The following is a 55548-nucleotide window of genomic DNA, read 5'->3' on the forward strand; positions in this document are numbered from 1 at the left end:
CCGGAATTCGGTATGTCGGTCTATGGCGCGACCAAGGCCTTCGTGCTGTTCCTGTCCCAGGGGCTCAGCCTCGAACTCTCGCCTAAAGGCGTCTACGTCCAAGCCGTGCTGCCGGCAGCCACCCGGACCGAAATCTGGGAACGCGCGGGCATCGACATCAATACGCTGAGTGAAATCATGGAAGTTAGCGATCTCGTCGATGCCGCGCTGGTCGGATTCGATCGCCGCGAACCGGTGACCATTCCGCCGCTACAGGACGGTGCTCGCTGGGATGCGTTGCAAGCTGCGCGCCAAGGATTGCTGGGGCAAATCAAGCAATCGGCGGTGGCTGAGCGATACATGGGCTGACGGTTTTATCGAAAGCACTGCTCCGACGTTGAACGGTTGCGGCTGGCTGGAATGGCGTGGGCTTTATCACATCAACATCATTGACGTGAACACAGTCCACCCCTAGGTTAGCGGCATACCCAAGGCGTAGGAGCAAGACCATGAAAGAGCTTGTCGTCCAGCACCCCGGCCAACTGGCCTGGGTGAACGTGCCGTCCCCCCTATTGACCAGCCCGCGCAGTGCCCTGGTGCGGCCCATCGCCTCGGCATCCTGCGACCTCGATCGGCGCTTGATCGCCGGTCTCACGCCGTTCAAGCCGCCGTTTGCCTTGGGCCACGAATGTGTCGCTGAAGTGCTGGAGGTCGGCGACGAGGTCACCGGCGTGCGTCGCGGCGACCTGGTGTCGGTGCCGTGGAAAATCGCCTGCGGCGAGTGCCGCCAGTGCCTTGCCGGGCGGGCCACCGCTTGCACCGCCGTGGCTCGACATGCGGCCTTCGGCGTCCCGGCGGGCGGACACTGGGGCGGCCTGTTCTCCGAAGTGGTCCTGGTGCCCTTCGCCGATGCGATGTTGGTGCCACTGCCGCCCGGCCTGAATCCGTTGGCTGTCGCCAGCGCCAGCGACAACTTGACCGACGCCTGGGTCGCCGCCAGCCGACCTATCGCCTCGCGCCCGGATGCCCGCGTGCTGGTGGTCGGCGGCACGGAGAGCCTGGGGGTCCTGGCGGTGCAGATGGCGGTGGCCGCGGGGGCGGCAAGTGTCGATTATCTGGACGACAATCCCTACCGACTGGACCTTGCCCAACGCAGCGGCGCCAATGTCGACCCCGGCCAGGTGCTGGATGAGCGTTACGACGTGGTGGTCTCCGCTACGCGTGACCCGCAGGCGTTGCATCGGGGTCTGCTGGCTCTCGCCCCCGGTGGTCATTGCTCATGCATCGGTATTATTTTCGACGACCCGAAGATTCCCTTGTTCGGCATGTACCTGCGCGACGTGACCCTGTCGGTGGGCGTCTGCAATGTGCGCCCGCACATTCCCAAGGTGTTCGAGCTGGTCGGCAGCGGACGCTGCGATCCGCTGCTGGTGAGCCCGACCATCGTATCGTGCGAAGACGCCACCGAAGCACTGGTGCAACCGTTGGCCAAATGTATCGTAGTGCGCGAGCGCATCACTTGAGGCTCAATTGAGGCGCTCGGCCAAGGCCTGCATTACTTTCGTCCAGGCATCTTGACCCAGGGAGTCGGTTTGCGCGAACGCCTGGCGCAAGGCCTGGCGCTCCAGCTCGGACGCCTGGTGCTCAAGCGCCTGGCCCTGCTCGGTGAGGGCCAGCAGCTTGAAGCGGTGGCGTTCCGGCTGGCGTGTGTAGCAAACCAGCTCACGCTCGAACAGGTGCGTCAACGGTCTGTGCATCGCCTGCTTGCTGACACCAAGCGTGATCGCCAGGTCGCCTACGTTGACTTCGTCTGCCCGGGCGATGATGTACAAGATGCGATGGTGCACGCGGGACAGGCCCTGGGTTTGCAGGAAAGCATCGGCGTCAGCGGTCAAGCCACGGAAGCCGAAGTGCAGGAGCTCCAGGGCGGAATCGAGGGGGTCCAGTGCCTGCAGACGAACGGATGCTGCGTTGATTTTTCTGTCGATGACCATGCTGTTCTCACCCGATGAACTGGCGGAGAGTCTGAGCCTTTTATCCCCGGAGCTCCCGGCGCCAATTATCGCGCAGAGGAAACCGAGTCATTTCGGCGCGTACTCCTTGCACATATCCTGCGCCATGGCAGCAAGCGGAGATTTGAGGATGGTGCTCGTGATGCTTGCCACCTCGAGTTTATAGGAAGGGTCGGATTTGATTTTCCTGACTTGCGACTTTTTTGCCTCATCGATCTTGGGGTCGGAGGCCATCGCATTCTCGACGTCGCCGTTCAGGCCTGGGTTGGTTTTGTTGCAAACTTGCTCCATCGCGACCATTGTCACTGACCATTGATGCTCTTCCTCTTGCTGATTCGCCAGAGAGTTCCCAGTAAAAGCGAAGCCCGCCAGGCACAGCGACACCCTGAAAATCCTTGTCGATGACATCATTATTCCTTTGGTAATAGGGCATTTATTTCGATGAACAACACAGCCGAGGGTGGGAAGAAGACAGGTATTGGTCCCCGTTTCAACATCGACAATATCAGGGTCGGCACTATACATAGGATCGCCACGGCGCTGGACAACCGCTCCCGCGCAACATCACCGGCTTGGCTCCATATTCAGGTCGCAGCAACATGACAGACACAGACACCGCTCTTGTCGACTGGGAGCCGCTCGACCTCGAATCGCATCAAGGCTTCGCGTTCGCGGACGGTGTGCTGCTGGGCGACGGGCGAGTGCCCGATGTGTACATCCTGCTCGACCCTGAAGGCGCACGCCCCGACGCGATAGCACGATTTGCCAGTGAGGGGCACTATCCTCCCTCGCCCCTCCTTGCCGGCCAGCCTATCTGGCGGCATCGGCGCAACCCTTGGCTGTTGCGCGATGCTCGAGGCGATTACTACTTGCTTCCCTCCTACCGCGCGCGCCACGGCTACCACGCGCTTCATGCGCTGCCGTTTCGGTTCGACGAGGGGCTGGAAAGCCTCGGCCACCAGTACTGGCGTGATCGGACGGGTGCCTATTGGTTCGGCGACTACGACATCACCCGGATCCGGGCGGCACGACCCGACAGCCTGGCGCTGCTGGCATCATCGCCAGCCTCGGTGACTTCATCCTCTGCCCTGTTCAGCGACGGGGTGAGTATCTTTTTGCAAGGGCAATTCATCGCCAGCGCCCCGGCCCGGGTGCGGTATTGCAACCACCCGGCCTATCGAGTCATCGATGATCAGGTCTACAAGGGCTTCAAGCCTTTGCACCAGAAGGACGGCACACCGCTGCCGATCGAAAACCCGGACGGTTTCCAAATGCTCGCCCAACGCTGGGGAACGGATGGGCAATCAATCGTCGTGCAAGCGCAGCAGGGCTCGAGCGTTTCCTATGAATACTTCTACCGCATCGACAATGCCGACCTGGCAACTTTCACCGTACTCAACGAACGCTACGCCAAGGACAGCCGGCGCGCCTATTACCTGACCGGCAAAACCCTCCGCTACGTTGGCGATTTCCGGCTGCTCAAGCGCTGCCAACCGGTGTTCGACGAGTGCGGCCGCGTGGTCGGCAGCAGTGAATGCGAAGATGATTATTTTGCCGTGGACGACTCGTTCGTCTACGCCGCAGGGACCCGGCTGCGTGGCGCCCACGGTCCGAGCTTCCGCCACCTGGGGTTCGATTATTACCGCGACCATCAACACGTCTACAGGCGCCAGCAACGCTTGGATGTCGACGCGCAAAGCTTCGTAGTGACTCAGCTCTGTCAAAATGACCAGGACTACTGGCCCGTGCTGGCGGGCGACAAGCACGGCCCGCTGGGCTCTGGCGGGATCATCGACACAGCCATGCAAGAGGCATGGGCGCCCTACTTCGAGGCCCATCCGCAGTTGCAAGGTTATTGGTGGCACGATTTACAGGCATCGGAACCAAGCAAACGCTCATTGAAACAGCGCCATTACAGGAGATCGGCCTCGGTTTCGAGGTCGGCAGCCAGGTTTATTTCCATGGGCGTGTCATCAACGGGCTGGACGCCGCAAGTTTCAAGTTGCTGGGCAAGCACCTGTGCGGCGATGCACAGGGTTTGTACCTGATCCCATTTCATAACGCCGAAAAGCAAGTGCCCGAACGTTTTTCCCAAGAGCCCGTAGAGCGTTTCCGCGAGCTCGGCGGGCCCTACCTGACGGACGGCAAGAGTGTGTTCTGCCACCGGATTTTCTATCATCCGCCCGAACCGATTCGTAAGGCACAACTTGCCACTTTCGAGTCCTGTGGGCATGGCTGGGCGAAGGACCAAGACACGGTGTATTACTACGGCGAGGCGAAAAGACGCCTGCATCCCGCCGATACCCGCATCCTCGGTACCTACGCCGTCAGCCCTGCACTGATCCTCTCGGAGGGCAAGCCCCTTGATGTAGCGTTCGACCCTGACGAAGTCCGCGTGCCGCATCCCGATTTCCTGCAATTGGGCACGCGCAAGTTGTTCTGCCATCGAAGGCCGGTGAGCGCCAAGCGTATCGACCTGGCCACCTTCGAATTCCTGAATGAGCGTTATGCCCGAGACAGCCAGCGGATCTACCACTACGACGGCTATGCAACGCTGACTGAAGTCGACGAAGCCCAGTATCGGCAGTCCCTGGTCGATACGGCGACCCACGCTTAGAAACCGCACCAACTCAAGGTATGGCTCTATCATGAGCTAACACTCATGATGCGCTTTTACGCCGAATTGCCGGGATACCTTGATGAGAGACCTGCCACCGACCGCCACGTTGCGTGCCTTTGAAGTCGCCACCCGACACCCCACGTTTACCGCTGCGGCGCAGGAGCTGCATGTGACGCAGAGCGCAGTCAGCCATCAGCTCAAGCACCTGGAGGCGCTTTGGGGTTTGCAGTTGTTCGAGCGTGGCAAATCACTCACCCTCACGGCAGCGGGGGCTACGCTGGCACCCATCGTGCGGGAATTCTTCATGAGCCTGGAAGCGACCCTGGGCGATCTGCGTGAACAAAAAGGCAGGGTCAGGCTCGAAGTCAGCACCACCTATTCCTTCGCACTGAAATGGCTGTTGCCACGCTTGCCGGGGCTTTCCCGCCACTATCCAGAACTGCTGGTCTCGCTGGACACCACGGACAAGATCATCCATTTCTCCAGCGCCCAAGCCGACGTCGCGATCCGGCTCGGCAAAGGCAACTACCCCGGCCTGTACTCCGAGTTCCTGTTCGGCGAGCAGGTGTTCCCCGTGGCAAGTCCCGATCTGCTGCAGCGCTTCGGCGCGCCAAACAGCCCCGCCGAACTGCTGCATTACCCGCTGCTGACCCGCGATGGCGCCGAGCTGGTACCGAAATGGGAGGACTGGTTTCAAAAGATCGGGCTGGAGTTCTTGCCGCTCAAGGAGAGCGTCAGGTTCGGCGACACCAACATGACGGTGGAGGCGGCGCTGCTCGGACAAGGGGTTGCCTTGGTCCGCAGCGGCCATGTTGAAACCGAAATCAGCGATGGTCGGCTGGTGCGGTTGTTCGAGGTGCCGTACCCATCGCCGCTTGCCTATTATTTTGTCTGCCCCAAGGGCATCGAATCGCAACCGCACATCGTCAGCTTTCGCCAATGGTTGACCAGCGAGGCGTTGAAAGTTCAAGACGCCTATGACTGATGCATGAGGCTTTACTCATGAAGCAATGAAGAGACTTCTCTGTAAGTCCGCCCGTCGGGTTGCCTAGAATGGCGACCATGCCTATTCACATCGTCCTGCTGGTTCTGTTCGCCGCGCTCCTGCATGCCAGCTGGAACGCCCTGCTGCGTGGCGGCTCGGATCGACTCTGGTCAATGACCGTGATGTGTATCGTCATCGCCATCGCCAGTGTCATCGCTGCAGTGTTCATGGTGGCACCAGCGCCGGCCAGCTGGGGCTATGGGATGCTTTCGGCATTGCTGCATGTCGGCTACAACCTGTTTTTGGTACGCAGCTACCGGGTCGGCGACCTGGGGCAGATCTATCCGATCTCACGTGGCTCGTCACCGGCGCTGATCACGCTCGGGGCCGCAGTCTTTGCCGGAGAAAACATTACCCCCGGCGAACTGCTCGGTATCGGGCTGGTGTCGGGCGGAATCATTTCGCTGGCCTTCCGGGGACGCAGCCTATCGGTTCCCAGCCTGCCCTACGCCCTGGGAACGGGTTGTTTCATCGCGGCCTACAGCGTCGTCGACGGCATTGGGGCCAGGCTCTCCGGCGCGCCGCTGGCCTACACGGTATGGATGTGCGCCTTGTGGGGCGTGTTGATGCCCCTGGTGTACATCGGCCTGCGCGATGCCCGCAGCTTGTTTTGCGTCCGCCCCGGAATACTCGCCGCCTCGGTCGGCGGGCTGGTCTCTCTGCTCGCCTACGCAATTGTCATTTACGCCATGAACGAAGCGCCTCTGGGCGCGGTATCGGCATTGCGCGAGACCAGCGTGTTGTTCGCGGTATTGATCGGCTATCTGTTCCTCGGCGAGACACTCACCGGCCGCCGGGTCCTGGCGTGCGTGGTGATCACCAGCGGCATCTTCATCATCGGCTGACCCGACCCACTGCTCAGGAGGAAACTTCCAATGGCTAAGAATTCGCAGACACCCCTGATCCTGATAACCGGCGGAAGCCGCGGCGTGGGTGCCGCCACCGCGCGGCTCGCCGCCGCACAAGGCTACGACGTTGCCATCAGCTACGTCGCCAACGAGCCCGCCGCGCTGGCAGTGGTGGCAGATGTCGAGGCCATGGGACGGCGCGCGTTGGCCGTCCGCGCGGACAGTTCGCAGCCCACGCAGGTCGCCGATTTATTCACAGCCATCGACCGCTCGTTCGGACGCATCGACGTCCTGGTCAACAACGCCGGGGTACTGTCGGCCCAGTCACGCCTGGAAGACCTCGCCTTCGAGCGCATGCAGCGCATCTTCGCAGTCAACGCAATCGGCCCGATCCTCTGCGCCCAGCAGGCGGTGAAGCGCATGGCCTACCGGTACAACGGCCCGGGCGGGGTCGTGATCAATATTTCCTCGGCATCGGCGCGCCTCGGTAGCCCCCATGAATATGTCGACTATGCAGCGTCAAAGGGGGCGCTCGAAACATTTACCATCGGGTTCGCCAAAGAGGTGGCGCGGGAAGGCATCCGCGTCAACTGCATCCGCCCCGGGCACATCTACACCGACATGCACGCCAGCGGCGGCGAGCCGGGACGGGTCGATCGCGTAAAGGACTCCATCCCGATGGGGCGTGGCGGCCAACCGGAGGAAGTGGCGCGGGCCATTCTATGGCTGGCGAGTGGGGAGGCATCGTTTGTGACGGGGACGTTTCTTGATGTGACTGGGGGGAAATGAGGTCTACCGCGGAAAATAAAAGCCCGGCTGAGGAGCCGGGACGGAGTCCCGTAAAAGTCACGCCCATGAAAAAGCCCAACTCGTAAAAGTTGGGCTAACTCATTGAAAAATATGGTCGGGACGGAGTGATTCGAACACTCGACCCCTAGCACCCCATGCTAGTGCGCTACCGGACTGCGCTACGCCCCGACTAGGCGTGAATCTTGTTCCGCTTCTCAACGGAACGCTCAGGAATATATCGCAAGCTTTTGAAAACTGGAAGTATTTAAAAGCAGAAATTTATTTCTTGAGCACCACCAGCACATCTTCGAGCTCGGCGATCATCTGGCGGATCATTTGTTTGTACTGGGTTGTATCGTCCTTGGCCTCGTCACCGGAGAGGCGCAGGCGCGCGCCGCCGATGGTGAACCCCTGGTCGTACAGCAGCGCGCGGATCTGCCGGATCATCAGCACGTCCTGGCGCTGATAATACCGGCGGTTTCCGCGGCGCTTGACCGGGTTGAGCTGAGGAAACTCCTGCTCCCAATAGCGCAGCACATGCGGTTTAACCGCACACAGCTCGCTGACTTCACCAATGGTGAAGTAGCGTTTGCCTGGGATGACGGGTAGCTCGTCGTTATGACTTGGTTCCAGCATAAGCCTCAACTCGGGCCTTCAACTTCTGCCCTGGACGAAAGGTGACCACACGGCGAGCCGTGATCGGGATTTCTTCCCCCGTTTTCGGATTGCGGCCAGGCCGCTGGCGTTTGTCCCGAAGGTCGAAGTTGCCAAAACCGGACAACTTGACCTGCTCGTTGTCTTCGAGAGCGTGCCTGATTTCTTCGAAAAACAGTTCGACCAATTCTTTGGCCTCCCGTTTATTCAGGCCCAACTCCTCATACAGACGTTCCGCCATCTCAGCTTTCGTCAGAGCCCCCATACGTCACTTCCTTAACGTGGCGTTCAACCTGTGTTCGAGCGAGGTGAGGATGTTCTGCGTTGCGGTATTCACCTCATCGTCATTAAGAGTGCGCGATGGATGCTGCCAGGTCAAGCCGACTGCAAGGCTTTTTCTATGCGGATCAATGCCTTTACCCTGATACACGTCAAATAGCCTGAGGTCCGTCAGCCACTCGCCTGCATTTTCACGAATTACTGCCAGTACGGCACTGGATGCAACGCCAACATCGGCCACCAGGGCGAGGTCGCGACGCACTTCAGGAAAGCGCGATAACTCTTGGAATTTCGGCATTTTTCCCTGGGCGACTTCGGCCAGGACCAGCTCGAAAACGAAGACTGGACGGTCGAGACCCAGGGTCTTGGACAGTTCAGGGTGGATCGCGCCGACGTAACCGACTTCGCGGCCGTCTCGCTCGATGCGCGCGGTCTGGCCTGGGTGCAGCGCCGGATGCTTGCCTGGAACGAAAGTGAACGCGTCGAGCGCACCGGCAAAGCCCAGCACCGCTTCCACATCAGCCTTGACGTCGAAGAAGTCCACGCCATCACGGCCTTGTGCCCAACCTTCCGGCAGGCGGCTGCCACATACGACACCGGCCAGCATCGGTTCCTGCTTCAAGCCATCCAACTGCCCCACGAAGCGCAGGCCGCTTTCGAACAAGCGCACCCGATCCTGTTGGCGGTTCAGGTTGTGCTGAAGCGACTTGACCAGGCCCGGCCACAGCGACGAGCGCATGGCCGCCATGTCATTGGAGATCGGGTTGGCCAGCAGCAGCGGCTGGACGCCTGGGTTGAACAGTTCAAACTGACGCGGATCGATGAAACTGTAGGTGATCGCCTCCTGATACCCACGAGCCACGAGCAGGCGACGCAACTCCGGCAGGTCGCTGCGAGCTTCGGCCTTGGCCTGTGGGGCCAGGCGCGCTTGCGGGTAGCGAACCGGCAGGCGGTTGTAACCGTACAGGCGGGCCAGCTCTTCGATCAGGTCGACTTCCAGGCTGATATCGAAGCGATGGCTTGGTACTTCGACTTGCCATTGCCCTTCCCCATCGGCACGGATGGTCAGCCCCAAGGCGCCGAGCAGGCGCTCGACTTCGGCCGGGTCCATTTCCATGCCGAGCATCTGGGTGATGCGCTGGGCGCGCAGGGTAACCGGTGCGATCTTCGGCAGGTGCTGCTCGCTGACGGTCTCGATGATCGGGCCGGCTTCGCCACCGGTGATTTCCAGCAGCAGGCCAGTGGCGCGCTCCATGGCTTCACGGGCCAGTTGCCAGTCCACGCCACGCTCATAGCGGTGCGAGGCGTCGGTGTGCAGGCCATAGGAGCGAGCCTTGCCGGCGACCGCGATCTGGTCGAAGAATGCGCTTTCAAGGAATACATCACGGGTCGTGGCGCAGACACCACTGTGCTCACCGCCCATCACGCCGGCAATCGCCAAGGCGCGGGTATGGTCGGCGATCACCAGTGTATCGCTGCGCAGGGCCACTTCCTGGCCATCGAGCAATACCAGCTTTTCGCCTTCCTCGGCCATGCGCACACGGATGCCGCCGTTGATTTCGGCGAGATCGAATGCGTGCAGCGGCTGACCCAGCTCAAGCATTACATAGTTGGTAATGTCGACGGCCGCGTCGATGCTCCGCACCTCGGAGCGTCGCAGGCGCTCGACCATCCACAGCGGCGTCGGCCTGGACAGGTCGACGTTACGAATCACGCGACCCAGATAACGCGGGCATGCGGTCGGTGCCAAGACTTCCACCGGACGGACTTCGTCGTGCACGGCCGGGACGTTCGCGACGACCGGGCGAGTGACCGGGGCGGCGTACAACGCACCGACTTCACGGGCCAGGCCAGCCACCGACAGGCAGTCGCCGCGATTTGGCGTCAGGTCGACTTCGATGCTCGCATCGTCCAGCCCCAGGTATTCACGGATGTCCTTGCCAACCGGCGCATCCGCTGGCAGCTCCATCAGGCCATCATTGCCTTCGCCAATCTGCAGCTCGGCCTGGGAACACAACATGCCGTTGGATTCGACGCCGCGCAGCTTGGCTTTCTTGATCTTGAAATCACCCGGCAGTTCGGCGCCGATCATGGCGAACGGGATCTTCAGGCCCGGGCGCACGTTTGGCGCACCGCACACGACCTGGAAAGTTTCCGCGCCATTGCTGACCTGGCAAACCCGCAGTTTGTCGGCGTCAGGGTGCTGCTCGGTGCTCAGCACTTCCCCCACCACTACGCCGCTGAATGCACCGGCGGCCGGCGTCACACTATCGACCTCGAGGCCGGCCATCGACAGGCGAGCAACCAGCTCGTCCTGGCTTACCTGCGGGCTAACCCAGCCGCGCAGCCATTGTTCACTGAATTTCATCCTGCTCTCCTAAAGATTCGTTACGACTAGCGAAATTGCGCGAGGAACCGCAAGTCGTTGTCGAAGAACAGACGCAAGTCGTTCACGCCGTAACGCAGCATGGCCAGGCGCTCGACACCCATGCCGAAAGCAAAGCCCGAGAATTCTTCCGGGTCGATCCCGGACATGCGCAACACGTTCGGATGGACCATGCCGCAACCCATGACTTCCAGCCAACCGGTCTGCTTGCAGACGCGGCAACCCTTGCCGCTACACATCACGCATTCCATGTCGACTTCGGCCGATGGCTCGGTGAATGGGAAGTACGAAGGACGGAAACGCACGGCCAGTTCTTTCTCGAAGAACACCCGCAGGAACTCTTCGATAGTTCCTTTCAGGTCGGCGAAATTGATGTCGCGATCTACCAGCAGGCCTTCGACCTGGTGGAACATCGGCGAATGGGTGATATCGGAGTCGCTGCGGTACACACGGCCTGGGCAGACGATGCGGATCGGCGGCTGCTGCGATTCCATGGTGCGGACCTGTACCGGAGAGGTATGGGTGCGCAACAGCATGTTCGCATTGAAATAGAAGGTGTCATGCATCGACCGGGCCGGGTGATGGCCTGGGATGTTGAGCGCCTCGAAGTTGTGATAGTCGTCTTCGACCTCAGGCCCCTCGGCAATGCCGTAGCCGATACGGGTGAAGAACTGCTCGATGCGTTCCAGGGTGCGGGTCACCGGATGCAGGCCCCCAGAAGCCTGGCCACGGCCAGGCAGGGTCACGTCGATGGACTCGGCGGCGAGCTTGGCAGCCAGGTCCGCCTCCTCGAACAGCGCCTTGCGCGCATTGAGGACTTCTGTGACACGCTCCTTGGCGACATTGATCAGCGCACCGACCTGCGGACGCTCCTCGGCCGGCAGGTTCCCCAGGGTCTTCATCACCTGAGTCAACTCGCCTTTCTTGCCAAGGTAGTGAACCCGGATTTGCTCCAGGGCATTGATATCTTCAGCGCTTTGCACAGCCTCTAGTGCTTGAGCGACCAGCGCGTCCAGGTTTTCCATGTACAGACTCCAGATACAAAATAGGGGAAGAGCTTTAAGGCTCTTCCCCTATTTATGACGTTTGACACCCGGGCCCACAGAGGTGAGCCCCGGTGACTGCCGGGGGTACTTAAGCCAAGGTGGCTTTAGCTTTCTCGACAATCGCAGCAAACGCCGCTTTTTCGTTCACTGCCAGATCAGCCAGAACCTTACGGTCGATCTCGATGGACGCTTTTTTCAGGCCGGCGATGAAACGGCTGTAGGACAGACCGTAGGTACGAGCACCAGCATTGATACGAGCGATCCACAGAGCGCGGAACTGACGTTTTTTCTGACGACGGTCACGGTAGGCGTATTGGCCTGCCTTGATTACGGCTTGCTTGGCAACACGGAATACGCGGGAACGCGCACCGTAGTAGCCTTTGGCAAGTTTCATAATTTTCTTGTGACGCTTACGGGCAATGACGCCACGCTTTACACGAGCCATGAGTTACTTCCTCTATTCTTGATCCAAAAATTAACGAAGGCGCAGCATGCGCTCGACTTTTGCCACGTCAGACGGATGCAGCAAGCTGCTACCGCGCAGTTGACGCTTACGCTTGGTCGACATTTTGGTCAGGATGTGGCTCTTGAAAGCGTGCTTGTGCTTGATGCCGTTAGCAGTTTTCAGAAACCGCTTAGCAGCACCACTTTTGGTTTTCATCTTTGGCATGTTCGGATACTCCGCATTCAGTTGATAAACATAATCGCAAGGCCTGCCGTGCCCTGGTGATTACTTCTTCTTTTTCGGGGCGATGACCATTATCAGCTGGCGTCCTTCCATCTTAGGATGCTGTTCGACCGAACCGTACTCGAGCAGGTCTTGTTCAACCCGCTTGAGGAGTTCCATCCCCAGCTCCTGGTGGGCCATCTCACGGCCGCGGAATCGCAAGGATACCTTGGCCCTGTCCCCGTCACTCAGGAAACGTACCAGGTTGCGCAGTTTTACCTGGTAATCCCCTTCCTCCGTCCCTGGACGAAACTTGATTTCTTTTACCTGAATCTGCTTCTGGTTTTTCTTCGCCGCGGCAATCTGCTTCTTTTTCTCGAAGATCGACTTGCCGTAGTCCATCACCCGGCAAACGGGTGGGACTGCGTCGGCGGAGATTTCCACCAGATCAAGCTTTGCTTCTTCAGCAATACGAAGCGCTTCATCAATCGAGACGATGCCAATCTGCTCGCCATCAGCGCCAATTAACCGAACCTCGCGTGCCGAGATATTCTCGTTGATCGGGGCTTTCGGTGCAGCTCGTTTATCTTGTCTCATTTCACGCTTAATAATAATTACTCCGAATCTGGGCGACCACGCCGGGAAACCGCTTGCGCGAGAAACTCAGCGAATTCGGCGACGGGCATCGAGCCCAGGTCAGCACCTTCACGAGTACGCACAGCGACAGTCTGCATCTCGACCTCCCGATCTCCGATAACCAAGAGAAAAGGAACCTTGAGCAAAGTATGCTCGCGGATTTTAAAGCCGATCTTTTCATTTCTCAAGTCGGACTTGGCACGAAATCCGCTTTGATTGAGAGTTTTTTCGACCTCGGCGGCAAAATCTGCCTGTTTATCAGTGATATTCATGATCACTGCCTGGGTCGGCGCCAGCCACGCGGGGAACGCGCCCTCGTAATGTTCGATCAAGATCCCGACGAAACGCTCGAAGGAACCGAGGATCGCGCGGTGAAGCATGACCGGGTGCTTGCGGCTGTTGTCTTCGGACACATATTCAGCGCCCAGACGGATCGGCAGGTTGAAATCGAGCTGCAAGGTACCACATTGCCAGACGCGACCGAGGCAATCTTTCAGCGAGAATTCAATTTTCGGACCGTAGAAAGCGCCCTCGCCCGGCTGCAGATCGTATGCAAGGCCCGCGCTATCAAGGGCGGCGGCCAGGGCGGCCTCGGCGCGATCCCACAGCTCGTCGGAACCGACGCGCTTTTCCGGACGAGTGGACAGCTTCATTTCGACTTCGGTGAAGCCGAAGTCGCGATAGACGTCCATGGTCAGCTTGATGAACGCAGCGGATTCGGCCTGCATCTGCTCTTCGGTGCAGAAGATGTGCGCGTCATCCTGGGTAAATGCCCGCACGCGCATGATGCCGTGCAGCGCGCCCGATGGCTCGTTACGGTGGCAGGCACCGAACTCGGCCAGGCGCATCGGCAACTCACGGTAGCTCTTCAGGCCTTGGTTGAACACTTGCACATGGCAAGGGCAGTTCATTGGCTTGATGGCGTAGTCGCGGTTTTCCGACTGGGTGGTGAACATGTTGTCGGCGTAGTTGGCCCAGTGCCCGGATTTCTCCCACAGGCTACGGTCGACCACTTGCGGCGTCTTGATTTCCAGATAGCCGTTTTCACGCTGGACCTGGCGCATGTACTGCTCGAGCACCTGATACATCGTCCAGCCGTTCGGGTGCCAGAACACCATGCCCGGAGATTCTTCCTGGGTATGGAAAAGGCCCAGGCGCTTGCCGATCTTGCGGTGATCGCGTTTCTCGGCTTCTTCGATACGCTGGATGTAGGCGGCAAGTTGCTTCTTATCCGCCCAGGCGGTGCCGTAGACGCGCTGCAATTGCTCGTTCTTCGCATCGCCACGCCAGTAGGCGCCGGACAGCTTGGTCAGCTTGAAGGATTTGAGGAAACGTGTGTTCGGCACGTGGGGGCCACGGCACATGTCGACGTATTCTTCGTGGTAGTACAGGCCCATGGCCTGCTCGTCCGGCATGTCTTCAACCAGACGCAGCTTGTAATCCTCGCCACGGGCCTTGAATACTTCGATGACTTCGGCGCGCGGAGTGACTTTCTTGATGACGTCGTAATCTTTTTCGATCAGCTGCTGCATGCGCTGTTCGATCGCTGCCATGTCGTCCGGGGTAAAAGGACGCTCGAAGGCAATGTCGTAATAGAAGCCTTCGTCGATGACCGGCCCGATGACCATCTTCGCGCTCGGGTACAGCTGCTTGACCGCATGGCCGACCAGATGTGCGCAAGAGTGGCGAATGATCTCCAGCCCCTCTTCATCCTTTGGCGTGATGATTTGCAGCGTGGCATCGCTGTCGATGACATCACTGGCATCGACCAGTTTGCCGTTTACCTTGCCGGCCAGGGTGGCCTTGGCCAGGCCCGCGCCAATGGATGCGGCGACCTCGGCTACGGAAACCGGGTGGTCGAATGAACGTTGACTGCCGTCGGGAAGAGTAATAGTTGGCATGGCGCCTCCTCTCCTAGTGGTGACCCCTACCAAAGGTCACGTGGGTTGGGATGAGCCAGTACAAGATCCAGTCCAGGCCATTCAATGACGAACGCCTGCCTTACAGCGGCAGGAGCCTTGCGGCCAACCGGGAAAACCGAACCAGAGTGACTGGGATTCAAATCAGGGTTAATCGAACATTTACCGCCACCGGGACCTGTCGTCATCCGGAGCCTGAAAAATACCCGAGCCCGGCATCCTAGCACAGATGAACGGTCATCGCCGCGCTTGCATTCAAGCGAGCGTAAAACCCCGGCTTTTATGCCAAAGTGCTGAACTGAAGCGCCTGCAACCCCTCAGATAACAAGACATCGACCCGAAAGGAGCATCCCAGCATGCGTCTGAACACGTTTTTCGCAGTAGTCGGCCCACTCGCCCTGCTGTTGCCATTGACCGCCCATGCCGAATGGCCAAAAGGCGAGCGCGAAAAATACATGGCCCAGTGCACCCAGACGGCAACGCCACAGATCGGCGCGGCAGCCGCCAAATCCCACTGTGCCTGCGGCGCCGACGCGATCAAATCCTACCCAGCCAGGGATATCCAGGCGTTGATGGACAACAAGGCCACCCCGGAACTGCAACAGAAAGCACTCGGCCAGATCGCTAAATGCAAGGCTAATTCGCCGGCGAAAAAATAAGGAATTGGGCGCTGGGAAGGCGCCTGACAGGGATAAAAAGGCTTGAATAAGCGCTTTTTCCTACGATTTACGCAGGTTTTTCAGCTTTTTTTAATGTCTTTACGTTCGGCTGAAAGCCTTTTAAACCGGGGCTTTCAGCCCGATCCGACGGTAAAGAAAACACGACTGATTGGCAAACAGCTCGTCCGGGGGGCTCCCAAATCGAACATTTCGACTATGATACCCGGGTGTGCCCAGTTGGCCTGAGCAGCACAGTACACTGAAAATATATGTTTCTTGGAGATACACCATGTCTAATCGCCAAACCGGCACCGTTAAATGGTTCAACGATGAAAAAGGCTTCGGCTTCATCACTCCTCAAGGTGGCGGTGACGACCTGTTCGTACACTTCAAAGCTATCGAAAGCGACGGTTTCAAAAGCCTGAAAGAAGGCCAGACCGTTTCCTTCGTGGCTGAGAAAGGCCAAAAGGGTATGCAAGCTGCACAAGTTCGCCCAGAGTAATTTCCCGGCGCGCTAAAAAAACCCCGTCCATGTGACGGGGTTTTTTATGGCCAGCTAAAAAGCCCTTAGCCGCAATTCACCCGGTTGACCACCAGGTTCGCATCGGTGTTGAGATTCAGGCGATCGGAACGGTACTCAAGCGTCACCATGTCGTTGGGCTTGAGGATACGGGCGTTTTGCGCACCGGAACGGGTTCGTGCCTGTTCCAGCAACTGGGGCGAGGCCTGCTTTCCAATCGCGAACTCGGCAGCCTTCGCCTCGCAGCGGCTGTGCCCGGTGTCGGCCGCCACAGGATCAGGGGTCGATTCGGACGTGCTGCTGCAACCGCTCAAGAGCGCAGCGGCCAGCAAAGTACTCAATGACGCGAGCTTCCAAGGCATGAAGCCTCCTTTTTCAATGAATTACCAGAGAGCGTGCGACAACCCAAACGAAACTTGGTTTCAACACCAAGGCCATCATCGTGCCCTCACTCGGAAAAAACGGCAGTTTGCCTGAGCCCTGCCCACTGTTCACTGCTGAATCGTGACTGAATATGAATGGCACTTAGTAAATGTCGATGTAATCGAAAGGCGGGTTCGGCCAGTTCTCTTTCAATGCGTTGTAGATCTGCATGACCCAGACCTCATCGCTTGCCGCGATTTTTCCGACGTACCCCGAGCCCTTCGCCCACGTTTCAAGCCGGAACAGCAAACCCTGGATGTCGGCGCCCCCTACGACACCTGAAGAAATATAGGCGATACCGTCCTTGGTCACACGCAACTGGGTATGCTCGTCATCACTGGCGCAAGCCAGCAGATCACGCACCGCCTCCAGGGTGAATTTCTCAGGATCCTTCAAGTCGATCTGCACGCTGGGGCTCCCGCGAAAAATAAAAAACCGAGTGTCGCACAGGGCTCGCCTGATGCCTAAGTCGCACTGCCAAACGCACTTCAAAAATGGTTAACTCAGCCTACAGACCTCCCAACCTGCGAGCCCCGCCATGAGCATCGTCAGCATCGAAGCCACCATCAACGCAAAATGGGCGCAGGGTCACAGCTCATACAGCCCAGGCAGCCCGGAAGAACTGGCGATCATCAGCATTGAGCTACTGGTCAAGGAACTGGGAACGCAAGCCGCGCAGAACTTCGTCAAGCAGGCGTTCGAACGCTACCCGAGCATGATCGAGACGACTGAATAAGGCTCCCACAGGCCTAAACCTGCGGGGCCGGCACCAGATGGGTTACTTGAGACGCGCCAATCGCTCGGTCAGCAGATCGAAGAACCCCTGGGCATCGCCATCCTTCACCCAGAACGCATTCTTTGGCGCTTTCAGGCCGTCGTACCAATCGACGACGGTCTGCCCGAAAGTCGGGCCTTCACGACTGTCCACCACCAGGTTGACCGAACGCCCGCTAAACAACTGCGGCTTGAGCAGGTAGGCGATCACGGTCGCGTCATGCACCGGCCCGCCTGTCATGCCGTAATGCTCCATGTCGCCCTTGACGTATTCGTTGAGAATGTCGCCGACCAACTTGCTCGCATTATTGTTCAGTGCTGCGATCTGCTTCAGGCGCGCCTCGCTGGTGAGGATCTTGTGGGTCACGTCCAACGGCAGATAGGTCAGCTTCACACCGCTTTTGGCGACGATCTCCGCCGCCTGGGGATCGGCATACAGATTGAATTCGGCCACCGGCGTGATATTGCCGCCGTTGAAGTGCGCGCCACCCATGATCACCACTTCCTTGATGCCCTGGACGATCCCAGGCTCTTGGACCAGCGCCAACGCCAGGTTGGTCTGTGGACCGAGCATGGCAATGGTGATGCTGTGGGGCTTGGCTGCCTTGAGCGTCTCGATCAGGTAATTGACGGCATTGCCTTCGGCCAAGCCTTTCTTCGGCTCATGCACGGTGACACCCGACAAACCCTCCTTGCCATGGATGTTTTCCGCGTAGATGGGCGTGCGCATCAACGGTTTCGGCGCACCGGCATAGACCGGCACCTCTTCGCGCCCCGCCCACTCACGGGCCAGGCGAGCGTTGCGCGATGTCTTGTCCAGCCGCACGTTGCCCGCCACGGTGGTCAAGGCGCGAATGTGCAGCTCCTCGGGAGATGCCAGGGCGAACAACAGCGCAACCACATCGTCGGCGCCTGGATCGGTGTCGATGATCAAGTCGATTTTTTCTGCCGCCTGGGCGCTAGTAGTCGTAATGAATGACAAAAGCAGCAGACTCCGCAACAGTTGACGCATTTTCCGAGCATAGCGGTGCATGGCGCACTCCTTGTGCAGGTGGATGAAATCTAGAACGTGACGCCAGCGATCAGCACCACGTTGCAATACGGAGAGCATTCTCCGGTGCGAATGATCGCCCTCGCCTCGCGCGTAAGGACCTTGAATTGCTCGTGGCTCACCAACTCCCGCGAACCCAGCGCGCCTTCGGCATGCAGCGCCTCCAACGTGGCGAGTGCTGACGGTTGCCTGTCGAGGATTTCCTCGGCCAGCACATGGCTTTCGACCTGCATCTCACTGAGCAGCACGTTCAAGGTACTGACAAAATCGGGGATGCCATGGGTCAACGCAAGGTCGATCAATTCGACGTGCGGCGGCACCGGCAGCCCAGCGTCACCGATCACCACCTTGTCGCCGTGGCCGAGCGAGGCGATCAGGCGTGACAAGGCAATATTCAACAAAGGGGTCTTTTTCATGATTCGAACGCCTGTACTTCAAGCAATGCGGGAATGGAAGGCTGCGCGCCCGCGCGGGTGACCGACAGCGCAGCGGCGACCTGGCCGAAACGAATGGCCTCGACTTCGTCCTTGCCATTTGCCAAGGCCGCCGCGAAGCCGCCGACAAACGTATCGCCGGCCGCCGTGGTGTCCACCGCCTTGACCCGCGGCGCCGGGAAGTGTTCGAAGCTCGTTCCGTTGGCGAACATCAACCCCTGCCCCCCCAGCGTTACGATCACCTTGCCGGCACCGGCCGCGATCAATTGCGTCGCCGCCGCTTCGGCGGTTTCCAGGGAATCCACGGCCAGGCCACTGAGCACCATCGCCTCGCTTTCGTTGGGGATCAGGTAGTCGACGTAGGCATACCAGTCGCTCGGCAAGGCGTGGGAGGCCGGCGCCGGGTTGAGGATGACGATCTTGCCGAGCTCACGGCCGCGCTTGAGCGCATGCCCGACAGTGGCATCCGGCACTTCTAGCTGGCAGACGATCACGTCAGCGCCTTGCAGCACTGCGTCGAAACTGTCGAGGACGCTGGGCGTCAGCTCACCGTTGGCGCCGGCGACGATAACGATCGCGTTCTGGCTGTTGTCGTCGACCACAATCAGCGCCACGCCGCTGGCCCCCTCCACCACGCTGACCGCCTGACAATCGATGCCCTCGGCCAGCAACGCACCACGCAACTGCTGCCCATAAGCGTCATTGCCGACGCAACCGACCATGGCCACTTGCGCACCCAGGCGCGCGGCAGCCACCGCCTGGTTGGCGCCCTTGCCGCCCGGGATGGTGGAGAACGACTCTCCGATCAGCGTTTCGCCACCACGGGGCAGACGCGGCGCGCGCGTCACCAGGTCCATGTTCAGACTGCCTATTACCACTACTTTTGCTGGCATACATCATTACTCGTCAATTCGGTTCAGCGGTATTGGGCGAATGTACCGGACAACGGCGCAGTCGATTCCCGCAAGACAATGCTCGGCGTCACGATCCGCTGATCAGTGGCAAGCCCCGGCGTTGCGATCCGCCGAAGCAGCACCTCGGCCGCCATCTCCCCCAGGTCCAGGATCGACTGCCCTACCGTGGTGAGCGCCGGGTAGACGTAACGGCTCATCTGGATGTCATCGAAGCCGATGATCGACAATTCGCTGGGCACGCGGACGTTGCGTTCGGCGGCGGCGCGCAATGCACCGATGCCAATCATGTCGTTGGCCGCGAAAATCGCACTGGGTGGCTGCTGCTCAAGCAGTCGGGCCGCCGCCCGGTAACCGCCGATACTGGTGAAATCGCTTTCGAGCATGCGCTCGACGGGCAGCTCGATTCCCGCCTCTTCCAGTGCACGGCAGTAACCCGCCAGGCGCATTTGCGCCACGCTGGTGTCCGCGGGGCCGCCGATAAAGGCAATGTCGCGATGTCCCAGGTCCAGCAGATGCCGGGTTGCCAGGTAGGCACCATATTCATGGTCGATACGGACCAGGTCCGCGTCCACTCCATCGAGGCCGCGGTCCACGATCACCATCGGCGTACGCACATTGGTCAAGCCCTCGGCCAGGCCCACATCGCCCCCGGCCGACGCCACGATCAATCCATCGATACGTTTTTCCAGCAGCACCCGCAGATAACTGCGCTGCTTGTCCGGGTTGTCATCGGAATTGCAGAGGATCACGCAGTAACCATTGCGCTCACAGTAATCCTCTATCCCGCGGGCCAGCTCGGCGAAGTACGGGTTGAGGCTGTTGGGCACCAGCAGGCCAATGGTGGCCGTGGTCTTGGCCTTGAGCGAGCGCGCCACCGCACTGGGCACGTAGTCCAATCGCTCGATGGCGGCCTCCACCTTGCGCCGCACCTCGTCACTGACCGGCCGCGTCTTGTTCACCACATGGGACACGGTCGTGTAGGAAATCCCGGCGAGCGCCGCCACATCCTTGATCGTCGCCATGGTTCAAGCCCGCCGACTGGCGCGCTGGCTGCGGTACGTATCGAGCACCACTGCAATCACGATCACCGCGCCGGTAATGATGCGTTTGGTCGGCTCGGTCGCGCCGATCTGGGCCAGGCCCGCCGCCAGCACGGAAATGATCAGCACGCCGAAGAAAGTGCTGATCACCGAACCACGCCCCCCCATCAGGCTGGTGCCACCAATGACCACGGCCGCGATAACTTGCAACTCGAGTCCCGAACCCGCGTTGGGGTCCGCCGCTTCCAGGCGCGAAATCTGGAACAGCGCCGCGACACCGGCCAGCAAGCCCATCAGGCTGAACACCAGGATCTTGTAGGGTTTTGGGTTGATGCCGGCCAAACGCACGGCTTCTTCGTTGGTGCCGATGCCGATCAGGTAGCGGCCGAACACCGTGCGGGTCAGCACCGCCTGGGCGACGAAGATCACCAGCAAGGCGATGATGAACGAAGGCGAAATACCGAAGGCGATCGGATTGGACAGCCAAGCGAAGGAGTCACCGATATAGGCGGTCCGCGAGCCGGTCATCTGGTACGCAAGGCCCCGGGCCATTTCCAGCACGCCCAGCGAGACGATGAACGACGGGATGCGCCATGCCACGGTAATCGAACCGGTGACCGTACCCGCCAAGGCCGCCACGGCCATGCCGAGCAAGGCCGACGGCCAGACACTCCAGCCCCAACCGAGTACCGCCACGCTGACGGTGGATGCCGCCAACGCCAGCACCGAGCCTACCGACAGGTCGATGCCACCGATGATCAGGATAAACGTCATGCCGACCGCCAGCACCATCAAGTCGGGAATCTGGTTGGCCAGGGTGCTGAAGGTGTCATAGGAAAGGAAATGGCTGCTCAGGACCGAGAACAGCGCGACCATGGCCAGCAAGGCGCCGGCCAGGCCCAGGTAGGTGCCGAGGCCATAAAAGTTGCCATTGGATTTGCCGACGGCAGGTGCGGTTTTCATGAGAGATCCCTAGGCGCCGCTTCGTTGAGCAGCGCATCACGTTTCTGGTAGCCGGCGAACGCGGCGGCAAGCAAGTCATCCTGGGTCCAGCTGTCGCGCTCGAACGTGTCGATCAGGCGCCCGGCCGAGAGCACGCCGATCCGATCACAGATCAACATCAATTCCCTCAGGTCGCTGGAAACCACCACCAACGCCTTGCCCTGGCGAGTCAACTCACCGAGCAACGCATAAATATCGAATTTGGCGCCGACGTCGATACCGCGGGTTGGCTCATCGAACAGCAGTACAGAACAATCGCGCTCCAGCCAACGACCGATCACCACTTTCTGTTGATTGCCGCCGGACAGTTCGGACACCAGTTGCGTCGGGCTGGAGCTGCGGATACGCATGGCGTCGATCTGCCGCTGCGCCAAGGCTTGTTCCGCGCTGCCATCGACCAGGCCGGCGCTGGAAATCTCCGGCATGTTGCCCAGGGCAATGTTGGCGGCGATGGATTGGGTCAGCAGCAGGCCTTCGCCCTTGCGATCCTCGGTGATCAAGGCGATGCCATGGGCCACCGCATCGGCTGGTGAGCGAATGCTGACCACGTTGGTTGGCAAGCCCAACGCCACCGTGCCGCTATCAGCCACATCGGCACCAAAGATCAGCCGCAGCAGTTCCGTGCGCCCAGCCCCGATCAGCCCGGAAATACCGAAGATTTCCCCGCTGCGAACTTCGAAAGACACATCACGGACCTTGTCGGAGCGGGTCAGGCCCTTCACGGTCAGCGCGGGGGCGCCAATCTGGCGCGGGCCCAGGTCGATGTGCTCGCCCAGCTCCCGACCGACCATCAGTGTCACCAACTGCTCACTGTTGTAGTTGGCCATCGGCTCGACGCAGACCAGGTTGCCATCGCGCAACACCGCAATGCGCTGGGCGACACGGGCCAATTCTTCGAGGCGATGGGAAATGTAGATGATCGACACGCCACGCGCCTGCAAGCGGGTGATCTGCTCAAAGAGCATCTCGACTTCGCGGGCTGTCAGCATGGCGGTCGGTTCGTCGAGGATCAGCACATGGCAATCGCCGATCAGGTTGCGGGCGATCTCCACCATCTGCTGGTGACCGATCCCCAGCTCGCCGACCAGCGTGTCGGGATCGATTGCATCGAGCCCCACCTGGGCCATGGCCTCGATCGCCGCCTTGCGCAATTGCTTGCGGCTGATCCAGCCACCATGGCTGGGCAGGTTGTCGAGAAACAGGTTCTCGGCCACGGAGAGGGTCGGCAGCAGGTTGAGTTCCTGCATCACCATGCGCACGCCCTGCTCTTCCGCCTGGGTCCGGCTGCCGGGGCGATAGTCCTGCCCTTGGAACTGCATCTGTCCGGTCGTCGGCGTGACCAGCCCGCCGATGATCTTGGACAAGGTACTTTTGCCGGCACCATTTTCGCCGGTCAGCGCCAGCACTTCACCGCGCATCAACGTCAGGTTGATATCGCTCAGTACCGGCTGGGCATAAGTCTTGCCGATACCGCTGACGCACAGGACAGCGTTCGGGTCGCGAACGGACATAACAAACTCTCCAATGCGCCCGCCCGGACGGGCGAGCGCCGTTGTGTCGCCAGGGTTACGGCTTGGTCACCAGCTCGACCGGAGTTTCAATGACGCCGTTGGTGCCATTGTTGACTTTTTCACCCTTGATGATCTTCAGGGCGGTCTCGATGCCGAACACAGCCTGCTTGGCAGCGAACTGGTCAGCGGTCGCGAGGACACGACCGTCCTTGAGCATCGGCTTGATCGCGTTGATGTTGTCGTAGCCGACTACTTGCACCTTGCCCGCCTTACCCGCAGCGCGCACGGCCGAGACGGCGCCGACCGCCATGCTGTCGTTACCGGCCAGCAGTGCCTTGATGTTCGGGTATTCGCTAAGCATCGACGCGGCGACCTGGTTCCCCTTGTTGATTTCCCAATCACCGGACTGCAGGGAAACGACCTTGATCTGTGCCGCTTCCATTGCGTCCTTGAAGCCCGCGGTGCGCGCCTGGGCGTTGGTGGTGGTCGACACGCCTTCGATAATGCCCACTTCGTCGCCGGCCTTGAGCTGCTTGGCCAGGTATTCACCCACCAGGCGAGCGCCCTTGCGGTTGTCAGGGCCTACGAACGGCACGTTGATGTTCTTGCTCTTGACCACCGCCGGGTCGAGTTGGTTGTCAATGTTGATTACGGTGATGCCGGCGTCGACGGCCTTCTTGATGACCGGCACCATCGCCTTGGAATCGGCAGGCGCGATCACCAGCGCATTGACCTTGGAGACGATCATCTGCTCGACGATACGAATTTGGTTGGCGGTGTCGGTTTCATCCTTGATCCCGTTGGAGATCAGGTCGAAATCGGCGGAGTTTTCCTTCTGGTAAGCCTTGGCACCGTCTTCCATGGTCAGGAAGAACTCGTTGGCCAGGGATTTCATGACCAGGGCAACCTTGGGTTTTTCCGGCGTCTGGGCGAGCGCCGAGGAGAAAGGCAGCGCAGCGGATGCAGCCGCGAGCATGGCGACGGCGAGAAGGCGTCCAGCGAATGGCAGCTTCATGGGTTCACTCCGATTTTATGATTATTTTGAGCAAAAATCGTCGCACGACGATCGCGCAAACGTTTGCGTGGAATGAACTATGGTAAAGCATCGGAGTTTTGTCAACGTTACGGTTTCATCCGCAACGTCCAGAATCAGGCAGTGGTATTGACCAGCGCGCCGGAGCCGGACTCCTTCACCAGCTCCTTGATCAAGCTGCCCGTGACCTGCTGCAGTGCGCCAGTAGTATCGGCGATCTGCCCCTGGATGGCCATGATAGCGGTAGTCCTGGCTTCAGGCGTTGCATATGGGCGCGCCTGTGCTGCGGCGAGTTGCTGTTGTTGATCGCGCAATTGCTGCTGTAGCTCCTGCATGCGCTTGAGCAGGATTTTCGTGGCGATGCTTTGGGTGCTGTCGCTTTTTTCGGTCTTGCTCTCGGTTTCAGTACGAAGGTCTGCGCGAACCTGGCGTTCACCCAAGGCGTCCTCGCTCGCCTCGCCCAGGGCATTCACCGTCGCTGTGGTTTTACCGCCAATGGTGACGGCGGCGGCGTTCGGCAAGCCGATTGACATGCTCATGTTTCACTCCATGAATGAATTCCTACAAGGAAGATCGTCCGTCAACGGGTTTTCTTTAGCATCACTCTCAGGAAACCGTCCTTCAGACCACTCCCCTCCGGTTAACCGAACAGCAAACAACACGATGTTCGGAAATCCGTCCAGGCACTCGCCGCAAGCATCCGCCAGAAAATACATATCGTTTTATTTTCAAGGTGTTAGAAGGCAGCCCCACACCAGCGGCGCACTGGTACGGATCATGCTCTGGCAACAGTGCTTCCGGCATTCAGGTCTGCCGAAGCATCTAGATGAATCCTCATGACTAGAGAGAAAAATAATGACATCTGCCTTCAAGACTCTTGTTCCGGGCGCCTTGGCCCTCATGCTCCTGCTGCCCAGCGCCCTTCAGGCAAAAGAAACCCAGGCTGAGCAAAAGCTTTCCAACGTCGTCATCCTTGCCACGGGCGGCACCATTGCCGGTGCCGGCGCGAGCTCCGCCAACAGCGCCACCTACCAGGCAGCCAAGGTCGGTATCGAACAGCTGATCGCCGGCGTACCGGAACTCAGCCGGCTGGCCAACGTGCGTGGCGAACAGGTGATGCAGATCGCGTCGGAGAGCATCACCAACGACAATCTCCTGCAACTGGGTCGACGTGTTGCCGAGCTGGCCGACAGCAAGGACGTCGATGGCATCGTCATCACCCACGGTACCGACACGCTGGAAGAGACTGCCTACTTCCTGAACCTCGTCGAGAAAACCGAAAAACCGATCATTGTCGTCGGCTCGATGCGGCCCGGTACCGCGATGTCCGCCGATGGCATGCTCAACCTCTACAACGCCGTGGCCGTCGCCAGCAGCCAGGAAGCGCGCGGCAAAGGCGTGCTCGTGACCATGAACGATGAAATCCAGTCGGGTCGCGATGTCAGCAAGATGATCAACATCAAGACCGAGGCATTCAAAAGCCCTTGGGGTCCGCTGGGCATGGTGGTCGAAGGAAAATCCTACTGGTTCCGCCTGCCGGCCAAGCGTCATACCATGGACTCGGAGTTCGACATCAAGACCATCAAGAGCCTGCCGGATGTTGAAATTGCCTACTCCTACGGCAACGTCGGCGACACCGCGTACAAGGCCCTGGCCCAATCCGGCGCCAAGGCAATCATCCACGCCGGTACCGGCAACGGTTCGGTGTCCTCGCGCGTCGTTCCTTCGTTGCAGGCCTTGCGCAAGGAAGGCGTGCAGATCATTCGTTCGTCCCACGCCAATGTCGGTGGTTTCGTACTGCGCAACGCCGAGCAGCCTGACGACAAATACGACTGGGTCGTGGCCCACGACCTGAATCCTCAGAAGGCTCGGATCCTGGCAATGGTCGCGCTGACCAAGACCCAGGACAGCAAGCAATTGCAGCGGATTTTCTGGGAGTACTGATCGTCCCCGCCCGACCGATATCGGTCGGGCACCTCGAGACACCCATTTGCGCAGTGTTTATCAGGCTCGATAAAAAAGAGTCTTCCTCCTACATCAAAATGGAAAAAGTGCTGTCAGACGATTTTCTTGAAATTTAAGCAGTTGCGTAAATGCCTACGGTTAAATACTGTATGCACGTACAGCTTAATAAGGACAATCCTGTGGCCACGCCCTCCGCTGCAACTACCCCCTTAGATTCCTATACACGCCTCGGCCTACGGGTTTCGAAAATCATAAACGCTCCCACCGCACAAAATGCCAAGGCGGCCCTGATCTTTCGTCTCCCCGACGAGCCAGTGGATGAATGGGAACGCCTGCTGGCGGAAATCGATGAGAACGACAACGTGACCCTCGCCTATCGCGACGATGGCGGTGTGCAGGTTTTCTGGGTAGTGCCGAAGGAAGATTGAACCTGATGAATTTCCGCTGTTTAGCTTTATTGCTCGTCTTCGTTGCCACGGGCGCACAGGCGGGTGCACCCCGCACGTTCAACGAAGCCAAGAAAGTCGCCTGGAAGCTCTATGCGCCTCAATCCACCGAGTTCTATTGCGGGTGCAAATACACTGGCAATCGCGTGGACCTCGCGGCCTGCGGCTACGTGCCGCGCAAGAATGCCAACCGCGCCGCCCGCATCGAGTGGGAACATATTGTCCCGGCCTGGCAGATCGGCCACCAGCGCCAGTGCTGGCAACAGGGTGGGCGCAAGAACTGCACCCGCTATGACCCGGTCTATCAACGGGCCGAAGCCGACCTGCACAACCTGGTGCCCAGCATCGGCGAGGTCAATGGCGATCGCAGCAATTTCAGCTTCGGCTGGCTGCCAGTGCAGAAAGGCCAATACGGCTCGTGCTTGACCCAAGTAGACTTCAAGGCCAAGAAAGTCATGCCCCGCCCCTCCATTCGAGGGATGATCGCCAGGACCTATTTCTACATGAGCAAACAATACGGGCTGCATCTCTCCAAACAAGATCGTCGCCTGTATGAAGCCTGGGACAAGACCTATCCCGTGCAGGCCTGGGAGCGTCAGCGCAACCAGAGCGTCGCGTGTGTCATGGGGCGAGGAAACGAATTCGTCGGGCCAGTTAACTTGAAGGCCTGCGGCTGACCTGGCGTATATGAGCAGCAAGAATCAACTGTGGGAGCGAGCTCGCTCCCACAGGTTTGGCTCTGTCTGTTTATAGTGCTGGCGGAAAATCCACGACCAGGGTCTCGATGTTGCGCTTCTTGGCGCGCACCAGCGCAGCGTTGATCTGCTCCTGCTTCGCCTGAGCTTCAGCCTCGGATCCCAATGGCCCGACCAGGACCCGGTCCTTGCCGTTTTCCCTGACGACACTGGACATGAAGCTGTGCTCGATCAGCCATCCGGTCAGGTCGCTGACGGCCTGGGGCGTCTGGCCTCGAACCTCGACAGCCCACTGCGGTGCTGCGGCAGCTGCCGGCGTGGAGGTGGCCGCCGGCTTCGGCTTCGGTGCCTCGACGTCGCGCCCCTCCCCGCATCCTGCCAGCGCCAATACCGCGATTACCCAAGCCAATTTACGCACAACGATTCCCCCGCAAGACATGAAGCGGGGATTTTAGCACCCAGACTCGCCGGAAACGCCCTAAACAGTGCGCAAAACACGAGAATCCTGTCCAACGTCTCTGTATAGTCGCACCCTGGGAATTAATGCAGCATCTGCACGTCAGAAAGAGGCACCCACATTGTGACACTTAGCACTAATCTATAAGCAGTACCGACATCTGCACTGTCTGAATCAGGTGCCCTATAAAGCAATCAAGGAGAACACCATGCTGATACTCACCCGCAAAGTCGGTGAAAGCATAAATATTGGTGACGACATCACGATCACCATTCTGGGCGTGAGCGGCCAACAAGTCCGTATCGGCATCAACGCCCCGAAAAACGTTGCGGTGCATCGCGAAGAGATTTATCAGCGCATCCAGGCCGGCCTCACTGCCCCTGACAAGCCGCAAACGCCCTGAGCCCTGCCGCAGTCCGCAGCCAGCCCGTTTGCATTGCCGCAATGGCTGGCTAAAGATGCAGGCCGACCGAGCCGCACCCTGTCCAATCCCGCCTTATCGATCCGACCAGCCCGAAACCGATACTACTGGCATGCCTCATACCATGGCTGTCAGACGTTTCGTTTTAATGGCGATGAAGCAGGCGTTCGTGCCGGTCAGCCCAAGCGCACGCCACGGGCCATCCCCGTGGCCGCCACGACCATCAACATCAGCAGCAACGCTTCCAGGTGACTGATCCGTGCAAAGCGGCCAGCCCTCGACGAGTCGATCGCCGCGCCCTTGCCCAGCGCCATCCGCCATTTGATCAGGGCGATCATCGGTGCGATTTCAAGCAACAGGATCAAGACGAACAACGTCATTTTCAGGTGAAACAACGGCTGATGCAGGTAGTAGTCCGAGCCCTTTTCGTACCCGGCGAAAGCGCGCATCCCGCCTGTCACCAGTAACACCAGCGCTGACAGCCCCCATACGTTGTCTGCAACCAATACATTTCGAACTGCATCCGCGCCACCGGCGAGGCGTCGCAGCGCCGTGCCGCGGGTCAGCACCGCCCAGAATCCGAGGGCGAATGCCAAGAGGTGGATGGCCGCGAGAGACCAATGAGCAAGCATGGGAAGGCTCCTGCCAGGGTGAACGTCGAAGCGACCTGACAGTACTAGCTCATAGCAGAATGATTGCCAGGGCTGGAATGCAAAAAAAGTGGGAGCGGGCTTGCCCGCTCCCACAGGGTATTGCGTACGCTAAAAGGTCTTAGTCCGCCAAGCGCCAGGTCGTCCCGCCCTTCCCGTCTTCCAGCACCACGCCCATGGCGGTGAGCTGGTCGCGGATGCGGTCGGATTCGGCCCAGTCCTTGTTCGCCCGCGCAGTCAGGCGCGCCTGGATCAACGCGTCGACCTCGGCGGCGTCCACGCGACCTTCGGCACCGGCCTGCAGGAAGTCATCGGCTTGGAGCTGCAACACACCCAACACGTTGGCCAGTTCTTTCAGGCGGGCCGCAAGACCGGCCGCGGCATTGAGATCGCTCTCACGCAAACGGTTGATTTCGCGCACCATCTCGAACAGCACCGCGCAGGCTTCCGGCGTGCCGAAGTCATCGTTCATCACTTCGGTAAACCGCGCCACGAACGCTTCGCCACCGGCGGGCGGCACGGCGGGCAGGCCCTTCAGGGCATGGTAGAAACGCTCCAGGGCACCCTTGGCGTCCTTGAGGTTGTCTTCCGAGTAATTAATGGCGCTGCGGTAATGGCTCGACACCAGCAGGTAACGCACGACTTCTGGATGGTATTTCTCGAGCACATCGCGGATGGTGAAGAAGTTGTTCAAGGATTTGGACATCTTCTCGCCATTGATGCGAATCATGCCGCAATGCATCCACGCGTTGGCGTAGGTCTTGCCGGTGGCCGCTTCGCTCTGGGCGATTTCGTTTTCGTGGTGCGGAAACTCCAGATCGCTGCCGCCGCCATGAATGTCGAAGGTCTCGCCCAGGCAGCAAGTCGACATCACCGAGCATTCGATATGCCAGCCCGGACGCCCGGCGCCCCATGGCGACTCCCAGCTCGGCTCGCCTGGCTTGGCGCCTTTCCAGAGCACGAAGTCCAGCGGGTCTTCTTTAGATTCATCGACCTCGATGCGCGCGCCGATGCGCAAGTCTTCGATTTTCTTGCGCGACAACTTGCCGTAGCCCAGAAACTTGGCGACGCGGTAATACACGTCGCCATTGCCCGGTGCGTAGGCGTAGCCCTTGTCGATCAAGGTCTGGATCATCGCCAGCATGCCAGGGATGTGATCCGTGGCGCGGGGCTCCAGGTCCGGCTTGAGGATATTGAGGCGCGCCTCGTCCTCGTGCATGGCCTGGATCATGCGCTCGGTCAGCGCATCGTAGGGCTCGCCGTTTTCGCGGGCACGGTTGATGATCTTGTCTTCGATGTCGGTGATGTTGCGCACGTAGGTCAGGTCATAACCGCTGAATCGCAGCCAGCGGGTTACCAGGTCGAAGGCGACCATGCTGCGACCATGACCAATGTGGCAGTAGTCGTACACGGTCATCCCGCAGACGTACATGCGGACCTTGTTGCCATCCAGCGGCTTGAAGACTTCTTTGCTCTTGGTGAGCGTGTTGTAGATCGTAAGCACAGGGTTTCCCTTAAGACTTGATCACTGACCCCAGGAATCGCGCAAGGTCACGGTACGGTTGAATACCGGAGCACCGGGTTTCGAGTCCTTGATATCCGCGCAGAAGTAACCTTCGCGCTCGAACTGGAAACGGTCTTCCGGCTGTGCGTTGCCCAACGAAGGCTCGGCACGACAACCAGTGAGTACTTGCAGGGAGTCAGGGTTGATGTTGTCCAGGAAGCTGGCGCTGTCTTCGGCCTTCTCCGGGTTCGGCGAACGGAACAGGCGATCGTACAGGCGCACTTCGCACTCGACGCTGGCGGCAGCCGGCACCCAGTGGATCACGCCCTTGACCTTGCGACCTTCCGGGTTCTTGCCCAGGGTGTCGGGGTCGTACGAGCAACGCAGCTCGACGATGTTGCCGTCGGCATCCTTGATGGCCTCGTCGGCGCGGATCACGTAGCTGCCGCGCAGGCGCACTTCTCCAGCGGGCTCCAGGCGCTTGTAGCCTTTTGGCGGCTCCTCCATGAAGTCTTCACGGTCGATGTAGATTTCCCGGGCGAACGGCAGGACGCGCACACCCATGTCTTCCTTCGGGTGGCACGGCAGTTCGAGGTTCTCGACCTGGCCTTCCGGGTAATTGGTGATGACGACTTTCAGCGGACGCAACACGCACATGGCGCGCGGCGCACTGTGGTCGAGGTCGTCGCGGATGCTGAATTCCAGCATGCCGAAATCCACCACGCCGTCGGAACGGTTGGTGCCGATCATCTCGCAGAAATTGCGGATCGACTTCGGCGTGTAGCCACGACGGCGGAAGCCCGACAGCGTCGACATGCGCGGGTCGTCCCAGCCGTTGACGTGCTTCTCGTCCACCAGTTGCTTGAGCTTGCGCTTACTGGTGATGGTGTAGTTGAGGTTCAGGCGGCTGAATTCATACTGGCGCGGGTTGGCCGGCACCGGCAGCTTCTCCAGGAACCACTCGTACAAGGGACGATGGCTTTCGAATTCCAGGGTGCAGATCGAATGCGTGATGCCTTCGATGGCGTCCGACTGGCCGTGGGTGAAGTCATAGTTCGGGTAGATGCACCACTTGTCGCCCGTCTGGTGGTGATGGGCATGACGGATGCGGTACATGATCGGGTCGCGCAGGTTCATGTTCGGCGAGGCCATGTCGATCTTGGCGCGCAGTACACGGGCACCGTCCGGGAACTCGCCGGCACGCATGCGGGCGAACAGGTCCAGGTTCTCTTCCACGCTGCGGTCACGGAACGGGCTGTCCTTGCCCGGCTCGGTCAGGCTGCCGCGGTATTCCTTGGCCTGCTCCGGGGTCAGGTCGCACACGTAGGCGTTGCCGGACTTGATCAGCTCGACCGCCCAATCGTGCAACTGGTCGAAATACTGCGAGGCGTAGCGCACTTCGCCCGCCCATTCGAAACCCAGCCACTTGACGTCGCTCTTGATCGCGTCGATGTATTCCTGGTCTTCCTTGGCCGGGTTGGTGTCATCGAAACGCAAGTGCGTGACGCCACCGAACTCTTCGGCCAGGCCGAAGTTCACGCAGATGGATTTGGCGTGACCGATGTGCAGGTAGCCGTTGGGCTCCGGCGGGAAGCGGGTGACGATCTGCGTGTGCTTACCCGAATCCAGGTCCGCCTGGATGATCGGGCGCAGGAAATTGACCGGCACGGCCGGGCCGGTCTTGGAATTCGAGGTAGGGTCGACAGTGGGCTTGCTCATAGGATCCTTGAACATACAAGTGCGCGGCCGGGTGCGGCCTGATAAATCAAAGCCCGTATCATAGCCGATGCTGTCAAGCACCTGACAGGCCAGGCCGGCAAACGATTGAATTTATTCGACAGCCAGATGAAAAACAGCCTCGAAATTCGCGCATGGCGCGCTAAACTGCCCAGCCTGGCCGATTACAGCCAGACCGGTTGCGGGCGTCCGCGCCCCCGAAACCCACGAATTCCTTGAAAGAGTAGTGATCATGACCCAAGTCAAACTGACCACCAACCATGGCGACATCGTCCTGGAGCTGAACGCCGAAAAGGCTCCGATCACCGTTAAGAACTTCCTTGAATACGTCGAGGCCGGCCACTACGAAAACACCGTTTTCCACCGTGTCATCGGCAACTTCATGATCCAGGGCGGCGGTTTCGAACCTGGCATGAAAGAAAAGAAAGACAAGCGCCCGAGCATCCAGAACGAAGCCGACAACGGCCTCTCCAACGACAAATACACCGTTGCCATGGCCCGCACCATGGAGCCGCATTCGGCCTCCGCGCAGTTCTTCATCAACGTCGCCGACAACTCCTTCCTGAACCACAGCGGCAAGAACGTCCAGGGCTGGGGCTACGCCGTATTCGGCAAGGTCACCGCCGGTACCGACGTGGTCGACAAGATCAAAGGCGTCGCCACCACCTCCAAGGCTGGCCACCAAGACGTCCCGGCAGAAGACGTGATCATCGAGAAAGCCGAGATCATTGAGTGATACTGCTGATTTCAGACTTGCATCTGGAAGAGGAGCGCCCGGACATCACCCGGGCGTTTCTGGATTTACTCGCCACACGCGCCCGCTCGGCGCAAGCGTTGTACATCCTCGGCGACTTTTTCGAGGCCTGGATCGGCGACGATGCCATGACGCCGTTCCAGCGTTCCATCTGCCAGGCCCTGCGCGAATTGAGCGACAGCGGCACGGCCATATTCCTCATGCACGGCAACCGTGACTTCATGCTCGGGCAGGCTTTCTGCAAAGCGGCTGGTTGCACGTTGCTCAAGGACCCGAGTGTCGTGCAGTTCAACGGCGAGCCGGTATTGCTGATGCACGGCGACAGCCTCTGCACGCGGGATGTCGGCTACATGAAGCTGCGCCGCTGGCTGCGTAACCCTGTCACGCTGTTCATCCTGCGCCACCTGCCGCTGGGCAGCCGCCAAAAACTGGCGCGCAAGCTGCGCAGCGAAAGCCGCACCCAGACGCGGATGAAAGCCAACGACATCGTCGACGTCACGCCCGAAGAGATCCCGCGGGTCATGCAGCAATATGGCGTGAAGACCCTGGTCCACGGCCACACCCACCGCCCCGCCATTCACAAGCTGCAACTGGGCGAACACGCAGCGAGACGCATCGTGCTGGGGGATTGGGACAAGCAAGGGTGGGCGTTGCAGGTGGATGAACAGGGGTTTGCGTTGGCGCCGTTCGGGTTTGCCCCGCCGCCACAACTACCGGCACCTGACGCAATCCCCAGCCGCACATAGATCCCCGCCTGTGGGAGCGAGCTGCTCGCTCCCACAGGGGGTCGAGTTGGTTCAATGACCGCTGGCCGCAGGTCCCGCTTTCGCCGCGAACGGCGGTTTCGCCAGCCATACCAGCAAAATCAATCCCATGAACGCCCAGCCCAGCAACGTGAAGTAATCCACGGTGGAAAGCATGTACGCCTGGCTGGTGAGGATCTGGTCGAGCTGGGCATAGACCGGTGTGCTCGCCCCGCCGAGCTGATTGATCGTCTCGCGCGTGGCGGGCTCGAAGGTGCTGATGCTTTCGCTCAGGTACGCGTGGTGCTGGTCGGCCCGGCGGATCCAGATCCAAGTGGTCAGGGACGCGGCGAAGCTGCCGCCCAGGGTTCGCAGGAAGGTCGCCAGCCCCGCGCCATCGGCGATCTGGTGCGGCGGCAGGTCCGACATCAGGATGCTCAAGGTCGGCATGAAGAACAGCGCCACACCGATGCCCATGAACAACTGCACCAGGGCGATGTGCTGGAAGTCCACTTCATTGGTGAACCCGGCGCGCATGAAACAACTCAGGCCAATCGCCAGGAAGGCCAGCCCAGCCAACAGGCGCAAGTCGAATTTGTGGGCGTATTTGCCGACGAAGGGCGACATCAACACCGGCAGGATACCGATCGGCGCCACCGCCAGGCCGGCCCAGGTGGCCGTGTAGCCCATCTGGGTCTGCAACCATTGCGGCAGGATCAGGTTGATACCGAAGAACCCGGCGTAACCGCCCACCAGGACGATGGTGCCGATGCGAAAATTGCGATAGGCGAACAGCCGCAGATTGACCACCGGGTGGCCGTCGGTCATTTCCCATATGACGAACACCGCCAAGGCGATCACCGAAATCAGCGCGCCGACAATGATGAAGTTCGACTCGAACCAATCGAGGTCATTGCCCTTGTCGAGAATCACCTGGAGCGCGCCGACGCCAATGATCAGCGTGATCAAGCCAACGTAATCCATCGGCTGGCGACTGGTGACCACCGGCCGCGCCTTGAGCTGCTGGCGCACGACCATCACCGCGAAAATCCCGATGGGCACGTTGATGAAGAAAATCCACGGCCAGCTATAGCTGTCGGTGATCCAGCCGCCGAGGATCGGCCCGGCGATCGGCGCCACCACGGTGACCATCGCCAGCAACGCCAGGGCCATGCCGCGCCTGGCTGGCGGGTATACGGCAATCAGCAGGGTCTGGGTCATCGGGTATAAGGGCCCGGCCACCAGGCCCTGGACCACGCGAAAGCCGATCAGCTCCGGCATCGAGGTGGAGATCCCGCACAGGAACGAGGCCAGGACGAACAGCATCGTCGCCCATAAAAACAATTTCACCTCGCCGAACCGACGGCTCAGCCACCCGGTCAACGGCAGTGCGATGGCGTTGCTCACCGCGAACGAGGTGATGACCCAGGTGCCCTGCTCCGAGCTCACGCCCAGGTTGCCGGAGATGGTCGGCAGCGCGACGTTGGCGATGGTAGTATCGAGCACCTGCATGAACGTCGCCAGCGACAACCCGATGGTGCTGAGCAACAGGCTGGGCGGCGTGAAGGACGCGTTATTGCTCATTGCGAAAATCCTATGAAGCGGAGGTGGTGAATTACAGGCGCCCCGATGGAATGGAGTTACGCCCTGTGGCGAGGGGATTTACCTCCTCGCCACAGGATGCAGCAGCGCTACCTCAGCGCTGTGCGGTCTTGCCCGCCACCGCACTGTTTTCATGGATCAGCCGTGTGATCATCGCGTCGGCATCGGCCAGCTGGCGGTCATAGACCTGGGTGCTGAACGTGGCTTTTTGCGGTGGCTGCTGGGCCAGTACCGGCCCGCTCTGGTCATGCAGGTTGACGTCGACCTGGGTCGACAGTCCGACCCGCAGCGGATGCCTGGCCAGCTCCTCGGCGTTGATATGGATGCGCACCGGCACCCGCTGGACGATCTTGATCCAGTTGCCGGTGGCGTTCTGCGCCGGCAGCAAGGCGAATGCACTCCCGGTCCCGGCGCCCAGGCTGTCGACCGTGCCGCTGTACTTCACATCGCTGCCATAGAGATCGGTCTCGATGTCAACCGGCTGGCCGATGCGCATGTCACGCAGCTGGGTTTCCTTGAAGTTGGCGTCGATCCACAACTGATCCAGCGGAATGACCGCCATCAGCGCCGTACCCGGCTGCACTCGCTGGCCCAGTTGCACGGTGCGCTTGGCGACATAACCGGTCACTGGCGCAATCAAGGTGCTGCGCGCGTTGGTCAAATAGGCCTGGCGCAGTTGCGCGGCGGCGGCTTGCACGTCGGGATGGGACGACACCACGGTGTCATCCACCAACGCGCTGGAGGTCTTGAGCTGCTGCCGAGCATTAGCCAGCGCGTTCTGCGCCGAGGTCAGGTCATCCCGGGCATGGGACAGTTCTTCCTGGGAAATCGCCCCGCCCGCCGCCAGGTTCCTGCGTCGGTTGTAGTTCTCCTGGGCCTTCTGCACTTCGGCTTCTTGCGCATGGACTTGCGCCTTCATGCCGTCGACATTGCTGTACAAGCCGCGCACCTGGCGCACGGTACGGGCCAGGTTGGCCTGGGCGCTTTGCAGCGCAACTTCGGCATCGTTCGGATCGAACTGCACCAGCACCTGGCCTTCGCGCACCAGGTCGCCGTCATCGGCGCCGATGCTCACCACCGTGCCGGTGACTTGCGGGGTGATTTCCACCACGTTGCCGTTGACGTAGGCATCGTCGGTGCTTTCGCTCCAGCGGCCATACAGTTCGTGCCAGGCCCAGACACCCACGCCGCCGAGAATGACGACCAAGGTCAGGGCCAGCAGCATTACCTTGCGTTTACGCGGGTTGCCAGCGTCCTGTGGGGTTTGTTGTGTTGCTTGGGCAGTTGCCATGACAAATACCTCGAATCAGTGAGTCGGCGCGGTGGCGGCCGGTGTGGCCGAAGCCACGGTTTGGGTGTCGAAGCCGCCGCCCAGGGCCTGCATCAATTGGATCGACAAATCGATCTGCTCGGCATTGAGCGTTGCCAGTTGGCGCTGGGCCTGGAGCAACTGCTGCTCGATGCTCAGCACGTCCAGGTAATTGCCGATGCCCGAGCCGTAGCGCTGGACCACGGTGTCGTAGGAGTTCTGTGCGATATCCACGGCGTGTTGCTGGGCGCCGATCTGCCGTCCGATGTCACGTAACTGGTTGATGGTGTCGCTGACATCGCCAAGGGCCGCGACCAGGCTCTTGTTGTATTGCGCCACCGCCAGGTCGTAGTCGGCGTCCCGGGCATCCAGGTCAGCGCGCAGGCGCCCGCCATCGAAAATCGGCAGCGACACCGTCGGCGCCACGTTGAAGAAACGACTGGCCGAACCGAACATCGCGTCCCCCAGCAACGATTGCACCCCGGCCGCCGCGCTCAGGTTGAGGTTGGGGTAAAAGTTGGTCTTGCCGGCCTCGATGTTCTTGCTCGCCGCCTCGACCCGCCACCGCGCGGCGACCAGGTCTGGACGGCGACCCAGTAACTCGGCCGGCAGGTTCGACGGCAGTGCGACCGCGCTGGCCTGCAGCACATGGGGCCGGGCGATTTCGTTGCCCCGATCAGGCCCTTTGCCCAGCAGCACGGCCAGGGCGATCCTGGCGCTCTGCAGGCGTTTCTCCGCGTCGATCAAGGTCGCGTCGGCGCTCGCCTCCAGGCTTTCGGTCTGCTGGAATTGGTACTCGCTGTCGATCCCGGCGCTGAGGCGGCGCTTGCCCAGGTCGAGCATCTGCCGCGTGCGCTTGAGGTCTTCGTTGGCCAAGTCATAAATGATGTGGGCCTGGCCGAGGTCGCTATAGGCCCGGGCCACGTCGGCGGCCAGGGTCAGTTGCGCTGCCTGGCGGTCGATCTCGGCGGCGCGGGCCTGGCCGAGGGCGGCTTCCCAGGCGGCGCGCTGGCCACCCCACAAATCGAAGTCGTAATTGAAATCCACGCTCAGCGAACGCAAGGTGCTGTAGGCCCCGCCCTGCCCTTGCGGGTCCTGGTCGCGGGCCAGGCGTGAACGGCTGACGCTGCCACTGGCATCCAGGGTCGGCAGGCGTGCGGCATTGGCGGCGTAGGCTGCGGCGCTGGCCTGGTGGACCCGGGCGCTGGCGATCTGCATGTCCGGGCTGTCGCGCAGCGCTTCACGGATCAGGCCGTCGAGTTGCGGGTCGCCGAGGCTCTTCCACCAGTCGCTTTTCGGCCATGAGGCTGGCGACAATGTGACGCCGGTCAGGGACTGTCCCGCCTGCAGGCTCTTGGCCTCAAGGCTGACGCCTTCGGTCTCCAGGCCGCTGTAGCTGGCACAACCGGCCAGGCTCATGGCCAACAGCACCAGGCTCAGGCGGGTACGCAAGGTTTGACGCTTCATTTTTCCCCCAATCGCAGCACAGTGATGGGATCACCGGCGGCGAGCAGTATTTTCTTGAGGATGTTCTCGAGGGTCTGCAGCTCCTCGCGACTGATGGCACCGGCCAGTTGATTCATGGCGTCGGCGCCGATAAACGGCAGGCGATCGGCCAACGCTTGGCCGGCCTCGGTCAGCACCAGGCGAACCTGGCGGCGATCCTCCGCCGAGCGTTGGCGAACCAGGAAGCCCTTCTGCTCCAGGCGATCGAGCATCCGCGTCATTGAGCCGCTGTCCAGCGACAGGTACCGGCACAGCTCCACCGGCGTGTCGATGCCGTGCTGGGCCATGATGATCAGCACCTTGAACTGCGCGGCGGTGATGCCGACAGGCTCCATGTGCGTGTCGATGATCCGATCCTTGAGCAGCGCGGCGCGGCCGAGCAGCATGCCGAGATGGCAATTGTGGAATTCGTCCGGGGTGAAGTGCTTCATCTGGGTACCGTTATCAGAGTACGGTTTGCTGCCTAGGCAGTGAATGTATGTCGAGATGTTACTGCTTAGGCAGCAAATGTCAAACAAATAGTTAGCTTGCTATGCACAAACAGACGCGTGGGAGCGGGCTGGCTCGCGCGAAGGCAGTGCGTCAGTCAGCAATTTTTTTTAGCTGATGCACCGCATTCGCGAACCAGCCCGCTCCCACAGGTTGTTTTGAGCAGGGATCAGAAATCGCGCTTGTAGAAGATATCCAGTGAACTGGCGACGCCGCTCGCGGCTTCGAGGTAGACCTTCTTGCTCAGCTTGTAGCGCAACGCGATGGTGTTGGCCGGTTCGAACACACCCACGCCGTAGCGCAGGCTGAGTTTTTCCGACAGGTTGCCGCTGGCGACCACGCTGGTGTCGTTGCCGCTGCCTTGGGTGTCGAGCTGGAAATCTTCAATCCCCAGGTTATTGGCGAGGCTGGTGGTCACCCCGGAACTGCCCATCAAGCCCAGGCCCAGCGCTGCCTGGGCGAGCATGTTGTTATCCTCCCCGGTGGTGCTCAATGGCCGGCCCAGCACCAGATAGGACAAGGCCTGCTCCTGGCTCATCGCCGGCTCCGAGAAAATCTGCGTGGCCGGCTGTTCGGCGCTGCCGCTCAAGCGGATGCCGGCGATGACATCGTCGGTCTGGCGGATCGCCTCGATGTCCAGGTACGGCTGGTCGATGGGCCCGGCGAACAACAACCTCGCACGGCGCACCGTCAGCCGCTGTCCGTAGGCCCGGTATTTACCGTCGTTGAGCCAGAGTTCGCCGCGGGTGTCCATGTTGTCGCCGATGTGCACCTGTCCTTTCACATTGGCCGTCAGGCCGAAACCCGAGAAGGCGAGTTTTTCCTGGCCGACGATCACGTCGATGTCCATTGCCATGGCCATCGGCGCCTTGCCCTCTTCAGTCTGGTGGCCGACGATCACCGTGTCATCCGAGACCTTGACCGTGGACGGCGGCAGTTCCCGAATGGTGATCTCGCCCTTGGGCACCAGGACCTTGCCGGCAATCGAAAGCCGCTCCCCTTGCATCGTGATGTTCAGGTCCGGCGCCACGTCCAGCACCGCATAGGGCTCGACGGTGACCGGCAGTTGCGAGCCCTTGAGCGCCAGGTCCAGCGTCAGGGCCTCACCCCAACCGATGTTCCCGGCCAGGCGGCCCTGCCCGTCCTTGCCACTTTTCCAATCGCCCTCGAGGCGTACCGTTTCCCCAGCGATCATCGCTCGTACCTGCAAGGCTTCGAGGCTGATCGGTAATTGCGGGCCGGACACTTCGCCGTCACTGAGCACGAGGTTGCCGTTGACCTGTGGCGCAAGCAAGCCACCGGACAGCGTGCCGCTGCCGTTCAAATGGCCGGTCAGGGTTTCCACCATCGGCACGAACGGCCGGGCCACCGACAGGTCCAGGCCACTGAACCGGAAGGTGCCACTCAACGGTTTGCTGGCTGGCAACGGATTGATTCGGGCCTGGAGCATCAATTCACCGAGCCGGGCACCGACGAAATTGAGATCCGTGTCGATACGCGTGGGCGTCAGGCGACTGTTCAGCGTCAGGGTCTGGTAGGGAAAATCCAGCCATTGCCCCTTGCCCTGCTCATTATCTCGAATCCGCAAGGTTCCGCCGCTGGCATCCACCGACACTCGACCGTTCGGGCCGCTGGCCGGCAGGTCCAGTTGCAGGTCGGCATTGAGTTGGCCTCGCCAGCTGAAGTCCTTGGGCATCCACTGGGCCAGGCTTTCGATGGGGAACTGCTTGAGGTGATAGCGCAGCCTTGGCTCCGGTATCAGGCGCTGATCTTCCCCGCAGAGGCTGGCCTGGCCGGATCGCCAACAGTGGGCACCGAAGTTCAGCGTGCCGTTGGCCAGGCGCTCCAGCTTCGCCGGCGCCTGCAAGCGCCAGGTTTGCCCGCCGACTTGCACGTCGCCGCTGGCGAGGCGTCCACGCCAGTTGCCTTGGTCAAGCGAACCGTCGAGGGTCAAGGTGGTTTCCAATTGCGGCCCTTGCAGGTCGAGATTGAGTTTCTGCTGCTTGATGTCGCCCTGGCCGCTGACCGTCAACACGCCGAGCGATGTTTCGCCGGTGCTGATACCGCTCGCCTTCAGATTGACCTTGCCCCGCTGCCCGCTGTCGAGCGTCGCGTCCAGGTTCAGGCTTTGCAGGCGGTTGTCCTGGAAGGCCAGCTGCGTGCCCTGCAAGCCGAATTTGCCTTGGGGCGCCTTGAGCGTCCCCGCCATGTCGAGACGGCCCATGACCTGGCCGCGCAGTTGCGGCCAGAGTTGGGCCAGCCGTGACAGCTTGATGTCGATCTGGCCGGTCAGTTTTTGTTGCAGGCTGGTAGCGCCGTTGATGCGGTTTTCGCCCAGGCGAATATCCAGCGCACCGAGGTTCCACTGCTCGCCCGCGCCGCTGGCCTTGGCTTGGAGCAGCGCCGGTTGGCCGCGCAGTTTGCCCTTGAGGTCCAGGTCCGCTTCGAGCTCGAGCTGGTCGTTTCTCAGCGCGCCCTTACTGCGTAACGGCCCGGCCAGCGTGCCGGGCAGCTCGCCAAGCCAGTACGCTGGGTTGATGGCCGACAGTTCAAGCGCCGTGTCCCAGGCAATGCCATCGGCGAATTGCAGGCTCAAGTGCCCTTCGGCCTTGCCCTGCCCGGCGCCGAGCTTGAGCTGTGGCAAATGGATTTGCGTCAGGTCGCCGCTGAACGGGCTGTCCAGGCTGAACGCCCCGGCGGGACCGTCCAGCGCTGCCTGGAAATTGCCGAGGTATTTGCCATCGGTGTACGAGACTTCGCCATTGAAGCTGCGCAACGTGACTTGCGGTTCGTCGATCAGTGGATAGAGGCGATGCCAAGGGAAGTCCAGCCAAGCGATTTTCGCTTCGGCGCTCAGGCCTTCGCGCCAATCCAGTTGCCCGGTGAGCTTGAGGCTTCGCTGGTCGCCCGCATCCAGATCCAGACCCGCGATGTGTGCGCCGTTGGCGTCAACCTTGCCGCTGAGCGACAACGCCACCGGGCCTTTCTCGGCGGGCAGACTCGCCTTGCCGAGCAGTTGGTAGCCCTCTTTCAGATTACCCTCGCCGGTCAGCTCCAGCTGATTGAGCAACAGCGTGTCCGGCAGGTCGGCGCCGGCCTTGAACCCGTCGGCAGTGATGCGCACCTTGGCCGGCAGGTTGTCCGCGAGCGGCTGCACATCGCCCTTGAGGCAACCTTGCAGATAACCGCTGCTGTCAGCACTAAGATCAAGGGTCTTGAGCAGATCGCCGTCGACTTTCAAATCCAGCACCCAAGGCGTCGCACCCGGTGCGGGCAATGTCAGCTGGCCCGCAGCACTCAGCGGCCAGTCCCCACGCGGCTCCAACAGGCCGGACAGTTTCAGGCTCAGCTCGTCACGCTGCAATTGCACCGAATCGATCTGCAGACCTTCGGCGGTCCAGTGCGCCGCCAGTTGCAAACCCTTGAGCTGTTCGCTGCCGTTGAACGACAGGCTGCCCACCTGGACGTCGCCCAGCTCGATCGCCAGGGGCAAGTCCAGGTCCGGCAGGCTGATCGGACCGCTGCTCGGCGCATCGGAAGAGGCCGGCAGTTGCAAGGCGATCCTGTCGGCCTTGAGCTGTTCGATGCACAGGGTCATGCGCAAAAGGCAAAACGGCGACCAGGCAAAGACCGGCTGATCGAGTTCTACCCGGCTGGCGTCCTGTTGCCACACTATCCGGTCGGCATTCCACTGCCCGCCCAGCCGCCCCTGGAAATTCTCGACGCTCAGCCCTGGCACCAGGCCAAGGGCCCAGCGGCTGCCTAACGCCGTGCCCAACATCACGCTCAAGGCCAGCAAGACCGCCACCAGCAAACCGCCAAGGGCCAGCAGCGTTATTTTCAAACCGCGATTCACAACTCAGGCCCCATGGAAAAGTGCAATCGAATGCCGCCCTCGTCGTCCAGGGCATGGGCCAGGTCGAGGCGGATCGGGCCGACCGGCGACACCCAGCGCACGCCGACACCCACGCCGGTCTTGAGGCTTGGCAAATCGAGATTATTGAAAGAGTTGCCCTGGTCAACGAAGGTTGCGACGCGCCATTTTTCCGCGACCGAATATTGATACTCGACGCTGCCGGCCACCATGTAGCGGCCGCCGATGCGATCGCCCTCGGAGTTTTCCGGCGACAGGCTCTGGTAGTCATAGCCGCGCACGCTCTGATCGCCGCCGGCAAAAAACCGCAGGGACGGCGGAATCGATTTGTAGCCATTGGTGGCGCTGCCGCCGATCTGGGCGCGCGCCAGGAAACGATGCTTGTCGAACACGGTGGTCAGGCCCTTGACCATGGCGGTGCCATACAAAAGGTTGTTGTCCGAACCCAGCCCTTCCTTGGCGACCTTGGTGTCGAATTGCAGGCGGTAGCCATTGTGCGGGTCGATACGGTTATCGCTGCGCAGGTACGAATAGCTGACGCCCGGCATCAGCAACGTACTCAGGCCCGAATCGTCACCGAGACGGTATTCCTCGCGCTGCCATTTGAGTGACACCACCCGCTGCCAGCCGCTGGGCAACTTGCTGTGCCATTCAGGCCCCACGGTGAGCAATTTGCTGAGGGTATCGGTGCCGGCCAGCTCTTCATATTGGTAGCCGCCGGCGTAGCGCAGCTTGTCGGTCAAGGGTGGGTCCAGCGGTACGTCGTACCACAGGCCGACGTTCTGCCGCGGCGCCGACACTTCCGCTTCCCAGCCATAACTATGCCCTTGCGGGTTGACCCAGTGGCGCGTCCAGTTGGCCTTCGCGCGGGGGCCTACGTCGGTGGAGAACCCCAGGCCCAACCCCATGGTGCGAGGCTTGCGGGTGTCGAGCTTGACCGCTACCGGGATCACGTTGTCAGTGGCCGCGGTGGGCGCCGCATCGACGCGCACGCCTTCGAAGTAGCCGCTCGATTGCAAGGCCTGGTTGAGTTCGGCGATGAGCTCGGAGTCGTAGGGCGCACCCGCCTTGAACGGCACCATGCGTTGCAGCAGGTCTTCATCGAAGGGTGTATCACCTTCGAAACTGACCGGGCCCAAGGCGTAGCGCGGCCCGCTGTCGTAGATCAGTTCGATGTCGGCGATACCGGCCTGCGGGTCCACGCGCAACGTCTGGCTGATGAACCGCCCACTGAAGAAACCATAGCGCGAGGCCTGGTTCTGGATCGTCCGCTTGGCGTCTTCATAGCGCCCGTGGTTGAGCACCGCACCGGGCTTGAGGCCTGCGTTGTCAGGCACGCGGAAACGCTTGAGCGACGCCGCCGGGCCGTCGATGCGAATCGTGACATTACGCAAGTGCACCGGCTCGCCGGGGTCGATGCTCAGGATCAGGCGCGGCGCCTTGCCCGCCTGGACCTCACTGTCGATCTGCGGCTGGTAGTAGCCCAGCGCCTGGGCCGCCTTGCGCGCCTGCTCCTCGGCGCCGCGACTGAAGCGCAGCAACGCGTCTTCGTCACGATCGCCCAAGCCACCGATGTACCCTTCTACGTTGGCCTTGAGTTCGTCATTGGACGGTTTGATCCGCACATCCAATTCACTTTGTGCCAGCGCCGCGCAGCTGAGAGACAGCAAAAGCGCGCCACCGGTCATTCGTCCTGGGAAATTCATGGCGCGGATGCTATCACGAGGTTGGGAGCCTGATAGAGCCAGACGATTCCCAAAAGTTCGTGCGACTAAGCTGTCGCGCTCTGCAGAACCTGCGGGTTTGCATGAAAGAACACATGCTCGCGGACAGGTCCTACCGCAACTTCGCCAATTTCCTCATAACCCTGGCGCTTATAGAAGTCGAGATAGCGTGGGTTGCCGGTGTCCAGCACCACGCCTTGGGAATGTTCATCCACCGCACACCAGTTATGCACCGCTTCGAGCAACTGCTCGCCATAGTGTTTGCCCTGGAATTGTGGGTGCACCCCGAGCAACGGCAACACATGGACCGAGTCCGATGGCAGGCAGGCCAGCACCGATGCGTGATATTCCAAGTACCGTCGGGTACAGCGAAACCCAGTGCTCAGCACCATGCGCAGGCGCCAGGCCCAACTTTCGGTAATGCCCAGGCGGCGCTGCGGCGGCGCGATCAGGGCGATGCCGATCAGACGGTCGTTGACCAACAGGCCGATTGCCGGCAGATCCTGGAAGAAATGCTGCTTGACCAGCTCTCGCACTGTCGCTCGCACCCGCTGTTCATACCCGGGACGCTCGGACTCGAACAGGTAGCTGAAGGTCGGCTCGTGGCGATAAGCCTGGTACAACAATGAACGCGCTTCGCGGGAATAACCGCTGTCGAGCATGTGGATATCAGCATTGGCGGTTTCAGGCATGGCGTTGCGTCTCCTGGGCGGGCTCGGTGAGGCCCTGCTCTTATTGACTACGAACCCGACAGGGTTGCGATCGTTCCTACATGCCAAGGACATTAGCAGTGCATTTGTCCTACTGCCACGCTAGCCCCGTTCCCACATGTCAGCTAGCATCGCAGTTTTGCCAGGACAGCCGACCATGAAGATCGTCTCCTTCAACATCAACGGCCTGCGAGCCCGTCCCCATCAGTTGGCGGCACTGATCGACAAGCACCAGCCGGACGTGATCGGGTTGCAGGAAACCAAGGTCCACGATGAACAGTTCCCACTGGCCGAGGTGCAAGCCCTGGGTTATCACGTGCACTACCACGGTCAGAAAGGCCACTACGGTGTCGCCCTGCTCTCGCGCCAGCCGCCACTGACGCTGCACAAAGGCTTCGAGACCGACGACGAAGATGCCCAGCGGCGTTTCATCTGGGGCACCTTTGCCGATGCCAATGGTGTGCCGGTGACCGTCATGAACGGTTATTTCCCACAAGGTGAAAGCCGTGATCACCCCACCAAATTCCCGGCCAAGGAACGCTTCTACAATGACTTGCAGCAGTTGCTGGAAACACGCTTCAGCAACGAGCAACCGGTCGTGGTGATGGGCGATGTGAATATTTCGCCGGAAGACTGCGACATCGGCATCGGCCCGGACAACATGAAGCGCTGGCTGAAGACCGGCAAATGCAGCTTCCTGCCGGAAGAGCGCGAGTGGATGGCCCGCCTGAAGAACTGGGGACTGGTGGACAGCTTCCGTCACCTGAACCCGGACGTCACCGACCGCTTCAGCTGGTTCGACTACCGCAGCCGCGGTTTCGAAGACGAGCCCAAGCGCGGCCTGCGCATCGACTTGATCCTGGCGTCCCAGGGCCTGCTGCCACGGGTCAAGGATGCTGGCGTGGACTATGAATTGCGAGGCATGGAAAAACCGTCGGACCATGCGCCGATCTGGTTGCAATTGAGCTGATCCAAGCGACTGCCCTGTCCCTGTGGGACCGAGCCTGCTCGCTCCCACACCTGACCGCGCCGGTCATTCGACGTGCGTCGCTTCCCTGTCATCTTTCAGTAACCCGACTGACTTAATCTTCCGGCACTTCCCTGGTTTCCCAAGGTGTCGGCATGCGGCTGTGCGTTGTGTTTTTCCTCGGCCTCTGGCTGCCATGCGTGGCATGGAGCAGCCGTCTGCCCATTCCTGATCACGGCCCTGCCCTGCGCCTCCAGGGTTCCAACACCATCGGCGCGGCGTTGGCGCCGGCCCTCGTCCGCGGGCTGATGGAAGACCAGGGGTTGCTCAAGGTCAGCACCGAAATCACCGGTCGCGACAACGAGCAACGCATTGTCGGGCAAACCGCAGACGGCCAGCGAGTCACCATCGACATCGCCGCCCACGGCTCCAGCACCGGGTTCATCGCCCTCAAGCAAGCCAACGCCGACCTGGCCGCGTCTTCCCGGCCGATCAAGGACAGCGAACTGAAGGAACTGGCGGCCCTTGGCGATCTGAAAAGTCCTGCATCCGAGCAAGTCATCGCCATCGACGGCCTGGCGATCATCCTCCACCCGCAAAACCCACTGCGTCAGCTCGATACCGTGCAACTGGCGCGCATTTTCAGCGGCGAGGCCAAGACCTGGGAATCGGTGGGTGGCGTCGGCGGGCCGATTCATTTGTATGCGCGGGATGAGCAATCCGGAACCTACGATACCTTCAAGGAACTGGTACTCAACCGACAAGGCAAAAAGCTGGATCCTACAGCCAGGCGCTTCGAATCCAGCGAGCAATTGTCGGACGCTGTCAGCCAGGACCCACAGGGCATCGGTTTTATCGGTTTGCCCTATGTGCGACAAGCCAAGCCCCTGGCGATTGTCGACGGTGCCTCCCAGCCCATGTTGCCGCTGAACAACCTGATCGCCACCGAGGACTATCCCCTGTCCCGGCGCTTGTTCTTTTACTTACCCACGCTGCAAGCCAATCCCTGGGCCGAAGCTCTGGTGGACTTCACCCAAGGTGAACAGGGCCAGGCCATCGTTGCAGCGAACGGCTTCATCGCCCAGACCGTACAGGCCATGGCTGTCGTCCCCAACGCACTGATGCCGGAGGGGTACCAGGCCCTGAGCCGCCATGCCCAGCGCCTGACTGTGAATTTCCGTTTCGAAGAAGGCAGCGCCAGCCTCGACAGCAAGGCCCAACAAGACCTGGGCCGCGTGCTCGACTACATCAAGCAGCACGGCAAGGCCGACCGACGCGTGACCCTCGTAGGGTTCGGCGACCTCAAGGACGACCCGGCGCGAGCCGACCTGTTGTCCAGGCTGCGGGCCATGGCGGTGCGGCGCGAACTGGTCAAATACGGCGTGACGTTGCGCGAGGTACGCGGGTTTGGCGCGTTGATGCCGGTGGCGGCCAATAGTGAGGATGAAGGAAGGGTTCGCAATCGGCGGGTGGAGGTTTGGGTTTATTAGAAAGTTACGCCATCAAAAGCCTGGATGTTTATCGCATTCGACACGGTGTAAGACCGAACTCCCGCGCCTTGCGCCATTGCCTACAACTACGCCAGAATCCGCCGGCTTGTGCGCCTTGAGGGCGGGCTTTACTGTTTCCCGGTCGCTGAAAATCAGCGATCGGGTTTGGTAGCCCGGGTAAAACTAAGGCGCACAGCTCCGGCATATTTATTATGGCGGCTGTGCGCGGGGCGCCTTGCGGCGCGCTGGGTTTGCCTTGGTACCCGGTCTACCAACCTGCGTACAGCCGCCACCCAATGTTTGGTAGCAAAGGGTTGTGGCTCCCATTACCAAGGAGTTTCATCATGTTCAAAGCAACCCCAAACCCGCCGGACAACGATCCAGCCGACTCGGAAGCACTCGACAAAGCGGCGGCAGACCGCGCCCTCGATTACTACCTGAAACCCACATCCAGCAAACCGCAAACCGACCCAAGCCAGCTCTTCACCCTCATCAACGGCATCGACACCGAGTCCCTGCTCGCCAATCTCAGCGAAACCCTGGCCTCGGCCAACGCGATGATCAATGACCTGGCCTTCGACCTGGACGGCTCGCGCCGGCACGTAGCCCTGGGCATCCTGCAGCTGATCGAACTGGGCGGACTGCTGGCGAATCGAGCGCTGGATAACGTCGACCCGCGCTAGCCCAAGCAACGCATTCCCCTGTGGCGAGGGAGCAAGTTCCCTCGCCACAGAAGCCAGCCTGCTACCGCCCCGCCAATTCCATGATCATCCGCGACAGCAGATAAATCCTCGGCACCACGCTCTCGACCTCGGCGTATTCCTGCGGCGTATGAATATTGCCGCCGACGATGCCAAAACCATCCAATGTCGGTGTGCCAACCCCAGCCGAGAGGCTGGCATCCGCCGCCCCGCCGCTGCCCTCTTCGGTGAGTTTGCGCCCCAGTTCGCCATAGATGCCCTGGGCCATCGCCATCAATCGATCCGACTCCTTCGTCTGCGGCATCGGCGGCAAACCGCGCTGCAGGCTGGTGGTGACTTCGGTCTCGGCGATCAGTTTGTCCTTCGAGACTCGGGCGAGATCTTTTTCGATGCGATCGAACTCCTCCGGCACCGCTGCGCGCACGTCGGCCTTCGCCGTTGCCTGGTCAGGAATCACATTGGTCCGATCGCCGGCCTTCAGCACGGTGAAGTTGATGGTGGTTTTCTTCTCCGCGTCGCCGAGCTTGCCCAGTTGCAGGATCTGGTGCGCCGCTTCCATCGCGGCGTTGCGCCCCAGCTCCGGCGCCACACCGGCGTGGGCCGCCTTGCCCTTGACCTCCACCAGGGCGGTTGCGCTGCCCTTGCGCCACACCACCAAACCGTCCGCCGGACGACCCGGTTCAAGGTTGAGGGTCACGTCATGGGCCTTGGCGGTTTTCTTGATCAGGTCGGTGGCGACGTCCGAGCCGGTTTCTTCGCTGGCGTCGAGCAGGAACGTGATCTGCGCGTAGTTCTTGAAGTCCAGGTTCTTTAGCACTTTCAATGCATAGATCCCGGCGACGATACCGCCCTTGTCGTCCATCACACCCGGCCCGTAGGCCCGGCCATCCTTGATATGAAAAGGCCGCTCGGCGGCGGAGCCTTCCTTGAACACCGTGTCCATGTGGGCCATCAGCAGGATCTTCGCCTTGCCGGTGCCCTTGAATGTCGCCAGGACATGCTGGGTGCCGTCCGAATTCGGCACTTTCTCGATAGTGGCGCCGAGCTTGTGCAACTCATCAATGGCAATGTCGCCGACCTGGGTCAGCCCCGGCACATAACCGGAACCGGAGTCGATGTTCACCAGCCGTTCCAGCAGTTTCAGGGCCTCGCCCTTGTACTGTTCGGCATGGGTCAAGACTTGCTGATGGGGTTGCGCGAAGGCAGCGGGGGCGAAAGCGCCAAGGGCCAGGCTCAGGCCAAGACTGACGGCGAGACGGGAGCGACGAGCGGTAACGGTCATGATTTCATCCTTGTTTCGTCGGGAAATACTCTAGAGAGACCAAGGGGCACCCTACCCGACAATACGCCAAGGCTCTAGACCGTCGACGCCTCCAACTTTGGCAGATGTCGCTGACAGACAACTCGGTTGCGCCCACTGGACTTGGCTTCATAAAGCAGTTGATCGGCGTCATTGAACCATGCCGTCGCATCGCCATAAGCCGGGTTGAAGGCTGCCAGGCCGATGCTCAGGCTCACTTTCAACGCCGGGTCCTGCTCGTAGGCCAACGTGGCGAAGCGCTCGCGCAAGCCGTCCATGGCCTGCACCGCCTTGTGCAGGGTCAGGTCCGGCAGGATCACGCAAAACTCGTCGCCACCGTAGCGCCCGACAATGTCGGCAGCCCGCAGATTCTGCCTGAGCAGCTTGCCGAGCTGGCGCAGTACCACGTCACCGGCGCCGTGGCCGTAGGTGTCGTTGATGGCTTTGAAATGGTCGATGTCGATCAGCGCGATCGCGCCCAGGGCCTCGTCTGGTGGATGGCGCAGGCAGCGCTGGAATTCTTCATTGAGTCGATCTTTCCAGGCGCCATGGTTGAGCAGTCCGGTAAGGCTGTCGGTACGGCTCAGCGCCAGCAACTCACGCTTCTGCCGGCCCAGGGTGTAGGCCTGGCGAAAGCAGATCCAACCCAGCGCCAGCGGATAAAGGCACAGCAGCGGCAGACAGGCATAGAGCTGCGTCGGGCTGGTCATGGGCACGCTGGTCAAGGGGAAGACCACGCTCCCCAATGCAATGCCAGCCACTTGGGCCAGCGCGCCGGCCAGCAGGAAACGCAGGCCGCCAATCGCGACGTTGTTCATCGACATCATCGCCAACGTGACGGCCGTAGGCAGCGGATTGAACTGCATCGCCGCGACCCAGAATCCGCCGAGCAACGCGTCGATCAACAGGTTGCGGTGTTCAGCGTGGTACGGCACCGCCGAACGACGGGCCCATTGATAAGAGAGGTGTGGCCAGAGCAGGCCATTGAACAGCAACAAGCCCCAGACCCAGGGCGCCGGGTCAAGGGGATAGACGGCGGCACTGACCAGCAGCAACCCCAACGCCAGGCCCAGGATGCGCGATGTGTATAGCCTCCTGGCCAGCGAGAGTCCCTTTTTTCCGGTTTTTTGCATAGAGGCCTCTGCACCGCAGGTCTCCCGAGTTCCCGGGATGGGGTGACTGCAGTCTATCAGGGTGCAGTCAAATAGCCATTACTCACTGGAGGGGTATTTCTTGTGCAAGGCGAAGCGGTCCTTGGCGGATCTTGGCTATACATGAGATGGAGAACCTGCTGTCCGACACAACGCGTATCAAAGCAAATGCACACCTGTCGTCGCGATATCCCAAGGTTTCAGCTTCACTTACGTAACACCTGATCCGTCGGCTCGACCCGCGGGTCAACAATCCTACGTAACCCATGGGGGCCAAGACATGCTGGTGTTGTGGGTAGTGCTCGCCGTGTTCATCGCCTGGAGCTGGTTGACGTATCCAGGCATCGGCCACGTGCTGTATGACTTGGGCATGGCTCTGGAGGCGCGCCTGTATCGGCTGCACAAAATCACCGTGCCCATCAGCGAAATGACCGTGTCCACCTGGCAAGGCGGGCCCTATGAAGCATCCGGCAGCATCCTGATGCTGCACGGCTACAGCGCCGACAAGAACCTGTGGCTGCGCTTCGCCCGACCTTTCGTCAACCGCTACCGGGTGATCATCCCGGACTTGGCCGGCCATGGCGAAACCGGCTTCAAGGCTGGTGGCGGCTACGACATCCCGACCCAGGCCCGGCGCGTGGTCGAATTGCTCGATGCCTGCGGCCTGGACAAGGTCCATGTGATCGGCAACTCCATGGGCGGCTACCTCGCGGCGTGGCTGGCGGCGACTGCGCCTGAACGGGTGCTGACCCTGGCGCTGATCGACCCGGCCGGCGTCACGGCCCCCGAGCCCAGCGACATGGAACGTCACTTGGCCGCCGGCCACAACCCGTTCCTGGTTCATTCACGGGATGATTTCGCGCCGTTCTACGCCATGACCATGGCTTCCCCGCCCTGGCTGCCCAGCGTCGTACTCGCCGCACTGGCCCAACGCTACGAGCAGCGCCGGGAGGAATTGGCGGAGATCTTCGTCGACTTGCGCGCCAGCCCGCCGATGGAGCCTCGCCTGGGGGATATCCGGGCGCCGTCGTTGTTGCTCTGGGGGCGCAAGGATCGGCTGATCGACGTCAGCAGCGTGCCGGTCTGGAGCAAGGGCATCGCCGACCTGCGCGTGGAAATCTGGGACGGGGTCGGCCACATGCCGATGGTTGAAAAACCCGGCAAGACCGCGGCGCTGTATCGGGACTTCCTCGAGGGTTTGGGACAGTAAGCAAGGTGCAGCCCGGGAGGGAGCCTGCCGATCAGTCCCTGGGAGAATGAAGTCCTGAAGATTCTTCGTTTGCCGGCATTGGCGAAGGCTGCGATCTTTCGTTCAACTTTCCCACAGCCCTCGCCAGGAATTCTCACGATGAGCTTCGTCAGCCCCGACTTGATCCGCCAACGCTTTTCCAGGGCGATGTCCGACATGTACCGCGACGAGGTGCCGCTGTATGGCGCATTGATGAGCCTGGTTGAGCAAACCAACGCCCAGGTCCTGGCCAACGACCCATCGCTGGCCGAGCATCTGCGCAGCACCGGTGAACTCCAGCGCCTGGACATGGAGCGCCATGGCGCGATCCGCGTCGGGACCGCCACCGAACTGGCGATGCTGGGCCGACTGTTTGCGGTGATGGGCATGCAACCGGTGGGCTATTACGACCTGACACCAGCCGGGGTCCCGGTGCATTCGACGGCTTTTCGCGCCGTGCATGAAACGTCGCTGCAGATAAGCCCGTTCCGGGTATTTACCTCGCTGCTGCGCCTGGAGCTGATCGAAAACAGCGAACTGCGGACCTTTGCCGAGGCGGTGCTGGCCAAGCGTCAGATCTTTACCCCGGGCGCTCTCGAACTGATTGAACTGGCCGAACGCCAGGGCGGCCTGACGCAATCCCAGGCTGACGAGTTTGTATTGCAAGCGCTGGAAACCTTTCGCTGGCACCACAGCGCCACCGTCACCGCCGAGCAATATCGACAACTGAGCGCCCAGCATCGCCTGATCGCCGACGTGGTGGCGTTCAAGGGGCCGCACATCAACCACCTGACGCCGCGTACCCTGGACATCGATATCGTGCAGGCCCAGATGCCGGTGCATGGCATCACACCCAAAGCGGTGGTCGAGGGCCCGCCTCGTCGCCAGTGCCCTATCCTGCTGCGCCAGACCAGTTTCAAGGCGCTCGACGAGCCCGTCGCGTTCACTGACCAACCCCAATCCCAGGGCAGCCACAGCGCCCGCTTCGGGGAAATCGAACAACGAGGCGCGGCCCTCACGCCAAAAGGACGGGCCCTCTACGATCAGTTGCTGAACGCAGCGCGCGATGCCCTGGGCGAATTTCCCAACGAAGCCAATGCCGAACGCTACAACGCGTTGATGGCCGAGCACTTTGCCCAGTTCCCGGATGACCACGAAGCGCTGCGCCGGCAAGCGCTGGCCTACTTCCGCTATTTCGTGACACCGGCGGGGCTTGCCGCCAAAGGCACGCTGGAACAGCCGATCTCGCTGGAACGCCTGCTGGAACAGCGCTATTTGCGCGCCGAACCGCTGGTCTACGAAGATTTCCTGCCGGTCAGCGCCGCCGGGATATTCCAGTCGAACCTGGGCGATGCCGCCCAGAGCCACTATGCCGGGCAATCCAATCGACAGGCATTCGAAGCAGCGCTGGAACGGCCGACCATCGATGAACTGGCGCTGTACGCCGAGACGCAAAAGCGCTCCATCGACGAATGCCTGTCGGCATTGGACGCTCGGAAAATAGCCCAAGAATAGAAAAGCAATAAGTTGCGCGCCAACACCTGACTATCCTCTGCGGCATGGCCGTTTCGCCGATGGCAGACGGCATCTGCTGCGTGCGCAATCGACAGTGGAGGGCGATGCAGCCTTCTGCGTGAGTTTCGCGGCACCGGCGCCATGCTCCGCAGAGAAAGAATCCCAACAGATTGATTTATCTACGTTTTTTATAAATGGCATGGCTCTTGATATCGGTCAGCCGCCTCGGACGATTCACGTCCCGGGCGTCCAGCTATCCAGCAAGGAGCATCCATTGGCTACCCCCGCTTACATGTCCATCGAAGGCACCAAACAAGGTCTGATCACCGCAGGCGCGTTCACCGCTGACTCGGTAGGCAACACCTATCAGGAAGGTCATGAAGACCAGGTCATGGTGCAGGGCTTCCAGCACCAGGTGACGATTCCCCGCGATCCCCAGTCCGGCCAGCCAACTGGCCAGCGCATACACAAACCCTTGGTCATCACCAAGGTATTCGATAAAGCCTCGCCGTTGCTCCAGGCAGCCCTGACCAGTGGCGAACGCCTGACGAAGGTTGAGATCCAGTGGTATCGCACTTCGGCTGCGGGCACCCAGGAGCACTACTACACCACCACCCTGGAAGACGCGATCATCGTCGATATGAAGGATTACATGCTCAACTGCCAGGACCCTGGCAACAGCCATTTCACTCATCTGGAGGACGTGCACTTCACCTACCGCAAGATCACCTGGACCCACGAAGTGAGCGGTACCTCGGGCTCCGATGACTGGCGTACGCCGGTCGCAGGCTAACCCTCGCGGGTGTTCGCCCAGTGCGACGGCCTCGGCATTCCATGCACTGGTAAAGAGCCTGACACTGGGCGAACGCCAACAATGATAGTGGAGCTTGCACGGGATGTCCGTGAGCCCCGCATAAATTATTCTTCACGTCGCATCAGCGGTCTTGTTTTTGCCTGGCGGTTTTCTGCGCATCGGTTTCCTGCGCATCAGGGTTGCCCTGCTGCTCACGCTTGGCCGGGTCATTGGGCCGCAATGCGTCGTTGTCACGCTCCACCTCGCCGGGCAGCGCCGGGTCGTCGGGGTTTTCCTGCGTTTGATCGGGGCTGGGCTTCATCGCAAACTCCTTGGTTGGCTTGACGGGCATCACGCGTCGGGGTCCGCCACTTCTTCTGCGACGTTGGCATCCGGCGAGCGCTGGTGAAGCTCCTCGGCCTGGGTCTTCAATTCTTGCCACCGGTCCAGGTCAATCTCTCCCAGGCCGAACAGGTCGTCGGCCAGCCGCATCAGCTCGGTGAAATGAGCATCGGGCGATTCCTGCCAATAGGCCTTGTCGTCGAACAGCCGCTGCCAGTCGGCCAGCGACGGTGGTTTGATGTCATCGCTCATGACGGACTCCCGCGAGGCATTCATAGGTATGAGGGGCGACGCACGCGGGGAGTTCCGACGAATCAATACCCGGTCATTTCCAGATAGCCATTGCCGCCATGGCTGCCGCTCAGTTGCACCGGCCCTTCCCAATACGGGATGCGCAGGTTCATCCAGGCATCGGGATTGACGGCCCGCGTGGTGACATCGAGTTGCCTGGCGGGAATCTTGATGGACCAGCGCACCGGCATCGATCGTCCGGCTACCTCGGCGGTGTCCAGCGGCGTGAGGCTGATTGCGCTGGCGTCCAGTGTCCTCGCCTGCCCCCGGGCATCGATCCAGGTGCCCGTGAGGTAAGGCTCGCCGTCCTTGTGGCGCATGCGATAAAGCATGACGTGATCGCCGTTTTCCAAGTGCAAGGAAAACCAATCCCAACCGGTCTGGTTTTCCGTCAGGGGCTGGCTGCTCCATTCACGGTCGAGCCAGGCCGGGCCGCTGACTTGATAGCGCCGGCCATCGATTTCAAGGGCACCAGCCGCCTGGAAAAACGGTTGGCTGTAGTAGTACGAGGCCTGGCCTTGTTCGGATTTCTGACTGAAACCCTGATCCCCTTGCAGCACCAACGGCCGGGTCGAAGTCAGCCGCAAGTCGTAGCTGAAGTGTGGCCCGCGCGCCTTCAACTGCATGTCCGCGAGCGGGTCCGGGCCAACGGCTTGAGTGCCGAAGCGCCAATCGTCGATCCAGGCATCGAAGGGCGTGGTGCGCACGCCGGCCTGCCCGACTCCGCCCCGGGCGTAGCGCTCGGCGGCATGATGGACGGTGGCGGACGTGACGGCGGCGTGGCCGAGCCAGATCGTCTGGTTGCGCCAACCGCTGGCCTGGGGCGCGGCATCCAGGGCGCTGCGGAACAGCGTCCATTGCACGCCGAAATCCCGGCCCTCGGCGTCCTTGAGATTGGCAGTGACGTACCACCACTCGATGCGGAAGCCTTCGTGGGCACCGT

58 protein-coding genes and 1 tRNA gene (2 of these 59 only partly in view) are annotated in these 55548 nt (G+C 60.9%); 22 read left to right on the top strand and 37 right to left on the bottom strand.

Annotated elements, in window-relative coordinates; genetic code table 11:
• Positions 1 to 348 carry the final stretch of an SDR family NAD(P)-dependent oxidoreductase gene (locus JZ00_RS02530; RefSeq protein WP_039592840.1) on the top strand. 435 nt of this gene lie to the left of the window's left edge, so 348 of the gene's 783 nt are visible here — the last part of the coding sequence; the start codon falls outside the window, past its left edge; its stop codon occupies positions 346 to 348.
• 140 nt (positions 349 to 488) lie between these two features.
• On the top strand, positions 489 to 1502 hold the full coding sequence (locus JZ00_RS02535) for a zinc-dependent alcohol dehydrogenase (protein WP_039592839.1): 1014 nt from the start codon (positions 489 to 491) through the stop codon (positions 1500 to 1502).
• Positions 1503 to 1505: 3 nt separating this feature from the next.
• Here the strand turns inward: JZ00_RS02535 and JZ00_RS02540 are convergent, their stop codons facing one another.
• Together JZ00_RS02540 and JZ00_RS02545 are read right to left on the bottom strand one after the other, a co-directional pair.
• Complete coding sequence (locus tag JZ00_RS02540) at positions 1506 to 1973, bottom strand: MarR family winged helix-turn-helix transcriptional regulator (protein WP_039592838.1); 468 nt, start codon at positions 1971 to 1973, stop codon at positions 1506 to 1508.
• A gap of 87 nt (positions 1974 to 2060) precedes the next feature.
• Positions 2061 to 2516 (bottom strand): hypothetical protein, encoded by a 456-nt coding sequence (locus JZ00_RS02545; protein WP_152668389.1) that lies wholly within the window; start codon positions 2514 to 2516, stop codon positions 2061 to 2063.
• A 74-nt stretch (positions 2517 to 2590) separates the two neighbouring features.
• Between JZ00_RS02545 and JZ00_RS02550 the strand changes: the two genes are divergently transcribed.
• From JZ00_RS02550 to JZ00_RS02565, 5 genes are all read left to right on the top strand, one after another.
• A complete protein-coding gene (locus JZ00_RS02550) occupies positions 2591 to 4039 on the top strand; it encodes a DKNYY domain-containing protein (RefSeq protein ID WP_235433039.1) in 1449 nt (482 codons plus the stop codon).
• On the top strand, positions 3994 to 4608 hold the full coding sequence (locus JZ00_RS31355) for a DKNYY domain-containing protein (RefSeq protein WP_235433040.1): 615 nt from the start codon (positions 3994 to 3996) through the stop codon (positions 4606 to 4608). The genes JZ00_RS02550 and JZ00_RS31355 overlap by 46 nt, the downstream gene beginning before the upstream one ends.
• Positions 4609 to 4690: 82 nt before the next feature.
• Positions 4691 to 5596: a transcriptional regulator GcvA gene (gene gcvA, locus JZ00_RS02555; RefSeq protein WP_039592836.1), complete on the top strand. Its 906-nt coding sequence runs from the start codon at positions 4691 to 4693 to the stop codon at positions 5594 to 5596.
• Positions 5597 to 5673: 77 nt separating this feature from the next.
• Positions 5674 to 6501: a DMT family transporter gene (locus JZ00_RS02560; protein WP_039592835.1), complete on the top strand. Its 828-nt coding sequence runs from the start codon at positions 5674 to 5676 to the stop codon at positions 6499 to 6501.
• A gap of 30 nt (positions 6502 to 6531) precedes the next feature.
• Positions 6532 to 7293 (top strand): SDR family oxidoreductase, encoded by a 762-nt coding sequence (locus tag JZ00_RS02565; protein ID WP_039592834.1) that lies wholly within the window; start codon positions 6532 to 6534, stop codon positions 7291 to 7293.
• Positions 7294 to 7405: 112 nt separating this feature from the next.
• On the opposite strand, the gene JZ00_RS02570 is transcribed toward JZ00_RS02565, so the two are convergent.
• The 9 genes from JZ00_RS02570 to thrS all read right to left on the bottom strand — a co-directional run bounded on the left by JZ00_RS02570 (position 7406) and on the right by thrS (position 14862).
• Positions 7406 to 7482, bottom strand: a tRNA-Pro gene (locus JZ00_RS02570).
• Positions 7483 to 7572: 90 nt separating this feature from the next.
• Positions 7573 to 7929, bottom strand: coding sequence for a MerR family transcriptional regulator (locus JZ00_RS02575; protein ID WP_003179985.1), 357 nt, complete (start codon positions 7927 to 7929; stop codon positions 7573 to 7575).
• Positions 7910 to 8212, bottom strand: a complete 303-nt coding sequence (gene ihfA / locus JZ00_RS02580) for an integration host factor subunit alpha (RefSeq protein WP_002553164.1) — start codon at positions 8210 to 8212, stop codon at positions 7910 to 7912. Before ihfA ends, JZ00_RS02575 begins: the two co-directional genes overlap by 20 nt.
• A gap of 3 nt (positions 8213 to 8215) precedes the next feature.
• Positions 8216 to 10594 (bottom strand): phenylalanine--tRNA ligase subunit beta, encoded by a 2379-nt coding sequence (gene pheT, locus JZ00_RS02585; RefSeq protein ID WP_039592833.1) that lies wholly within the window; start codon positions 10592 to 10594, stop codon positions 8216 to 8218.
• Between the two features lie 26 nt (positions 10595 to 10620).
• Positions 10621 to 11637: a phenylalanine--tRNA ligase subunit alpha gene (pheS, locus tag JZ00_RS02590; protein WP_039592832.1), complete on the bottom strand. Its 1017-nt coding sequence runs from the start codon at positions 11635 to 11637 to the stop codon at positions 10621 to 10623.
• 109 nt (positions 11638 to 11746) lie between these two features.
• Positions 11747 to 12103, bottom strand: a complete 357-nt coding sequence (gene rplT, locus JZ00_RS02595; protein ID WP_039592831.1) for a 50S ribosomal protein L20 — start codon at positions 12101 to 12103, stop codon at positions 11747 to 11749.
• A gap of 30 nt (positions 12104 to 12133) precedes the next feature.
• Positions 12134 to 12328, bottom strand: coding sequence for a 50S ribosomal protein L35 (gene rpmI / locus JZ00_RS02600; protein ID WP_002553160.1), 195 nt, complete (start codon positions 12326 to 12328; stop codon positions 12134 to 12136).
• A gap of 60 nt (positions 12329 to 12388) precedes the next feature.
• Positions 12389 to 12940 (bottom strand): translation initiation factor IF-3, encoded by a 552-nt coding sequence (gene infC, locus JZ00_RS02605; RefSeq protein ID WP_169432615.1) that lies wholly within the window; start codon positions 12938 to 12940, stop codon positions 12389 to 12391.
• Positions 12940 to 14862 (bottom strand): threonine--tRNA ligase, encoded by a 1923-nt coding sequence (gene thrS, locus JZ00_RS02610; protein ID WP_024779373.1) that lies wholly within the window; start codon positions 14860 to 14862, stop codon positions 12940 to 12942. Before thrS ends, infC begins: the two co-directional genes overlap by 1 nt.
• A 374-nt stretch (positions 14863 to 15236) precedes the next feature.
• Between thrS and JZ00_RS02615 the strand changes: the two genes are divergently transcribed.
• A complete protein-coding gene (locus JZ00_RS02615; protein ID WP_039592830.1) occupies positions 15237 to 15539 on the top strand; it encodes a hypothetical protein in 303 nt (100 codons plus the stop codon).
• Between the two features lie 289 nt (positions 15540 to 15828).
• Positions 15829 to 16041 (top strand): cold-shock protein, encoded by a 213-nt coding sequence (locus tag JZ00_RS02620; protein WP_003179963.1) that lies wholly within the window; start codon positions 15829 to 15831, stop codon positions 16039 to 16041.
• Between the two features lie 65 nt (positions 16042 to 16106).
• On the opposite strand, the gene JZ00_RS02625 is transcribed toward JZ00_RS02620, so the two are convergent.
• Entirely contained in the window at positions 16107 to 16421 is a 315-nt protein-coding gene (locus JZ00_RS02625) for an I78 family peptidase inhibitor (protein ID WP_039592829.1), read from the bottom strand.
• A gap of 163 nt (positions 16422 to 16584) precedes the next feature.
• Positions 16585 to 16890 (bottom strand): hypothetical protein, encoded by a 306-nt coding sequence (locus JZ00_RS02630; protein ID WP_039592828.1) that lies wholly within the window; start codon positions 16888 to 16890, stop codon positions 16585 to 16587.
• 130 nt (positions 16891 to 17020) lie between these two features.
• Here JZ00_RS02630 and JZ00_RS02635 point away from each other — a divergent pair, with 130 nt between their 5' ends.
• Positions 17021 to 17218: a hypothetical protein gene (locus JZ00_RS02635; RefSeq protein WP_039592827.1), complete on the top strand. Its 198-nt coding sequence runs from the start codon at positions 17021 to 17023 to the stop codon at positions 17216 to 17218.
• Positions 17219 to 17260: 42 nt separating this feature from the next.
• Here JZ00_RS02635 and JZ00_RS02640 read toward each other — a convergent pair whose 3' ends face one another.
• The 8 genes from JZ00_RS02640 to JZ00_RS02675 form a co-directional block, all read right to left on the bottom strand.
• Positions 17261 to 18289 carry a nucleoside hydrolase gene (locus JZ00_RS02640; protein ID WP_039592826.1) on the bottom strand — a complete coding sequence of 343 codons (1029 nt, stop codon included), beginning with the start codon at positions 18287 to 18289 and terminating at the stop codon, positions 17261 to 17263.
• A 29-nt stretch (positions 18290 to 18318) separates the two neighbouring features.
• On the bottom strand, positions 18319 to 18723 hold the full coding sequence (gene rbsD / locus JZ00_RS02645; protein ID WP_039592825.1) for a D-ribose pyranase: 405 nt from the start codon (positions 18721 to 18723) through the stop codon (positions 18319 to 18321).
• Positions 18720 to 19634 carry a ribokinase gene (gene rbsK, locus JZ00_RS02650; RefSeq protein WP_039592824.1) on the bottom strand — a complete coding sequence of 305 codons (915 nt, stop codon included), beginning with the start codon at positions 19632 to 19634 and terminating at the stop codon, positions 18720 to 18722. Before rbsK ends, rbsD begins: the two co-directional genes overlap by 4 nt.
• Positions 19635 to 19657: 23 nt before the next feature.
• Positions 19658 to 20677 (bottom strand): LacI family DNA-binding transcriptional regulator, encoded by a 1020-nt coding sequence (locus JZ00_RS02655; RefSeq protein WP_039592823.1) that lies wholly within the window; start codon positions 20675 to 20677, stop codon positions 19658 to 19660.
• A 3-nt stretch (positions 20678 to 20680) separates the two neighbouring features.
• Positions 20681 to 21658: an ABC transporter permease gene (locus tag JZ00_RS02660; RefSeq protein WP_039592822.1), complete on the bottom strand. Its 978-nt coding sequence runs from the start codon at positions 21656 to 21658 to the stop codon at positions 20681 to 20683.
• Positions 21655 to 23208: a sugar ABC transporter ATP-binding protein gene (locus tag JZ00_RS02665; protein ID WP_039592821.1), complete on the bottom strand. Its 1554-nt coding sequence runs from the start codon at positions 23206 to 23208 to the stop codon at positions 21655 to 21657. The genes JZ00_RS02660 and JZ00_RS02665 overlap by 4 nt, the downstream gene beginning before the upstream one ends.
• Positions 23209 to 23263: 55 nt before the next feature.
• Complete coding sequence (locus JZ00_RS02670; protein WP_039592820.1) at positions 23264 to 24223, bottom strand: sugar ABC transporter substrate-binding protein; 960 nt, start codon at positions 24221 to 24223, stop codon at positions 23264 to 23266.
• 134 nt (positions 24224 to 24357) lie between these two features.
• A complete protein-coding gene (locus JZ00_RS02675) occupies positions 24358 to 24780 on the bottom strand; it encodes a hypothetical protein (RefSeq protein WP_039592819.1) in 423 nt (140 codons plus the stop codon).
• Positions 24781 to 25096: 316 nt separating this feature from the next.
• Here JZ00_RS02675 and JZ00_RS02680 point away from each other — a divergent pair, with 316 nt between their 5' ends.
• The 3 genes from JZ00_RS02680 (at position 25097) to JZ00_RS02690 (ending at position 27329) form a co-directional block, all read left to right on the top strand.
• Positions 25097 to 26185 carry an asparaginase gene (locus tag JZ00_RS02680; RefSeq protein ID WP_039592818.1) on the top strand — a complete coding sequence of 363 codons (1089 nt, stop codon included), beginning with the start codon at positions 25097 to 25099 and terminating at the stop codon, positions 26183 to 26185.
• 149 nt (positions 26186 to 26334) lie between these two features.
• On the top strand, positions 26335 to 26634 hold the full coding sequence (locus tag JZ00_RS02685) for a DUF1654 domain-containing protein (RefSeq protein WP_045155601.1): 300 nt from the start codon (positions 26335 to 26337) through the stop codon (positions 26632 to 26634).
• Positions 26635 to 26639: 5 nt separating this feature from the next.
• On the top strand, positions 26640 to 27329 hold the full coding sequence (locus JZ00_RS02690; protein WP_039592817.1) for an endonuclease: 690 nt from the start codon (positions 26640 to 26642) through the stop codon (positions 27327 to 27329).
• Positions 27330 to 27399: 70 nt separating this feature from the next.
• Here the strand turns inward: JZ00_RS02690 and JZ00_RS02695 are convergent, their stop codons facing one another.
• Positions 27400 to 27765, bottom strand: coding sequence for a hypothetical protein (locus tag JZ00_RS02695; RefSeq protein WP_039592816.1), 366 nt, complete (start codon positions 27763 to 27765; stop codon positions 27400 to 27402).
• 247 nt (positions 27766 to 28012) lie between these two features.
• Between JZ00_RS02695 and csrA the strand changes: the two genes are divergently transcribed.
• Positions 28013 to 28207, top strand: coding sequence for a carbon storage regulator CsrA (csrA, locus tag JZ00_RS02700; RefSeq protein WP_003179932.1), 195 nt, complete (start codon positions 28013 to 28015; stop codon positions 28205 to 28207).
• Positions 28208 to 28401: 194 nt separating this feature from the next.
• Here csrA and JZ00_RS02705 read toward each other — a convergent pair whose 3' ends face one another.
• From JZ00_RS02705 to JZ00_RS02715, 3 genes are all read right to left on the bottom strand, one after another.
• Entirely contained in the window at positions 28402 to 28857 is a 456-nt protein-coding gene (locus JZ00_RS02705; RefSeq protein ID WP_039592815.1) for a DUF2214 family protein, read from the bottom strand.
• Between the two features lie 139 nt (positions 28858 to 28996).
• On the bottom strand, positions 28997 to 30379 hold the full coding sequence (gene cysS, locus JZ00_RS02710; protein WP_039592814.1) for a cysteine--tRNA ligase: 1383 nt from the start codon (positions 30377 to 30379) through the stop codon (positions 28997 to 28999).
• Positions 30380 to 30400: 21 nt separating this feature from the next.
• Positions 30401 to 32098: a glutamine--tRNA ligase/YqeY domain fusion protein gene (locus tag JZ00_RS02715; RefSeq protein ID WP_039592813.1), complete on the bottom strand. Its 1698-nt coding sequence runs from the start codon at positions 32096 to 32098 to the stop codon at positions 30401 to 30403.
• A gap of 250 nt (positions 32099 to 32348) precedes the next feature.
• Between JZ00_RS02715 and JZ00_RS02720 the strand changes: the two genes are divergently transcribed.
• Positions 32349 to 32852 (top strand): peptidylprolyl isomerase, encoded by a 504-nt coding sequence (locus tag JZ00_RS02720; protein WP_039592812.1) that lies wholly within the window; start codon positions 32349 to 32351, stop codon positions 32850 to 32852.
• Positions 32849 to 33616 (top strand): UDP-2,3-diacylglucosamine diphosphatase, encoded by a 768-nt coding sequence (locus JZ00_RS02725; RefSeq protein WP_039592811.1) that lies wholly within the window; start codon positions 32849 to 32851, stop codon positions 33614 to 33616. The genes JZ00_RS02720 and JZ00_RS02725 overlap by 4 nt, the downstream gene beginning before the upstream one ends.
• Before the next feature lie 51 nt (positions 33617 to 33667).
• Here JZ00_RS02725 and JZ00_RS02730 read toward each other — a convergent pair whose 3' ends face one another.
• From JZ00_RS02730 to JZ00_RS02760, 7 genes are all read right to left on the bottom strand, one after another.
• Complete coding sequence (locus JZ00_RS02730) at positions 33668 to 35197, bottom strand: DHA2 family efflux MFS transporter permease subunit (protein ID WP_039592810.1); 1530 nt, start codon at positions 35195 to 35197, stop codon at positions 33668 to 33670.
• A 112-nt stretch (positions 35198 to 35309) separates the two neighbouring features.
• On the bottom strand, positions 35310 to 36506 hold the full coding sequence (locus JZ00_RS02735) for an efflux RND transporter periplasmic adaptor subunit (protein ID WP_039592809.1): 1197 nt from the start codon (positions 36504 to 36506) through the stop codon (positions 35310 to 35312).
• Positions 36507 to 36521: 15 nt separating this feature from the next.
• Complete coding sequence (locus JZ00_RS02740; RefSeq protein ID WP_039592808.1) at positions 36522 to 37991, bottom strand: efflux transporter outer membrane subunit; 1470 nt, start codon at positions 37989 to 37991, stop codon at positions 36522 to 36524.
• Positions 37988 to 38461, bottom strand: coding sequence for a MarR family winged helix-turn-helix transcriptional regulator (locus JZ00_RS02745; protein ID WP_039592807.1), 474 nt, complete (start codon positions 38459 to 38461; stop codon positions 37988 to 37990). Before JZ00_RS02745 ends, JZ00_RS02740 begins: the two co-directional genes overlap by 4 nt.
• Before the next feature lie 227 nt (positions 38462 to 38688).
• Positions 38689 to 42375 (bottom strand): translocation/assembly module TamB domain-containing protein, encoded by a 3687-nt coding sequence (locus JZ00_RS02750; protein WP_039592806.1) that lies wholly within the window; start codon positions 42373 to 42375, stop codon positions 38689 to 38691.
• Positions 42372 to 44099: an autotransporter assembly complex protein TamA gene (locus tag JZ00_RS02755; RefSeq protein ID WP_039592805.1), complete on the bottom strand. Its 1728-nt coding sequence runs from the start codon at positions 44097 to 44099 to the stop codon at positions 42372 to 42374. The genes JZ00_RS02750 and JZ00_RS02755 overlap by 4 nt, the downstream gene beginning before the upstream one ends.
• A 65-nt stretch (positions 44100 to 44164) precedes the next feature.
• Positions 44165 to 44809, bottom strand: a complete 645-nt coding sequence (locus tag JZ00_RS02760; RefSeq protein WP_039592804.1) for a GNAT family N-acetyltransferase — start codon at positions 44807 to 44809, stop codon at positions 44165 to 44167.
• Positions 44810 to 44984: 175 nt separating this feature from the next.
• Between JZ00_RS02760 and xthA the strand changes: the two genes are divergently transcribed.
• The 3 genes from xthA to JZ00_RS02775 all read left to right on the top strand — a co-directional run bounded on the left by xthA (position 44985) and on the right by JZ00_RS02775 (position 47967).
• Complete coding sequence (gene xthA, locus JZ00_RS02765) at positions 44985 to 45797, top strand: exodeoxyribonuclease III (RefSeq protein ID WP_039592803.1); 813 nt, start codon at positions 44985 to 44987, stop codon at positions 45795 to 45797.
• Between the two features lie 152 nt (positions 45798 to 45949).
• Complete coding sequence (locus JZ00_RS02770; protein ID WP_039592802.1) at positions 45950 to 47284, top strand: substrate-binding domain-containing protein; 1335 nt, start codon at positions 45950 to 45952, stop codon at positions 47282 to 47284.
• A gap of 344 nt (positions 47285 to 47628) precedes the next feature.
• The gene (locus JZ00_RS02775) at positions 47629 to 47967 is read left to right on the top strand and encodes a DUF6124 family protein (RefSeq protein ID WP_039592801.1); all 339 of its coding nucleotides are present in this window, start codon (positions 47629 to 47631) and stop codon (positions 47965 to 47967) included.
• 61 nt (positions 47968 to 48028) lie between these two features.
• On the opposite strand, the gene JZ00_RS02780 is transcribed toward JZ00_RS02775, so the two are convergent.
• Both JZ00_RS02780 and JZ00_RS02785 read right to left on the bottom strand, forming a co-directional pair.
• Entirely contained in the window at positions 48029 to 49267 is a 1239-nt protein-coding gene (locus tag JZ00_RS02780) for a M20/M25/M40 family metallo-hydrolase (RefSeq protein ID WP_039592800.1), read from the bottom strand.
• A 74-nt stretch (positions 49268 to 49341) separates the two neighbouring features.
• The gene (locus tag JZ00_RS02785; RefSeq protein ID WP_039592799.1) at positions 49342 to 50418 is read right to left on the bottom strand and encodes a diguanylate cyclase; all 1077 of its coding nucleotides are present in this window, start codon (positions 50416 to 50418) and stop codon (positions 49342 to 49344) included.
• Between the two features lie 298 nt (positions 50419 to 50716).
• Here JZ00_RS02785 and JZ00_RS02790 point away from each other — a divergent pair, with 298 nt between their 5' ends.
• The 3 genes from JZ00_RS02790 (at position 50717) to JZ00_RS02800 (ending at position 53972) form a co-directional block, all read left to right on the top strand.
• On the top strand, positions 50717 to 51646 hold the full coding sequence (locus JZ00_RS02790; RefSeq protein ID WP_039592798.1) for an alpha/beta fold hydrolase: 930 nt from the start codon (positions 50717 to 50719) through the stop codon (positions 51644 to 51646).
• A gap of 138 nt (positions 51647 to 51784) precedes the next feature.
• On the top strand, positions 51785 to 53179 hold the full coding sequence (hglS, locus tag JZ00_RS02795; RefSeq protein WP_039592797.1) for a 2-oxoadipate dioxygenase/decarboxylase HglS: 1395 nt from the start codon (positions 51785 to 51787) through the stop codon (positions 53177 to 53179).
• 274 nt (positions 53180 to 53453) lie between these two features.
• The gene (locus tag JZ00_RS02800; protein ID WP_039592796.1) at positions 53454 to 53972 is read left to right on the top strand and encodes an Hcp family type VI secretion system effector; all 519 of its coding nucleotides are present in this window, start codon (positions 53454 to 53456) and stop codon (positions 53970 to 53972) included.
• A 142-nt stretch (positions 53973 to 54114) separates the two neighbouring features.
• On the opposite strand, the gene JZ00_RS02805 is transcribed toward JZ00_RS02800, so the two are convergent.
• The 3 genes from JZ00_RS02805 to JZ00_RS02815 form a co-directional block, all read right to left on the bottom strand.
• The gene (locus JZ00_RS02805) at positions 54115 to 54294 is read right to left on the bottom strand and encodes a hypothetical protein (RefSeq protein WP_039592795.1); all 180 of its coding nucleotides are present in this window, start codon (positions 54292 to 54294) and stop codon (positions 54115 to 54117) included.
• A 29-nt stretch (positions 54295 to 54323) separates the two neighbouring features.
• Complete coding sequence (locus JZ00_RS02810; protein WP_039592794.1) at positions 54324 to 54566, bottom strand: hypothetical protein; 243 nt, start codon at positions 54564 to 54566, stop codon at positions 54324 to 54326.
• 62 nt (positions 54567 to 54628) lie between these two features.
• Positions 54629 to 55548, bottom strand: partial view of a lipocalin-like domain-containing protein gene (locus tag JZ00_RS02815; protein ID WP_039592793.1) — the 3' portion only. It continues 151 nt past the right edge of the window; only the last 920 of its 1071 coding nucleotides appear in the window; its start codon lies beyond the right edge, outside the window; the stop codon is at positions 54629 to 54631.

It is taken from the genome of Pseudomonas frederiksbergensis, from assembly GCF_000802155.2.
Taxonomy (GTDB): domain Bacteria; phylum Pseudomonadota; class Gammaproteobacteria; order Pseudomonadales; family Pseudomonadaceae; genus Aquipseudomonas; species Aquipseudomonas frederiksbergensis_A.

What these genes read in the sequence shown, in the direction of transcription:
- JZ00_RS02535 (WP_039592839.1), top strand. Translation starts at nt 489, where the DNA reads ATGAAAGAGCTTGTCGTCCAGCACCCCGGCCAACTGGCCTGGGTGAAC.
- JZ00_RS02540 (WP_039592838.1), bottom strand. Translation starts at nt 1,973, where the DNA reads ATGGTCATCGACAGAAAAATCAACGCAGCATCCGTTCGTCTGCAGGCA.
- JZ00_RS02545 (WP_152668389.1), bottom strand. Translation starts at nt 2,516, where the DNA reads ATGTATAGTGCCGACCCTGATATTGTCGATGTTGAAACGGGGACCAAT.
- JZ00_RS02550 (WP_235433039.1), top strand. Translation starts at nt 2,591, where the DNA reads ATGACAGACACAGACACCGCTCTTGTCGACTGGGAGCCGCTCGACCTC.
- gcvA (WP_039592836.1), top strand. Translation starts at nt 4,691, where the DNA reads ATGAGAGACCTGCCACCGACCGCCACGTTGCGTGCCTTTGAAGTCGCC.
- JZ00_RS02560 (WP_039592835.1), top strand. Translation starts at nt 5,674, where the DNA reads ATGCCTATTCACATCGTCCTGCTGGTTCTGTTCGCCGCGCTCCTGCAT.
- JZ00_RS02565 (WP_039592834.1), top strand. Translation starts at nt 6,532, where the DNA reads ATGGCTAAGAATTCGCAGACACCCCTGATCCTGATAACCGGCGGAAGC.
- JZ00_RS02575 (WP_003179985.1), bottom strand. Translation starts at nt 7,929, where the DNA reads ATGCTGGAACCAAGTCATAACGACGAGCTACCCGTCATCCCAGGCAAA.
- ihfA (WP_002553164.1), bottom strand. Translation starts at nt 8,212, where the DNA reads ATGGGGGCTCTGACGAAAGCTGAGATGGCGGAACGTCTGTATGAGGAG.
- pheT (WP_039592833.1), bottom strand. Translation starts at nt 10,594, where the DNA reads ATGAAATTCAGTGAACAATGGCTGCGCGGCTGGGTTAGCCCGCAGGTA.
- pheS (WP_039592832.1), bottom strand. Translation starts at nt 11,637, where the DNA reads ATGGAAAACCTGGACGCGCTGGTCGCTCAAGCACTAGAGGCTGTGCAA.
- rplT (WP_039592831.1), bottom strand. Translation starts at nt 12,103, where the DNA reads ATGGCTCGTGTAAAGCGTGGCGTCATTGCCCGTAAGCGTCACAAGAAA.
- rpmI (WP_002553160.1), bottom strand. Translation starts at nt 12,328, where the DNA reads ATGCCAAAGATGAAAACCAAAAGTGGTGCTGCTAAGCGGTTTCTGAAA.
- thrS (WP_024779373.1), bottom strand. Translation starts at nt 14,862, where the DNA reads ATGCCAACTATTACTCTTCCCGACGGCAGTCAACGTTCATTCGACCAC.
- JZ00_RS02615 (WP_039592830.1), top strand. Translation starts at nt 15,237, where the DNA reads ATGCGTCTGAACACGTTTTTCGCAGTAGTCGGCCCACTCGCCCTGCTG.
- JZ00_RS02620 (WP_003179963.1), top strand. Translation starts at nt 15,829, where the DNA reads ATGTCTAATCGCCAAACCGGCACCGTTAAATGGTTCAACGATGAAAAA.
- JZ00_RS02625 (WP_039592829.1), bottom strand. Translation starts at nt 16,421, where the DNA reads ATGCCTTGGAAGCTCGCGTCATTGAGTACTTTGCTGGCCGCTGCGCTC.
- JZ00_RS02635 (WP_039592827.1), top strand. Translation starts at nt 17,021, where the DNA reads ATGAGCATCGTCAGCATCGAAGCCACCATCAACGCAAAATGGGCGCAG.
- JZ00_RS02640 (WP_039592826.1), bottom strand. Translation starts at nt 18,289, where the DNA reads ATGCACCGCTATGCTCGGAAAATGCGTCAACTGTTGCGGAGTCTGCTG.
- rbsD (WP_039592825.1), bottom strand. Translation starts at nt 18,723, where the DNA reads ATGAAAAAGACCCCTTTGTTGAATATTGCCTTGTCACGCCTGATCGCC.
- rbsK (WP_039592824.1), bottom strand. Translation starts at nt 19,634, where the DNA reads ATGCCAGCAAAAGTAGTGGTAATAGGCAGTCTGAACATGGACCTGGTG.
- JZ00_RS02655 (WP_039592823.1), bottom strand. Translation starts at nt 20,677, where the DNA reads ATGGCGACGATCAAGGATGTGGCGGCGCTCGCCGGGATTTCCTACACG.
- JZ00_RS02660 (WP_039592822.1), bottom strand. Translation starts at nt 21,658, where the DNA reads ATGAAAACCGCACCTGCCGTCGGCAAATCCAATGGCAACTTTTATGGC.
- JZ00_RS02665 (WP_039592821.1), bottom strand. Translation starts at nt 23,208, where the DNA reads ATGTCCGTTCGCGACCCGAACGCTGTCCTGTGCGTCAGCGGTATCGGC.
- JZ00_RS02670 (WP_039592820.1), bottom strand. Translation starts at nt 24,223, where the DNA reads ATGAAGCTGCCATTCGCTGGACGCCTTCTCGCCGTCGCCATGCTCGCG.
- JZ00_RS02675 (WP_039592819.1), bottom strand. Translation starts at nt 24,780, where the DNA reads ATGAGCATGTCAATCGGCTTGCCGAACGCCGCCGCCGTCACCATTGGC.
- JZ00_RS02680 (WP_039592818.1), top strand. Translation starts at nt 25,097, where the DNA reads ATGACATCTGCCTTCAAGACTCTTGTTCCGGGCGCCTTGGCCCTCATG.
- JZ00_RS02685 (WP_045155601.1), top strand. Translation starts at nt 26,335, where the DNA reads ATGCCTACGGTTAAATACTGTATGCACGTACAGCTTAATAAGGACAAT.
- JZ00_RS02690 (WP_039592817.1), top strand. Translation starts at nt 26,640, where the DNA reads ATGAATTTCCGCTGTTTAGCTTTATTGCTCGTCTTCGTTGCCACGGGC.
- csrA (WP_003179932.1), top strand. Translation starts at nt 28,013, where the DNA reads ATGCTGATACTCACCCGCAAAGTCGGTGAAAGCATAAATATTGGTGAC.
- JZ00_RS02705 (WP_039592815.1), bottom strand. Translation starts at nt 28,857, where the DNA reads ATGCTTGCTCATTGGTCTCTCGCGGCCATCCACCTCTTGGCATTCGCC.
- JZ00_RS02715 (WP_039592813.1), bottom strand. Translation starts at nt 32,098, where the DNA reads ATGAGCAAGCCCACTGTCGACCCTACCTCGAATTCCAAGACCGGCCCG.
- JZ00_RS02720 (WP_039592812.1), top strand. Translation starts at nt 32,349, where the DNA reads ATGACCCAAGTCAAACTGACCACCAACCATGGCGACATCGTCCTGGAG.
- JZ00_RS02730 (WP_039592810.1), bottom strand. Translation starts at nt 35,197, where the DNA reads ATGAGCAATAACGCGTCCTTCACGCCGCCCAGCCTGTTGCTCAGCACC.
- JZ00_RS02735 (WP_039592809.1), bottom strand. Translation starts at nt 36,506, where the DNA reads ATGGCAACTGCCCAAGCAACACAACAAACCCCACAGGACGCTGGCAAC.
- JZ00_RS02740 (WP_039592808.1), bottom strand. Translation starts at nt 37,991, where the DNA reads ATGAAGCGTCAAACCTTGCGTACCCGCCTGAGCCTGGTGCTGTTGGCC.
- JZ00_RS02745 (WP_039592807.1), bottom strand. Translation starts at nt 38,461, where the DNA reads ATGAAGCACTTCACCCCGGACGAATTCCACAATTGCCATCTCGGCATG.
- JZ00_RS02755 (WP_039592805.1), bottom strand. Translation starts at nt 44,099, where the DNA reads ATGAATTTCCCAGGACGAATGACCGGTGGCGCGCTTTTGCTGTCTCTC.
- JZ00_RS02760 (WP_039592804.1), bottom strand. Translation starts at nt 44,809, where the DNA reads ATGCCTGAAACCGCCAATGCTGATATCCACATGCTCGACAGCGGTTAT.
- xthA (WP_039592803.1), top strand. Translation starts at nt 44,985, where the DNA reads ATGAAGATCGTCTCCTTCAACATCAACGGCCTGCGAGCCCGTCCCCAT.
- JZ00_RS02770 (WP_039592802.1), top strand. Translation starts at nt 45,950, where the DNA reads ATGCGGCTGTGCGTTGTGTTTTTCCTCGGCCTCTGGCTGCCATGCGTG.
- JZ00_RS02775 (WP_039592801.1), top strand. Translation starts at nt 47,629, where the DNA reads ATGTTCAAAGCAACCCCAAACCCGCCGGACAACGATCCAGCCGACTCG.
- JZ00_RS02780 (WP_039592800.1), bottom strand. Translation starts at nt 49,267, where the DNA reads ATGACCGTTACCGCTCGTCGCTCCCGTCTCGCCGTCAGTCTTGGCCTG.
- JZ00_RS02785 (WP_039592799.1), bottom strand. Translation starts at nt 50,418, where the DNA reads ATGCAAAAAACCGGAAAAAAGGGACTCTCGCTGGCCAGGAGGCTATAC.
- JZ00_RS02790 (WP_039592798.1), top strand. Translation starts at nt 50,717, where the DNA reads ATGCTGGTGTTGTGGGTAGTGCTCGCCGTGTTCATCGCCTGGAGCTGG.
- hglS (WP_039592797.1), top strand. Translation starts at nt 51,785, where the DNA reads ATGAGCTTCGTCAGCCCCGACTTGATCCGCCAACGCTTTTCCAGGGCG.
- JZ00_RS02805 (WP_039592795.1), bottom strand. Translation starts at nt 54,294, where the DNA reads ATGAAGCCCAGCCCCGATCAAACGCAGGAAAACCCCGACGACCCGGCG.
- JZ00_RS02810 (WP_039592794.1), bottom strand. Translation starts at nt 54,566, where the DNA reads ATGAGCGATGACATCAAACCACCGTCGCTGGCCGACTGGCAGCGGCTG.